Annotated in this window: 55 protein-coding genes and 1 pseudogene (1 of these 56 running past the window's edge); 50 read left to right on the forward strand and 6 right to left on the reverse strand. The window is 41.4% G+C overall.

Going from position 1 to position 57,671, the window contains the following annotated elements; all coding sequences use genetic code 11:
* Window positions 1-216 precede the first annotated feature (216 nt).
* Window positions 217-867: a GntR family transcriptional regulator gene (locus DW152_RS12540; protein WP_118288767.1), complete on the reverse strand. Its 651-nt coding sequence runs from the start codon at window positions 865-867 to the stop codon at window positions 217-219.
* A 397-nt stretch (window positions 868-1,264) separates the two neighbouring features.
* Here DW152_RS12540 and proC point away from each other — a divergent pair, with 397 nt between their 5' ends.
* The 12 genes from proC to feoB all read left to right on the forward strand — a co-directional run bounded on the left by proC (window position 1,265) and on the right by feoB (window position 13,600).
* Entirely contained in the window at window positions 1,265-2,059 is a 795-nt protein-coding gene (gene proC / locus DW152_RS12545) for a pyrroline-5-carboxylate reductase (RefSeq protein WP_021861295.1), read from the forward strand.
* A gap of 414 nt (window positions 2,060-2,473) precedes the next feature.
* Window positions 2,474-2,692 carry a cation transporter gene (locus DW152_RS12550; RefSeq protein ID WP_021861296.1) on the forward strand — a complete coding sequence of 73 codons (219 nt, stop codon included), beginning with the start codon at window positions 2,474-2,476 and terminating at the stop codon, window positions 2,690-2,692.
* A gap of 57 nt (window positions 2,693-2,749) precedes the next feature.
* Window positions 2,750-4,618: a heavy metal translocating P-type ATPase gene (locus DW152_RS12555; protein ID WP_118288768.1), complete on the forward strand. Its 1,869-nt coding sequence runs from the start codon at window positions 2,750-2,752 to the stop codon at window positions 4,616-4,618.
* A 493-nt stretch (window positions 4,619-5,111) separates the two neighbouring features.
* A complete protein-coding gene (locus DW152_RS12560; protein WP_040015611.1) occupies window positions 5,112-5,867 on the forward strand; it encodes a hypothetical protein in 756 nt (251 codons plus the stop codon).
* Window positions 5,868-6,184: 317 nt separating this feature from the next.
* Window positions 6,185-6,382 carry a hypothetical protein gene (locus DW152_RS12565; protein ID WP_117792577.1) on the forward strand — a complete coding sequence of 66 codons (198 nt, stop codon included), beginning with the start codon at window positions 6,185-6,187 and terminating at the stop codon, window positions 6,380-6,382.
* A 73-nt stretch (window positions 6,383-6,455) separates the two neighbouring features.
* Window positions 6,456-6,830: a hypothetical protein gene (locus DW152_RS12570; RefSeq protein ID WP_117792575.1), complete on the forward strand. Its 375-nt coding sequence runs from the start codon at window positions 6,456-6,458 to the stop codon at window positions 6,828-6,830.
* A 131-nt stretch (window positions 6,831-6,961) separates the two neighbouring features.
* Window positions 6,962-8,176, forward strand: coding sequence for an XRE family transcriptional regulator (locus tag DW152_RS12575; RefSeq protein ID WP_117792573.1), 1,215 nt, complete (start codon window positions 6,962-6,964; stop codon window positions 8,174-8,176).
* A gap of 783 nt (window positions 8,177-8,959) precedes the next feature.
* On the forward strand, window positions 8,960-9,160 hold the full coding sequence (locus tag DW152_RS12585) for an excisionase (protein ID WP_117792571.1): 201 nt from the start codon (window positions 8,960-8,962) through the stop codon (window positions 9,158-9,160).
* Between the two features lie 78 nt (window positions 9,161-9,238).
* Window positions 9,239-10,423: a site-specific integrase gene (locus tag DW152_RS12590; protein ID WP_117792569.1), complete on the forward strand. Its 1,185-nt coding sequence runs from the start codon at window positions 9,239-9,241 to the stop codon at window positions 10,421-10,423.
* A gap of 411 nt (window positions 10,424-10,834) precedes the next feature.
* Window positions 10,835-11,047, forward strand: coding sequence for a FeoA family protein (locus DW152_RS12595; RefSeq protein ID WP_021861298.1), 213 nt, complete (start codon window positions 10,835-10,837; stop codon window positions 11,045-11,047).
* 68 nt (window positions 11,048-11,115) lie between these two features.
* On the forward strand, window positions 11,116-11,337 hold the full coding sequence (locus DW152_RS12600; RefSeq protein ID WP_021861299.1) for a FeoA family protein: 222 nt from the start codon (window positions 11,116-11,118) through the stop codon (window positions 11,335-11,337).
* 79 nt (window positions 11,338-11,416) lie between these two features.
* A complete protein-coding gene (feoB, locus tag DW152_RS12605) occupies window positions 11,417-13,600 on the forward strand; it encodes a ferrous iron transport protein B (protein WP_118288769.1) in 2,184 nt (727 codons plus the stop codon).
* 167 nt (window positions 13,601-13,767) lie between these two features.
* On the opposite strand, the gene DW152_RS12610 is transcribed toward feoB, so the two are convergent.
* The gene (locus DW152_RS12610) at window positions 13,768-14,133 is read right to left on the reverse strand and encodes a metal-dependent transcriptional regulator (RefSeq protein ID WP_118288770.1); all 366 of its coding nucleotides are present in this window, start codon (window positions 14,131-14,133) and stop codon (window positions 13,768-13,770) included.
* 201 nt (window positions 14,134-14,334) lie between these two features.
* On the opposite strand from DW152_RS12610, the gene DW152_RS12615 reads away from it, so the two are divergent.
* From DW152_RS12615 to DW152_RS12630, 4 genes are all read left to right on the forward strand, one after another.
* Window positions 14,335-14,472, forward strand: coding sequence for a FeoB-associated Cys-rich membrane protein (locus tag DW152_RS12615; RefSeq protein WP_021861302.1), 138 nt, complete (start codon window positions 14,335-14,337; stop codon window positions 14,470-14,472).
* A gap of 18 nt (window positions 14,473-14,490) precedes the next feature.
* Window positions 14,491-14,934 (forward strand): transcriptional repressor, encoded by a 444-nt coding sequence (locus tag DW152_RS12620; protein WP_243059950.1) that lies wholly within the window; start codon window positions 14,491-14,493, stop codon window positions 14,932-14,934.
* Window positions 14,935-14,994: 60 nt separating this feature from the next.
* Complete coding sequence (locus DW152_RS12625; RefSeq protein WP_118288771.1) at window positions 14,995-15,360, forward strand: heavy-metal-associated domain-containing protein; 366 nt, start codon at window positions 14,995-14,997, stop codon at window positions 15,358-15,360.
* Between the two features lie 91 nt (window positions 15,361-15,451).
* Complete coding sequence (locus DW152_RS12630; RefSeq protein ID WP_118288772.1) at window positions 15,452-16,063, forward strand: DUF3841 domain-containing protein; 612 nt, start codon at window positions 15,452-15,454, stop codon at window positions 16,061-16,063.
* A gap of 112 nt (window positions 16,064-16,175) precedes the next feature.
* On the opposite strand, the gene DW152_RS12635 is transcribed toward DW152_RS12630, so the two are convergent.
* The gene (locus DW152_RS12635) at window positions 16,176-17,291 is read right to left on the reverse strand and encodes an acyltransferase family protein (protein WP_118288773.1); all 1,116 of its coding nucleotides are present in this window, start codon (window positions 17,289-17,291) and stop codon (window positions 16,176-16,178) included.
* A 244-nt stretch (window positions 17,292-17,535) separates the two neighbouring features.
* Here DW152_RS12635 and DW152_RS12640 point away from each other — a divergent pair, with 244 nt between their 5' ends.
* The 3 genes from DW152_RS12640 to DW152_RS12650 all read left to right on the forward strand — a co-directional run bounded on the left by DW152_RS12640 (window position 17,536) and on the right by DW152_RS12650 (window position 20,967).
* Entirely contained in the window at window positions 17,536-18,249 is a 714-nt protein-coding gene (locus DW152_RS12640; protein ID WP_021861307.1) for an IMP cyclohydrolase, read from the forward strand.
* Window positions 18,250-18,302: 53 nt separating this feature from the next.
* A complete protein-coding gene (locus DW152_RS12645; protein WP_021861308.1) occupies window positions 18,303-19,481 on the forward strand; it encodes a phosphoribosylaminoimidazolecarboxamide formyltransferase in 1,179 nt (392 codons plus the stop codon).
* Window positions 19,482-19,572: 91 nt separating this feature from the next.
* On the forward strand, window positions 19,573-20,967 hold the full coding sequence (locus DW152_RS12650) for an NAD(P)/FAD-dependent oxidoreductase (RefSeq protein ID WP_118288774.1): 1,395 nt from the start codon (window positions 19,573-19,575) through the stop codon (window positions 20,965-20,967).
* Here the strand turns inward: DW152_RS12650 and DW152_RS12655 are convergent.
* Window positions 20,957-21,496: a TetR/AcrR family transcriptional regulator gene (locus DW152_RS12655; RefSeq protein WP_021861310.1), complete on the reverse strand. Its 540-nt coding sequence runs from the start codon at window positions 21,494-21,496 to the stop codon at window positions 20,957-20,959. The genes DW152_RS12650 and DW152_RS12655 overlap by 11 nt on opposite strands.
* 119 nt (window positions 21,497-21,615) lie before the next feature.
* Here DW152_RS12655 and DW152_RS12660 point away from each other — a divergent pair, with 119 nt between their 5' ends.
* The 17 genes and pseudogenes from DW152_RS12660 (at window position 21,616) to hflX (ending at window position 37,732) form a co-directional block, all read left to right on the forward strand.
* A complete protein-coding gene (locus DW152_RS12660) occupies window positions 21,616-22,479 on the forward strand; it encodes a DegV family protein (RefSeq protein WP_118288775.1) in 864 nt (287 codons plus the stop codon).
* A 1-nt stretch (window position 22,480) separates the two neighbouring features.
* Window positions 22,481-22,606, forward strand: a pseudogene (locus tag DW152_RS12665) (LysR family transcriptional regulator); the annotation flags it as partial.
* Between the two features lie 267 nt (window positions 22,607-22,873).
* Window positions 22,874-24,211: an MATE family efflux transporter gene (locus DW152_RS12670; RefSeq protein ID WP_118288799.1), complete on the forward strand. Its 1,338-nt coding sequence runs from the start codon at window positions 22,874-22,876 to the stop codon at window positions 24,209-24,211.
* 37 nt (window positions 24,212-24,248) lie between these two features.
* Window positions 24,249-25,598: a phosphopyruvate hydratase gene (gene eno, locus DW152_RS12675; protein ID WP_118288777.1), complete on the forward strand. Its 1,350-nt coding sequence runs from the start codon at window positions 24,249-24,251 to the stop codon at window positions 25,596-25,598.
* An 86-nt stretch (window positions 25,599-25,684) separates the two neighbouring features.
* Entirely contained in the window at window positions 25,685-25,930 is a 246-nt protein-coding gene (gene secG / locus DW152_RS12680) for a preprotein translocase subunit SecG (RefSeq protein WP_117538392.1), read from the forward strand.
* A 92-nt stretch (window positions 25,931-26,022) separates the two neighbouring features.
* The gene (gene rnr, locus DW152_RS12685) at window positions 26,023-28,170 is read left to right on the forward strand and encodes a ribonuclease R (protein ID WP_118288778.1); all 2,148 of its coding nucleotides are present in this window, start codon (window positions 26,023-26,025) and stop codon (window positions 28,168-28,170) included.
* On the forward strand, window positions 28,163-28,633 hold the full coding sequence (gene smpB / locus DW152_RS12690) for an SsrA-binding protein SmpB (RefSeq protein WP_021861316.1): 471 nt from the start codon (window positions 28,163-28,165) through the stop codon (window positions 28,631-28,633). Before rnr ends, smpB begins: the two co-directional genes overlap by 8 nt.
* A gap of 22 nt (window positions 28,634-28,655) precedes the next feature.
* The gene (locus DW152_RS12695) at window positions 28,656-28,895 is read left to right on the forward strand and encodes a hypothetical protein (RefSeq protein ID WP_117538395.1); all 240 of its coding nucleotides are present in this window, start codon (window positions 28,656-28,658) and stop codon (window positions 28,893-28,895) included.
* Window positions 28,896-28,952: 57 nt separating this feature from the next.
* Entirely contained in the window at window positions 28,953-29,630 is a 678-nt protein-coding gene (locus DW152_RS12700) for a response regulator transcription factor (RefSeq protein WP_117538396.1), read from the forward strand.
* Window positions 29,631-31,115 carry a sensor histidine kinase gene (locus DW152_RS12705; protein ID WP_021861319.1) on the forward strand — a complete coding sequence of 495 codons (1,485 nt, stop codon included), beginning with the start codon at window positions 29,631-29,633 and terminating at the stop codon, window positions 31,113-31,115.
* Between the two features lie 96 nt (window positions 31,116-31,211).
* Complete coding sequence (gene hisH / locus DW152_RS12710; protein ID WP_118288779.1) at window positions 31,212-31,817, forward strand: imidazole glycerol phosphate synthase subunit HisH; 606 nt, start codon at window positions 31,212-31,214, stop codon at window positions 31,815-31,817.
* A gap of 15 nt (window positions 31,818-31,832) precedes the next feature.
* Window positions 31,833-32,594 (forward strand): imidazole glycerol phosphate synthase subunit HisF, encoded by a 762-nt coding sequence (hisF, locus tag DW152_RS12715; protein ID WP_118288780.1) that lies wholly within the window; start codon window positions 31,833-31,835, stop codon window positions 32,592-32,594.
* Window positions 32,595-32,690: 96 nt separating this feature from the next.
* Window positions 32,691-33,359: a uracil-DNA glycosylase gene (locus DW152_RS12720; RefSeq protein ID WP_118288781.1), complete on the forward strand. Its 669-nt coding sequence runs from the start codon at window positions 32,691-32,693 to the stop codon at window positions 33,357-33,359.
* 232 nt (window positions 33,360-33,591) lie between these two features.
* Window positions 33,592-33,951, forward strand: coding sequence for an ArsR/SmtB family transcription factor (locus DW152_RS12725; protein WP_021861323.1), 360 nt, complete (start codon window positions 33,592-33,594; stop codon window positions 33,949-33,951).
* Between the two features lie 42 nt (window positions 33,952-33,993).
* Window positions 33,994-35,856, forward strand: a complete 1,863-nt coding sequence (locus DW152_RS12730; protein ID WP_118288782.1) for a heavy metal translocating P-type ATPase — start codon at window positions 33,994-33,996, stop codon at window positions 35,854-35,856.
* 75 nt (window positions 35,857-35,931) lie between these two features.
* Complete coding sequence (locus DW152_RS12735; RefSeq protein ID WP_118288783.1) at window positions 35,932-36,456, forward strand: tetratricopeptide repeat protein; 525 nt, start codon at window positions 35,932-35,934, stop codon at window positions 36,454-36,456.
* 34 nt (window positions 36,457-36,490) lie between these two features.
* Window positions 36,491-37,732, forward strand: a complete 1,242-nt coding sequence (gene hflX / locus DW152_RS12740) for a GTPase HflX (RefSeq protein ID WP_118288784.1) — start codon at window positions 36,491-36,493, stop codon at window positions 37,730-37,732.
* Here the strand turns inward: hflX and DW152_RS12745 are convergent.
* Window positions 37,711-38,553, reverse strand: a complete 843-nt coding sequence (locus DW152_RS12745; protein WP_021861327.1) for an AraC family transcriptional regulator — start codon at window positions 38,551-38,553, stop codon at window positions 37,711-37,713. The genes hflX and DW152_RS12745 overlap by 22 nt on opposite strands.
* Before the next feature lie 168 nt (window positions 38,554-38,721).
* Between DW152_RS12745 and dapF the strand changes: the two genes are divergently transcribed.
* The 3 genes from dapF (at window position 38,722) to addA (ending at window position 46,722) form a co-directional block, all read left to right on the forward strand.
* Window positions 38,722-39,579: a diaminopimelate epimerase gene (dapF, locus tag DW152_RS12750; protein ID WP_021861328.1), complete on the forward strand. Its 858-nt coding sequence runs from the start codon at window positions 38,722-38,724 to the stop codon at window positions 39,577-39,579.
* Window positions 39,580-39,640: 61 nt separating this feature from the next.
* Window positions 39,641-43,105 (forward strand): PD-(D/E)XK nuclease family protein, encoded by a 3,465-nt coding sequence (locus tag DW152_RS12755; protein WP_118288785.1) that lies wholly within the window; start codon window positions 39,641-39,643, stop codon window positions 43,103-43,105.
* Window positions 43,105-46,722 carry a helicase-exonuclease AddAB subunit AddA gene (gene addA / locus DW152_RS12760; protein WP_118288786.1) on the forward strand — a complete coding sequence of 1,206 codons (3,618 nt, stop codon included), beginning with the start codon at window positions 43,105-43,107 and terminating at the stop codon, window positions 46,720-46,722. Before DW152_RS12755 ends, addA begins: the two co-directional genes overlap by 1 nt.
* A 21-nt stretch (window positions 46,723-46,743) precedes the next feature.
* Here the strand turns inward: addA and DW152_RS12765 are convergent, their stop codons facing one another.
* Window positions 46,744-47,289: a hydrolase gene (locus DW152_RS12765; protein WP_118288787.1), complete on the reverse strand. Its 546-nt coding sequence runs from the start codon at window positions 47,287-47,289 to the stop codon at window positions 46,744-46,746.
* A 227-nt stretch (window positions 47,290-47,516) separates the two neighbouring features.
* On the opposite strand from DW152_RS12765, the gene DW152_RS12770 reads away from it, so the two are divergent.
* The 11 genes from DW152_RS12770 to DW152_RS12820 form a co-directional block, all read left to right on the forward strand.
* On the forward strand, window positions 47,517-47,726 hold the full coding sequence (locus DW152_RS12770) for a small, acid-soluble spore protein, alpha/beta type (protein ID WP_118288788.1): 210 nt from the start codon (window positions 47,517-47,519) through the stop codon (window positions 47,724-47,726).
* A 136-nt stretch (window positions 47,727-47,862) separates the two neighbouring features.
* Entirely contained in the window at window positions 47,863-48,561 is a 699-nt protein-coding gene (locus tag DW152_RS12775; protein ID WP_117538405.1) for a WecB/TagA/CpsF family glycosyltransferase, read from the forward strand.
* A 172-nt stretch (window positions 48,562-48,733) separates the two neighbouring features.
* Window positions 48,734-49,822, forward strand: coding sequence for a PucR family transcriptional regulator (locus tag DW152_RS12780; protein WP_117538406.1), 1,089 nt, complete (start codon window positions 48,734-48,736; stop codon window positions 49,820-49,822).
* A 31-nt stretch (window positions 49,823-49,853) separates the two neighbouring features.
* The gene (ftsE, locus tag DW152_RS12785; RefSeq protein ID WP_021861335.1) at window positions 49,854-50,540 is read left to right on the forward strand and encodes a cell division ATP-binding protein FtsE; all 687 of its coding nucleotides are present in this window, start codon (window positions 49,854-49,856) and stop codon (window positions 50,538-50,540) included.
* Entirely contained in the window at window positions 50,530-51,438 is a 909-nt protein-coding gene (ftsX, locus tag DW152_RS12790; protein WP_021861336.1) for a permease-like cell division protein FtsX, read from the forward strand. Before ftsE ends, ftsX begins: the two co-directional genes overlap by 11 nt.
* 79 nt (window positions 51,439-51,517) lie before the next feature.
* Window positions 51,518-52,627: a murein hydrolase activator EnvC family protein gene (locus DW152_RS12795; protein WP_118288789.1), complete on the forward strand. Its 1,110-nt coding sequence runs from the start codon at window positions 51,518-51,520 to the stop codon at window positions 52,625-52,627.
* Between the two features lie 16 nt (window positions 52,628-52,643).
* Window positions 52,644-53,816 carry a S41 family peptidase gene (locus DW152_RS12800; protein ID WP_118288790.1) on the forward strand — a complete coding sequence of 391 codons (1,173 nt, stop codon included), beginning with the start codon at window positions 52,644-52,646 and terminating at the stop codon, window positions 53,814-53,816.
* A 124-nt stretch (window positions 53,817-53,940) separates the two neighbouring features.
* Entirely contained in the window at window positions 53,941-55,236 is a 1,296-nt protein-coding gene (locus tag DW152_RS12805; protein WP_118288791.1) for a dihydroorotase, read from the forward strand.
* Window positions 55,237-55,314: 78 nt separating this feature from the next.
* A complete protein-coding gene (gene pyrF, locus DW152_RS12810) occupies window positions 55,315-56,235 on the forward strand; it encodes an orotidine-5'-phosphate decarboxylase (RefSeq protein WP_021861340.1) in 921 nt (306 codons plus the stop codon).
* 11 nt (window positions 56,236-56,246) lie between these two features.
* Window positions 56,247-57,032 carry a dihydroorotate dehydrogenase electron transfer subunit gene (locus DW152_RS12815; protein WP_117538411.1) on the forward strand — a complete coding sequence of 262 codons (786 nt, stop codon included), beginning with the start codon at window positions 56,247-56,249 and terminating at the stop codon, window positions 57,030-57,032.
* Window positions 57,032-57,671 carry the 5' portion of a dihydroorotate dehydrogenase gene (locus DW152_RS12820; protein ID WP_021861342.1) on the forward strand. 263 nt of this gene lie beyond the right edge of the window, so the window shows 640 of its 903 coding nt (coding positions 1-640); its start codon is at window positions 57,032-57,034; the stop codon falls past the right edge of the window. Before DW152_RS12815 ends, DW152_RS12820 begins: the two co-directional genes overlap by 1 nt.

Raw genomic sequence — 57,671 nt, forward strand, 5'->3', positions numbered from 1 at the left:
CATTCGGCTGTTAACCGAAGGGTCGTTGGTTCGAGCCCAACTCGGGGAGTTTGAAAACCTGTAAGACTATGACTTACAGGTTTTTCTGTTTCTTCCACAACAGCCAGAGGAAACTGTCTGTGCCGGGTTTTGTAATATTATATAAATAAAAAAGATATCTGATAAAATAATGAGTAATTACAAATCGGATATCTTTTTTGTGCTGTAATATAGTAGCTAAATATTGCGCGGACCATTTAAAGCAGTGGATTTTCCTGTGCCGAAATGGTCTGCTTTTAATATTGCAAAAGCTTTTTCGTAATTGCCTTTGCGCATGTACTGGATCATCTTCTTGAGGTTATCATTTGTCTTCGGGATTGCCATACCATTTTTAATAGAATACTGTCCGATCCGTACAAGTTCTGTCAGATTATTTTCATAGATGCGGTTGATTCGTTCATTTTCAAAAATACTGATGATCTCCCTGTGCATGGCTGCGTCTGCCAGTTCCCAGTTGTAGAGATCTCCGGCAGTCGCACACATACGCACGACTTTTTCCTCAATACGATAGGAATATTCCTCGTATCTGCCGGATGTGAAGATGAGCTCGAAAGCCGCACCTTCAAATAATTCACGGATTTGATAAATTTCCGTGATATCCTCATCTGTAATTTCTTTTACCATCATAGATTTGTAATAGTCGGAAACAATCAGACCTTCATTCTGTATCATCTGGATAGCGGATCGCACAGGACTGCGGCTCATACCAAGTTCTTTTGTAAGTTTTGCTTCCGTCAGAGTCATTCCCGGCGGATAAGTCAGATTCATAATATTTTCTTTAATAATTGTATAGGCACGATTTGCCAGTGATATATTTTTCTCAGCCATTATACACCTCTTCGTTGTTGTAAGAGTCGTTAATAAAGTATATATAATTATAATTGTATACAAATTATAACGATTTTTAGCGCAAAATTCAATATTAAAATTAAAAAATAGTGTTGACTTTTATAGAAAGTAGTGTTATAGTCACCATAGAAACAAGTTGTATACAAATTTGCGAAATGTATACCATTTTTTCTTTGAAACCATTTCACATTTAAGGAAAGCAGACAGCGATAGCTTCTGCAAGTACAGGATTATATTGTGGATCATAGAGAAGATATGAGGAATTATATCATTTGAAAAAGTGAAGGATACGAGGAAGCATATAATTTAAGAAGAGAAGTGAGAGATATAAGAAGGGAAATGGAATATAACCGCAGGAAAAAGGAAGGTATTTATAATGAAATTAGGATTTATCGGAACAGGCAATATGGCTTCAGCAATCATGGGTGGAGTAATTAAAAAAAATATTTTCCCGGCAGAGGAGATTATCGGAGCAGATTTATTTGCACCGGGACGAGAGAGAGTAAAAGAGCAGTTTGGAATTAACGTTACAGATAGTAATAAAGAAGTTATTGAAAAAGCAGAAGTTGTAATCTTATCTGTAAAACCACAGTTTTATGCAGATGTAATCGCTGAGATCAAAGATATTGTAAAACCGGAGCAGTTAATCATTACAATCGCACCAGGTAAGACATTAACATGGCTTGCTGATCAGTTTGGAAAAGCTGTGAAGATCACACGTACAATGCCGAATACACCGGCTATGGTTGGAGAAGGTATGACAGCAGCATGCCCGAACGAGCATATGACGGAAGAAGAGATTGCATATGTGAAGACAATTCTGGAAAGCTTCAGCAGAGTAGAAGTTGTACCGGAGAAATTGATGGATGCAGTAACAGCAGTCAGCGGAAGCTCACCGGCATATGTATATATGATGATTGAAGCTATGGCAGATGCAGCAGTTTCTGGTGGAATGCCAAGACCGCAGGCATACAAATTTGCAGCACAGGCTGTTCTCGGAAGTGCGAAGATGGTACTTGAGACAGGTAAACATCCAGGAGAATTAAAAGATATGGTATGCTCACCGGCAGGAACAACAATTGAGGCCGTACGTACTCTGGAAGAACTTGGTTTCAGAAGCTCTATTATCGAAGCAATGAAAGTTTGCGAAGAAGTATCTAAGAGCATGTAATGATGCCAGGGGCAATAAACTAAAAACATGATGCACTTGCAGATGAGTGGCTTAGGGCAACTTTTGAATCTAACATCATGTAATATAGAACCTTCTTAAGTTGAGGATTAAAAAGAATATCGGGGAAAAAGCAACTGTTTTGCGAAGTATAATCGTGAGGCAGTTGCTTTTTGTGTACGAAGTATACTAATCGAGTAGGGAATGCCTGCTCGATTTAAGGCTACGAGGAAAATGCATGAACTTGTGCGGATGAATTTATGTAAGCGAGTTGTATATAATGATTGGAAATTTTCATAATAATTTCCGCAAAATATATTGACAGAACTGTAAGCAGGAGTATAATAAAAACAAACGTATGAATAACTGTTCATATGATAAAACGAAAATAAGGGATATTTAAAGGAGAACAAAATTATGAAAAAAACTTACAAAATCGATGTTGACTGTGCAAACTGTGCAAACAAAATGGAAGATGCAGCAAAGAAGACAGCAGGAGTGAAAGATGCAACTGTAAACTTTATGGCATTAAAGATGATCGTTGAATTTGAAGAAGGTCAGGATCCGAAAGCTGTTATGCCAGAAGTTCTGAAAAACTGTAAGAAAGTAGAAGATGATTGCGAGATATTTTTATAAGATTTCGGTGGGAAGATTATAAAATAAGATTTGCAAGTATTATTGGGAGGTCCGGTAATGAATAAGAAGCAGAAAAAAGTATTTATCAGAATTATTATTGCATTTGCATTAATCATTATACTGAAATGGATTCCGGTAGAAGGATATGTAAGATTTGCACTGTATATGGTTCCGTATCTTGTCATTGGCTATGATATTTTGAGAAAAGCCGGGAAGGGAATCTTGAACAGACAGGTCTTTGATGAAAATTTCCTGATGGCAGTAGCGACAGTTGGTGCCATTGCACTGGGAGATTATACTGAAGGTGTATCCGTTATGCTTTTCTATCAGATCGGTGAGTTGTTCCAGAGCTATGCAGTTGGTAAGAGCCGCCGTAATATCAGTGAACTGATGGATATTCGCCCGGACTATGCAAATATCGAAAAAGATGGACAGTTAGAACAGGTAGATCCGGATGAAGTTGAAGTAGGAACGACAATCGTGGTACAGTCCGGAGAAAAGGTACCAATCGATGGTGTGATCCTGGAAGGAAGTTCCACTCTTAATACAAGTGCACTGACAGGAGAAAGCCTTCCGCGCGAAGTGAAGGCGGGAGATGAGATCATCAGCGGATGTATTAACATGACAGGTGTACTTAAAATATGTACAACGAAAGAATTTGGAGAATCTACAGTATCAAAGATCCTGGAACTGGTGGAAAATTCAAGCTCCAGAAAATCAAGATCCGAGAACTTTATTTCAAAATTTGCTAAATATTATACACCTGCAGTCTGCTACGGCGCGCTGGCACTTGCTGTTCTGCCACCGCTGGTAAGAATGACTGCTCTGGGACTTGCACCAGAATGGGGAGACTGGATTTACCGTGCACTTACATTCCTTGTAATCAGTTGTCCGTGCGCATTGGTAATCAGTATTCCGCTTAGTTTCTTTGCCGGTATTGGCGGAGCAAGTAATCAGGGGATTCTGGTAAAGGGTTCTAACTATCTGGAGACACTCGCCTCTACAAAATATGTAGTATTTGATAAAACAGGTACAATGACGCAGGGAGTGTTTGAAGTCAGTGGTGTACATCATAATGAGATGGATGCAGAGAAGCTCCTGGAATATGCAGCGCTGGCAGAGTGCTCATCCTCACATCCGATCAGTAAGAGCTTACAGAAGGCTTATGGAAAGTCGATTGACCGTAACCGTGTGACAGATATTGAAGAGATTGGTGGAAATGGAGTAACTGCCAAAGTAGATGGAATCTTGGTTGCAGCAGGAAATGTGAAACTTATGAAGAAACTTGGAATCTCCTATATGGATTGCCACAGTGTGGGAACGATTGTCCATATGGCAGTTGACGGTAAATATGCAGGTCATATTCTTATTTCTGATTTGATCAAACCACATGCAGCACAGGCAATAGCAGAGTTAAAGCGTGCAGGTGTTAAGAAAACGGTTATGCTGACCGGAGATGCTAAAAACGTAGCAGAGCAGGTGGCAGAAGAACTTGGGATCCAGGAAGTACACAGCGAATTACTGCCAGCCGACAAAGTAGCAAAAGTTGAAGAACTGTTGAAACAGAAGACAGAAAAAGAAAAGCTTGCATTTGTCGGCGACGGAATCAATGATGCACCGGTACTTTCCAGAGCAGATATCGGTATTGCAATGGGTGCGCTTGGTTCAGATGCAGCAATTGAAGCGGCAGATATTGTGCTGATGGATGATGATCCGCTGAAAATTTCAAAGGCGATCAAAATTGCAAGAAAATGTATTCGAATTGTTTATCAGAATATTTATTTCGCACTTGGAATCAAGGGAATTTGTCTGCTTCTCGGAGCAATCGGTGTTGCAAATATGTGGATGGCTATTTTCGCAGACGTAGGAGTTATGGTGATTGCCGTATTAAATGCGATCCGCGCATTGTTTGTGAAAAATATATAATACTCGCTTTAAATATAAGTATAAAATCGTATAATAAAAAAGAAGTGATAACACAAATGTTCTTGTGTTATCGCTTTTTTTATATTAAAAAAAGAGTAAAAATCGAATTATCCGCATAAACACAGGGATTTTAAGCAATATGAAACAAAAAATAAAAGAATTTTACCACTAATTTACTACGAATGAAAGAACCTTGATACGACAGAGAAAACAGCATAAATAAAGGCAAAATTGGCATTTCATACAGAATATGAGATGTCTTTTTTGTTGCTGTAATACAGTATAACTATTCTTTTTCTGCTTGATTATTAATCATTTTTTAGGACATGAATTGTCAAGAGCTTGTTGCGTAGCAATGTTTACACTCTTGATAATTTATGGAATAAAAAATATTCTGACAGATACTAGAAAAGTGATGACTACTCAATTTTCTAATGATATAATATGATAAATAATAATAGATAAACTTGAAGTGATTAAGGAAGTGTATGCCATGAAAAAATTTTTGAAAATAATGTTAATCATAATTGGAGCGATTTCTTTGATTTTTGTAGCTCTGATAGGGATTGGGTTATTTGTTGATGTTGAATATGATGACCATATTGAAAATGGTCGTTATACTTATGTTCCGGAAGAAGAAAATAAAGATAATGAATACGTGGAATTTACGATAAATGATTATGATAAAAATAATGCCAAGCTTGTATATTATGACACGATTGAAGAAGCTATTCAACTTTCCACTTTGAATGCTGAAAATGAGGAACTTTCGGTTCCTGCTGATTTTCTTAATCATGTTGATGAAACCTTGCATATATGGCAAGGCAAAAAATATGATACGATTTTCTATCGGGCTGGAAATGATAACGATGATATTCAAGGCTTAGTAATGGCTCGTTGTAAAAAGCAGATACAGAATGGGCATACACAATACGCATTTATAAATGCTACACCGGTTACAACGAAACGAGATAGAATTTTGTTAGATGATATTACAGAGCTTATTCACTCTTCTTTGAAATTAAGTGATTTCCAACAAGACTTAAACCCCGATTATCCAAGCAAGCGTTTTGTTTACGGCTATGCACATGATAAAGAAATCTATTCATTGGAAGTAGAAGGACAAAAACCGGACGGTGTAATTGAAATCAATGTATATGACAGAGTCATGTATCTATGGTATTACAATGACTTACAAAGTAACAAAAGAGGTGACTGTTTAAGCTATTCGGTAGATGTACCTAAATAAAATGACATTTTTACATAATACTATATTATTAGTTAGGCAGACGGAGTGATCCAGACACGGTGGCAGGAAAATCTTTCAGATTTTTCTGCCATGTCTTGCAAGTGGCTGGTTTACTTCGTCTGTGAGCGAGCCTGTGGCGAGCGAAGATTAAGCCCCCGTTATCTAACAAGGGGGGCAGAAAAAACAAAAGACAATAGACATTTACAAACGGAAAACGTTGTATTTACAAGGTAAAACTGCATTTTGTAACGTGTGATATAAAAAGTGTCTATTTCACATGGCAAATATATATGAACTTATTAAGGAGGATTATATAGATGAATATTGCAATGATTTTAATAGGTGGTCTTATTTTTCTTTCTTTTCCATTTATTGTTTTGCAAAAAATCAAAAAAACGAAACAAGAAAATACAGACGAAGCAAAGAAAAAATTAAATTTATTTCTTATTTGCACAATTCCCGTTCCAGTAGTTGCTATTATACTTTTCTTAATGGGACTGAAAACATTATTGTAATTAAAAATCACTGACTTAAATATTGTTGTGCTGATATGAAAAAATATAGAGATTGCATGAAAGGACAATTTGAATGTTAATTTTAGGAATTATTGTTGTTATTGTCAGCTTATACCTGCTGTATCTAAAATATAGGGTTGTTTTTACTGGCGAAAAATGCAAAGGAAAAATAATAGGTATTGTAGACCAAAACGCTGGGTATGTTGTTGGTGGAGCTTTTGTAAAAAAACACGCCTACATCATAAAGATTAAGAATAAAAAATATTATACGGCACACGGTTGTATCCTGTTATCACTGGGAAAAAGAAAAATTGGGAAAGAAATATTTGTATTTAAGAATGAAAAGTATGGAAAAGAGGTTTTCAAGTGTTTTGATTTTCGTATAGAAATTGTAACTCTTTTGACGTGTTTATTTGGGGTATTTCTGATTTATGAGAGCTTGCAATAAAGGTAAATAATTTCATATTCATACGCATAAGCAGTTGGTCTTAGGATTAACTGCTTTTTCTATACAGATTTTTATTAACAGGCAATTATCAAGATACGGTAGTTGCCTTTTTTGATTGGAGGAATTTTAGAATGAATGATAAAAACTTTATTGAAGAATTAAGGCAAAAACGTGAAAAATACGGTGTAACACAAACTAGGCTTGCGGTTGCCTGTGGTATCAGCCGTGAGTATTACAACCGCATTGAAAAAGGCAAACAGCCATTGAATAACGAATTAAAGGAAATCATAGAAAAACAGATTGAGCGTTTCAATCCACGAGAGCCGTTATTCCTGCTGATTGATTACTTTCGTGTCCGCTTTCCTACTACGGACGCATTAAAGATTATCCGTGATGTACTGCAACTGAAAGCCGATTATATGCTGTATGAAGATTATGGAAAATACGGGTATGAAAGCAAATATGTGCTTGGCGACATCAATGTCATGTGTTCCATGCAGGAACATTTAGGGGTTCTATTGGAACTGAAAGGGAAAGGCTGTCGGCAACTGGAAAGTTATCTGCTGGCACAGGAACGCTCATGGTATGAGTTTATGCTTGATTGCATGACGGCTGACGGTGTGATGAAACGGCTTGACTTGGCTATCAATGACCGAGCAGGAATATTAGATATTCCAAAGTTAAAGGAAAAATATATGGCTGGAGAATGTGTTTCCTATTTCCGTAAACAGAAAAATTATGGCAGTACAGAAAAATGCGGTGATGATATACCAAAGAATACAGGCGAAACTTTATATCTTGGTTCAACAAGTAGCGAACTGTATATGTGTGCTTATCAAAAAAACTATGAGCAGTATGTCAAGAATGGCACAGAAGTTGAAGATACTGAGATTAAGAACCGCTTTGAAATACGCATGAAGAATGAGCGAGCCTATTATGCCGTTGTAGATTTGCTGACTTATCGGGACGCTGAACGTACTGCTTTTTCTATCATCAATCATTATGTCCGCTTTGTAGATAGAGAGGACGATAAACCGAAAAGTCAATGGAAAATAAACGAGGATTGGGCTTGGTTTGTAGGGGATAACAGAGAACCGATACGCTTAACTACAAAGCCAGAGCCTTATACGTTGCAAAAAGCATTACATTGGTTACAAAGACAGGTTGCACCGACCATAAAAATGGTACAGGCATTAGACAGAGAAAATCATACAACGATACTGAAAGATATGATTGAGCAGGCAGAACTCAAAGACAAGCATAAACACTTATTACAGTTAGAAAAATCAACCATAGAAGAACGTATAGATACCGCTGTTCCACAAGAGAATGACGGTATTTTTTAATTTCTTCAAAAAATCTGCAACAAAACATCAACTAGCGTACAGATATGGTGCGAGAAAAGGAAATCTAACTTTTTTTAAATAAGGTCATAAAATTTTCCTTTGGTGTACAGATATGGAGTGTAAGAAGAAATTGAAATTTTTTTGAAAAATCTGCAACAAAATAAGACTTCTGTTCCTTATATGGTGTGGGAAAAGAAAACCGAAACTTTTTTGAAAACAGGTCATTAAATCTGTGGTTACTGTCCTTATATGGTGTAAAAGAAGAAATTATTTTCAATTTCAACTTAACATTTGAGAGTTTCCATTCCCTATATGGTGCAGGAAAAGAGAGTTTAACTATTTTCATTTCAACTTAGCAACTGGACGTTTATTGTACAGATATGAAGTGAAAAGAGAAAAAGTTTTGAATATTGGTTACACTTCTGCTCTTTTCCAACGCGTTATATAGGAAAGACGATTTTCTTCTTTCATCTGTTCTTTGACAAGTGAATAAAGCAGTCTGATACGTTAGGCAGACAGCGAGCCGTTGGAGCTGATACGCCATGACCTTTTCCCTGTGAAGCGAGCGGAAACTGTCAGCGTCCATGTAAAAGAGTTATCCCCTTTTATTGCCATGACCTGTCCTGTCTGATAATGATACTCCCGTACAGCCACAGCTTGAGCGTTCAGAGCGTCGCACGCAATGGGTACGGCTACATAAGGACTATGCAGAGGTGGAACTCCTGTGGGCTATGATAAAGCCGTCAGACTGCGTAAAAATCAAAAAAAAGGAGGTGCAGTCTTATGTATGATTTCAATATGCCATTATGGGGACGCTACCTTATGACCATTGAGGAAGCGTCCAGCTATTTCCGTATCGGAGAAAACAAGCTCCGCCGTATTGCAAATGAATACAAAGAGGAATGTGTTGTGATGAACGGAAACCGTATGCTGATTAAGAAAAAGAAACTGGAACATCTGATTGATAAATTGGAAGAAATCTAATGCAAAAGAGCTTTGTGCGTGATATGATAAGCATATGTCGTAACAAGGCTCTTTCAGCTTTGAAAGGAGTTTTGAAAGATGTCAGAAAAAAGACGGGATAACAAAGGTCGCATTTTAAGGACTGGAGAGAGCCAGAGAACAGACGGCAGATATATGTATAAATATGTTAATCGTGCAGGCGAAACAAAGGTTGTATATTCATGGAAACTTGTACCTACGGACAGAGTTCCAAAAGGAAAGCGTGATGATATATCTCTTAGAGAAAAAGAACGGGAGATACAGCGTGATTTAGAGGACGGAATAGATACCAAAGGCAAGAAAATGACCTTATGCGAGCTGTATGCCAAAAAGACAGCACAAAGAAGCAATGTCAAGAAAAACACACAGACAGGGCGAAAGTACCTCATGGACGCATTGGAACAGGACAGGCTGGGCTCTCGGAGCATAGACAGCATTAAACCGTCTGACGCTAAAGAGTGGGCAGTCCGAATGAAAGAGAAAGGATATAGCTTTAAAACTATCCATAACTATAAGCGTTCCTTAAAGGCTTCTTTCTACATGGCAATCGAGGACGATTATGTTAGGAAGAACCCTTTTGATTTTCAGTTAAGCGAAGTGATTGAGGACGACAGCGAAAGCAGACAGGCATTGAGCGAAGAACAGGAAGAATATTTACTGACCTTCCTTCAACAGGATACGGTTTATCAGAAGTATTATGATGATATATTGATACTGCTGAAAACAGGCTTGCGAATATCGGAATTATGTGGACTGACAGCACAGGATTTAGACTTTGAAAACCACACAATCAATATCGACCACCAGCTCTTACGCAATCAAGAGGGATATTACATAGAAACACCGAAAACAAAGTGCGGAATAAGGAAAGTTCCTATGAGTGAAGAAGCCGGAAAAGCGTTGCAAAGAGTGTTGAAAAGAAAAACCGGAAAAAGCATTCAGATTGACGGTTACCGTAATTTCCTGTTTCTCAATCAGAAAGGTATGCCTATGGTGGCTTGCAATTACACTTCTGCATTGAAGAATATCGTAAAGAAATACAACAAGTACCATGAAGAACCTTTGCCAAAGATAACACCGCATATATTAAGACATACCTTTTGTACACGATTAGCACAGAAGAATATGAACCCAAAGAACCTGCAATACATTATGGGGCATTCCAGCATAATGATAACGCTGAACCTGTACGCCCACGCTTCACAGACAGGGGCAAACATGGAAATGCGAAGCCTGATAGCGTAGTGATTTACAACGAAATTTACTACGATAAAAGGACAAAAGGTGCGGAGTTATGAGGGGTTATAAGAAGTATCTGCCAAAAGGAAAACACCGACAAAGCCAGTAAAACAGGGATATATCGGTGTTGTAAGAACTTATGAAAAGATAATCAGAAATTTAGTTTATGTTTTATGATAAAAATGCCATAGTACCAAGAAAAAACTGCGGCGGCAGATTTCTAATTTTGATGTAACATCCGGAAAATGTTGAAAATTCTTTGGCTTTTGCATGATTAAGTTATAATGACATTGATAGATGACACGACTATTGAGAAAATATAATCAATAAAAATATTGACAGAAAAGATAAATTAGCATAAACTAACTAACGTAAAATGAAAACGTTTATCATTAATATGTAGAAGGAAGAGGTAAGATGATGCCGTTAGCAATGGTAAAACCAGGTGAAGAATGTACAATTAAAAAAATTGGTGGAAAAGAAGAGACACGCCGGTTTTTGGAAAACCTTGGATTTGTAGTCGGAGGTATTGTAACGGTCGTGTCGGAAGTCGGAGGTAATCTGATCATTAATGTGAAAGATTCCAGAGTTGCCCTCGGTAAAGATATGGCAAATAAAATCATGGTATAATCCATGAAGCTCGTTCCGAAGGAACATAAAAAGATAACAATAAAGGTATGAAAGAAGGGATTAAGGGAATGAAAACTCTGAAAGATGTAGCCGTTGGGAAGACTGTCAAAGTTGCAAAGCTTACTGGTACTGGTCCGGTAAAAAGAAGAATCATGGACATGGGTATTACAAAAGGTGTTGAGATCTTTGTAAGAAAAGTAGCACCGCTTGGTGATCCGGTCGAGGTAACTGTAAGAGGATATGAACTGTCCTTAAGGAAAGTAGATGCCGAAATGATTGAGGTAGAATAAATTTTTAACCAGTAGTTAGCAGATGCTAACAAGACAGGCGAAACAAGCAGAAAGCAATAATTAATGAAGGAGAAAAAATATGTCAGTAAAAATTGCGCTTGCAGGTAATCCGAATAGCGGTAAGACAACATTATTTAACGCACTGACTGGTTCCAATCAGTTTGTTGGTAACTGGCCGGGAGTTACAGTAGAGAAAAAGGAAGGTAAGTTAAAAGGACATAAAGATGTTGTAATCATGGACTTACCGGGTATTTATTCATTATCTCCATATACACTGGAGGAAGTCGTAGCAAGGAACTATCTGATCGGTGAGAGACCGGATGCGATCATCAATATTGTAGATGGTACAAATATTGAGAGAAACTTATATCTGTCTACACAGATCATGGAACTGGGAATCCCGGTTGTTATGGCAATCAACATGATGGACATTCTTGCTAAGACAGGAGATAAAATTCATCTTGACAAATTAAAAGAAAAACTTGGATGCGATGTAGTTGAGATTTCTGCATTAAAGGGAACAGGAATCAAAGCAGCAGCAGAGCAAGCTGTTAAACTTGCTAACCAGAAGAGTGCAGGGGCACCGGTTCACGAATTTTCAACAAAAGCTGAGAGTGTGATCGAGCAGGTTGAAGGAAAGCTTTCAGGAATCGTATCTGATGATCAGAAGAGATTCTTTGCAATCAAACTTCTGGAGAAGGATGACAAGATTCAGACACAGATGAAACAGACAGTTGATGTTTCTTCTGAAATTAAAGAACTGGAAGATACATTTGATGACGATACAGAAAGTATCATCACAAATGAGAGATATGTATACATTTCTTCTATTATCGGAGAGTGTGTTACAAAAGCGAAAAAAGGTGAGAAGCTTACAACATCTGATAAAATTGACCGTATCGTTACAAACAGATGGCTTGCGCTTCCAATCTTCGCAGTCATCATGTATGCAGTATATTATGTATCTATTTCAACACTTGGTGGAATTTTAACAGACTGGACAAATGATAAACTGTTTGGTGAGTGGATCATTCCGGCAGCACAGAGTTTCTTTGAAGGAATTGGCTGCGCAGACTGGTTAACGGGTCTTATCGTTGACGGTATCATTTCCGGTGTCGGTGCCGTACTTGGTTTCGTACCGCAGATGTTAGTTCTGTTTTTCTTCCTTGCAATCTTAGAGTCTTGTGGATACATGGCACGTGTTGCATTTATCATGGACAGAATCTTCCGTAAATTCGGTCTTTCCGGTAAATCTTTCATCCCGATGCTGATCGGTACAGGATGTGGAGTCCCTGGAGTAATGGCTTCTCGTACAATTGAGAACGACAGAGACCGTAAGATGACAATTATGACAACAACATTTATCCCATGTGGAGCTAAACTTCCGATCATTGCCCTGATCGCAGGTGCGCTGTTCAGAAATGCTTTATGGGTTGCACCAAGTGCATATTTTGTAGGAATCGCAGCAATTATCTGTTCAGGTATCATGCTGAAGAAGACAAAAATGTTTGCCGGTGAGCCGGCACCGTTCGTAATGGAGCTGCCTGCTTATCATATGCCTACAGCAGGAAATGTATTAAGAAGTATGTGGGAGCGTGGATGGTCTTTCATCAAAAAAGCTGGTACGATCATCACACTTTCAACTATCGTTGTTTGGTTCTTATTAAACTTCGGCTGGACAAACGGACATTTTGGAATGTTGAACTTTGACGGACTTGAGGGAGCAGCACTGGAAGCAGCTCAGGCTCAGTGTGTTCTTGCTAAGATCGGAAACCTGATCGCATGGATCTTCGCACCACTTGGATGGGGTAACTGGAAAATGGCGGTTGCAGCTATCACAGGTCTTGTAGCAAAAGAGAACGTAGTAGGTACATTCGGACAGTTATTCGGATTTGCAGAAGTTGCAGAAGACGGAAAAGAAATCTGGGGAACACTTGCAAGCAGCATGACTCAGATTGCAGCTTATTCCTTCCTCGTATTCAACCTTCTGTGTGCACCTTGCTTCGCAGCAATGGGAGCTATTAAGAGAGAGATGAACAACATTAAATGGTTCTGGTTTGCAATCGGATACCAGTGTATCCTTGCTTATCTTGTATCTCTGTGTATTTATCAGTTCGGTACCCTGGCAACAGGCGGTGGATTCGGAATCGGTGTAGTAGTAGCAATCCTGATTGTGATCGGATTCTTATACATGCTCTTCCGTCCATACAAAGAGAGCCAGACTTTAAATGTTAATATCAAGACTACAGCAAAAGCAAAATAAGCCATAGGTATACATACGTCTAAAAAAGCAGTTGATTCTAAGTGAGTCAACTGCTTTTTATTAGTGCGACGGAGAAATGCGTCATGCTTGCATGGCAACATTTGACGAACGCTAATTTAATGAAAAAACTCGTAAAGCGTATTTTGTTCACTGTGGTGTGCATTATTTTAACGCTCTGCAATGTATTTTTTAATCGCTTCAAAACTCTGTCCGCTTATTACATGTTCAATACGGCAGGCATCTTCAGCAGCAATGTCGGCATCGACACCGATGGATGTTAGCCAGCCGGTAAGGAAAGTATGACGTTCATAAATCTTGTTTGCAATCTCCAGACCACTTCCTGTCAGATGGATATGTCCGTTCTCGTCTACTTTAATGTAATTGTCAGCACGCAGATTCTTCATAGCGACGCTGACGCTTGGCTTTGAGTAGGATAACTCCTGGGCAATGTCGATCGAGCGTACATTACCAAGACGGTTTTGAAGAACGAGGATCGTTTCCAGATAGTCTTCGGCAGATTCCCTTATAACCAATACAGATCACCTCTTTTCATATGAAATCTTTTGTTTCCAACATTTAAATTCATTATAGCACAGAAATAAAGTGTCAGCAACGAAACAATAATTATCAGAAAATGATAAAAAATATTTAATAATGGTATTGACAGACAATGATGGTTAGCATATACTAACTATTATAAAAATGAAAATACTTATCATTTAGGAGGCGATCATATGGCAACTTTTATTGTCGGAGCAGTAGTACTTGCAGTTGTTGGACTGATTATCAGAAGTATGGTTAAAGATAAAAAGAACGGAAAATCATTACAGTGTGGATGTGATTGTAAACATTGTAATGGACATTGTCACTAATCGGGGAGGAAGGTACCTATGGCATACGAAAATTCCAATCAGAATTATCAGAGAACGAAGATGCAGAAAGATATGATCATCAAGCGGCTGAGAGAGGAAGGGTGCAGAATCACCAAACAGAGACGGATGCTTCTGGATGTGATTCTGGAAGAAGAGTGTTCCTGCTGCAAAGAGATTTATTATCGGGCATCCAAGGTAGACCCGGGTATTGGAACGGCTACGGTTTATCGTATGGTAAATAAGCTGGAAGAGATTGGAGCTATCAGCAGGAAGAACATGTATAAGATCTCATGCGGTGCAGAGTGTGACCGTGAAGATACATGTACGGTGGAATTTGATGATAATACAGTAAAGCATTTTTCAGCAAAGACATGGAATCGCGTGATTCTGGCAGGCTTGAAAGCATATGGCTATGTGAATGATCAGAAGATCCGCAGTGTAGAGATGCAGTCTTGCATGTAAGAGTCATAGCAGATTCAGAAGAGACAGTAATATAGAAAAAAACAATGGGAAGGAATAGCAATGGCAACAATCGTAATTTGTCTGATTCTGGTTGTAATTTGTATAGTCGGAATCAGAAGTATGATAAATCGAACAGCACACGGCTGTTGCGGCGGTGGCGGAGATAATGTGAAGAAGGTTAAGGTTGAAGATAAGAATGTGTCACATTATCCGTACACATGCACAGTTGGAGTCAGCGGAATGACCTGTTCCAATTGCAAAAAGAGAGTTGAGAATGCATTTAACGAAAAAGAAGGTGTTTATGCAGTCGTAGATCTTGCGAAAGCGCAGGCAGTTATACATATGAAGGAAAAAATGCCGGAAGATGAGATTATGAGCATGATCTGGCAGAGCGGTTATGAACCGGACGGATTAAAATTTTCCTAAAAGAAAATGACATTTCTATCTTGACGCTTTATAATAAAACCAGAGGAAAGAGCGGATAAAGTGATCTGCAGACGGATAAGGAGGAAATGTCATGGGGAAGATGATAAGACTGTATACCAGACAGAACGATAAGACACTCAGGCAGCTTGAGCGGGATGGAAGAATTATCAACCACCGCGCATATGTAGAGATGCATTTTGGAGATATTGCTCCACTCTTTATGGAAAGTTATGACTGGTTTACAAAAGAAGCAGCGAAGATGCTTCCAAAGCCGGAAGATGTGCATGCACCGATCTGGTGTTCCATCAGCAAAGATAACTGTTTAAAACCGATTCCGGGAACTGTCGTGTATGTACTGGAAGTACCGGAAGATAAGGTTATTTATTTTGACGATGTGAAATGGGATTATGTACTGAACCGGATATACCTGCCGGATAATGATGAAGATGCGGCGGCCTATAAGAAGCATCTGAAAGAGATCGGAGTAAGCAACAGTTTTGAATTCTTTGAAGGACGTTATAAAGGAATGTATCCGGAAGAAGTTGCAAAGATTCGGGAGAGCTGGAAGAGAGCATTCCGGATTGATAAATGGACGATCTTCAATGTCTGTGGCAATATCTGGGAAATCAGAAAAGAGTGGGTGCGTAAGATTGTTCATCCGGGAGAGGAGATTCCGGCTGATACGGATCTGATTGAAGGATAGAGGCATAAAGACAATATACGTCATCACCATAAAAAGAAGACTTCTGAAGTACAGAGGTCTTCTTTTTATATGAGTGGGGCAGGCAGCGTACGTCGTTAATGAAGGAAAGCCTTTAATCTGTTCTGTTAGTGGAAAGGGTACAGCTAAACAACTGCAGCGTTCCAGGTTCCAGTGCCGGATTGGAAACTTCCAGATAATGCACAGGAAGAAAACGGAACGGGAAAGCTAACTGTTGTATGGAAAGTTTAAGTACTGTAGGAAGATTGGAAACCAGGCCGGTCAGTCTGCTGAATGGCAATGCAGAAAACAGCAGTGCCAGAGCCGTACAGAAGAAGAGCAGAATGAGAGATTTTGTCAGAGTATCCACATGATCCAGCAGTGTTGTACATTCTTTCAGATAAGAATAGGTCAGTCCGTGAAACAGATAAATTGCCATTGTCCGGCTTCCAATATAGGAAAGCAGATTCTGGCGGTCTGTGATAAGACTAAAAATAGCAAATGTAAGAATGAAGCTTACTGCATAACAGAATAACCGGCAGAAGATTCCTTCGGCGTTTGTCTGTCCTAAGAAATCATAATTGTATCTGCCATAAAAAATTTTCGGCGAATATTCTGTGTGTGTTTCATCTAAAATCAAATAAAGAATAAATGTTGCAATAACACATGCGGAAAAGAGCTGGCATTTTCTTGTGCGGAGAGTATTCAGAGTATCTCTGGAAAATATAGTTCCGGCGAGGAAAAATGGATAAAATACAAGAATCCTCGGCAGGCTTAAAAAATTGTCAGCCATATCACTGCATCCGATCAAGAGCCCAAGTCCGACAGAAAGCAACATATAGTATGGAAGCTTTTTGAAATACGGTGTGACAGCTCTCCATGCAAATAAAGCCAAAATATACCAAAGGGAGAACTTCGGATATAACAGATATAAGCTGGTTTCTTTATGAAGTACATAAATATAGAAGAAATAATATATAAATTCATAAATCAAATACGGAATAACCAGTTTTTGAAATAATTTTGCAAAAGTCAGTTCACGTTTGGAAAAATAGCCGGATATGAAAATGAATGCCGGCATATGAAAGGACACAATCAGCCATTTTAAAGTATATAAAAAATCATTATTTCGATAGGATGGCTCGGTAAAATGTCCGATGATGACCAGAATGATCAATAATACTTTGTAGTTATCGAATAAATAATCTCTTTGTCTGTTCTTTGATTCCATAATATCTGCTCCTGGATTAGCGAATAGATTTCAAAACCGCATTTATTTTACTCTTTTTTATTTCTGCGTACAAGATAAAAATTGCATAAAAATGTAATAAAATTGTAATATAATCTTAACAAAATTAATGCTTTTCAGAGCAAACAAAAGAAAGAGTTCGGTTGTTGACACTTGTATCAATTCCAGATTTCTTATATAATGAATGCACAGCTTAAAACCAATCAGAAGAAGGAGACGTATTCTTATGGAAATGTTAGCAATTGAAAAAGAACTGAAAGAAAATTCCTATCCAGGAAGAGGTATCGTTATAGGCAGAAGTGCAGACGGAAGTAAAGCTGTAACTGCCTATTTTATTATGGGAAGAAGTGAGAACAGCCGGAACCGTGTGTTTGTAGAAGACGGACAGGGAATCCGTACACAGGCATTTGATCCGGCGAAACTGACAGATCCGAGCCTGATCATCTATGCACCGGTTCGTGTACTGGGGAATAAGACGATCGTTACAAACGGAGATCAGACCGATACGATCTATGAAGGTATGGATAAGCAGATGACATTCGAACAGTCATTGAGAAGCCGTGAATTTGAACCGGACGGACCGAACTATACACCACGTATTTCCGGTATTATGCATATTGAGAATGGAAAATACAACTATGCCATGTCTATTCTTAAGAGTAATAATGGTGATCCTTCCGGATGTAACCGCTATACATTTGCATATGAGAATCCGGCAGCAGGAGAAGGACATTTCATTCATACATACCAGCATGATGCCAATCCACTGCCAAGCTTTGAGGGAGAGCCGAAGCTTGTTCAGATCCCGGATGGAATCGATGCATTTACAGAGCTTCTGTGGAGCAGCCTGAATGAAGACAATAAAGTATCTTTATTTGTACGTTATATTGATATCGAAACAGGAGAGTATGAGACAAGAATTGTCAACAAGAACCAGTAAGAACAGAATATAGAGAATATAGAAATCACATATGAAAAGTCAGGAGTGTAAACATGAAAGAATTAGAATTAAAGTATGGTTGTAACCCGAATCAGAAACCATCTAAGATCTATATGAAGAATGGAAAAGATCTGCCGATCCAAGTGTTAAACGGACGTCCGGGATATATTAATTTCTTGGATGCGTTTAATGGATGGCAGCTTGTAAGTGAGCTTAAGAAAGCAACCGGACTTCCGGCAGCAACTTCTTTTAAACATGTATCACCGGCAGGCGCTGCCGTAGGTCTTCCGCTGAGCGATACACTGGCTAAGATTTACTGGGTAGATGATCTTGGAGAGTTGTCTCCGCTAGCAAGTGCTTATGCAAGAGCAAGAGGAGCAGACCGTATGTCTTCCTTCGGTGATTTTATTTCGCTGTCTGATGTGTGCGATGTAGATACTGCAAAGCTGATCAAGAGAGAAGTGTCAGACGGTGTGATCGCACCGGGCTATGAGCCGGAAGCACTGGAGATTTTAAAAGCAAAGAAAAAAGGCAATTACAATGTTATCCAGATTGATCCGGATTATGTACCGGATCCGATGGAACACAAAGAAGTATTTGGAATTACTTTTGAGCAGGGACGAAATGAATTAAAGATTGATGATGATTTCTTTGCTAAGATTGTGACTGAGAATAAAGAACTGACAGAGCAGGCAAAGATTGATCTTGCGATCTCTATGATCACTCTGAAATATACACAGTCAAATTCTGTATGCTTTGTCAAAGACGGACAGGCAATTGGTATCGGAGCAGGACAGCAGTCACGTATCCACTGTACACGTCTGGCAGGTCAGAAAGCAGATAACTGGTGGTTAAGACAGTCTCCGCAGGTAATGAATCTTCCGTTTGTAGATGGAATCCGCCGTGCAGACAGAGATAATGCGATCGATCTTTACATTGGTGAAGATTATATGGATGTACTTGCTGACGGGGCATGGGAGAATATTTTCAAAGAAAAACCGGAAGTATTTACAAGAGAAGCGAAGAGAGAATGGCTGGATAAGCTGACAGATGTATCACTTGGTTCGGATGCATTCTTCCCATTTGGGGATAATATTGAACGTGCCCACAAGAGTGGTGTAAAATACATTGCACAGCCGGGTGGTTCTGTACGTGACGACAATGTGATCGATACATGCAACAAGTATGATATGGTAATGTCGTTTACAGGTATTCGTCTGTTCCATCACTAGATCCATTACCAGAACAGCCGGGGAGCTCTCACCGGTTTGTTCTGTGCCACAGGAGTGTTGCACGAATATAAAACCAGGAAGGTGAAAATGATTGAATAATCAATATGATGTAATTATTATAGGAGCAGGTCCGTCAGGAATTTTCTGCGCCTATGAACTGACGCGGCAGAAACCGGATCTGAAAGTCCTTATGCTGGAAAAAGGAAGATCTATAGAAAAGCGACAGTGTCCGAAGCGTAAGACGAAAGTCTGCGTGGGATGTCAGCCGTGTTCCATCACAACCGGATTTGCAGGAGCAGGAGCATTTTCCGATGGAAAATTATCGCTGTCACCGGATGTCGGCGGTACACTGCCGGAGATTTTAGGATATGAGAAAGCAGAAGAACTGATTCATGAGGCAGATGATATTTATCTGAAATTCGGAGCAGATAAGAAGGTATACGGCATTGAAGACTATGAGGCAATCGAAGCAATTCGTACTAAAGCAATCCGTGCGAATCTGAAGCTGATCGAATGTCCGATCCGTCATCTGGGAACGGAAGAAGGTTATAAGATTTATACAAGACTGCAGGAACATCTGATAAAGAGCGGTGTTGAGATAAAATTTATGACAATGGTGAAGAACATTCTGGTAGAAGATGGCGTTGCAAAAGGTGTGCTCACGGAGCAGGGCGAGGCGTTCTATGCACCGGAAATTGTAGCCGGAATCGGTCGTGAAGGTTCTGAGTGGTTTTCGCATATCTGTAAGGAACATGGCATCGATACCAAGAATGGTACAGTAGATGTCGGTGTTCGTGTGGAAGTGCGTGATGAGATCATGAAGGAACTTAATGAGAAACTGTATGAAGCAAAGCTTGTATACTATACACCAACCTTTGATGATAAAGTACGTGTATTCTGTACGAATCCGTCAGGAGAAGTTGCGACAGAATATTATGATGACGGGCTTGCCGTTGTAAACGGACATGCTTATAAATCAAAAGATATGAAGACAAAGAATACGAACTTTGCACTTCTTGTATCCAAGAATTTTACAGAGCCGTTTAAATCACCAATCGAATATGGTAAACATATCGCACAGCTTGGCAATATGTTAAGTGACGGTAAGATCCTGCTACAGAGATACGGAGATTTCCGCAGGGGAAGAAGAACAACAGAAGAGCGTCTTCACCGTAACAATATTACGCCGACACTGAAAGATGCAGTGCCGGGAGACCTGTCACTGGTATTTCCACACAGAATCATGGTTGCGATTGACGAGATGATCCAGGCACTTGATAAAGTAACACCGGGTATTGCGTCGGATGAGACATTGCTGTATGGCGTGGAAGTGAAGTTCTATTCCAATAAAGTTGTAGTTGGACAGGATTTTGAGACCAGCATCAAAGGATTACGTGCGATGGGAGACGGTGCTTCCATTACAAGAGGACTGCAGCAGGCATCTGCGAATGGTCTGTGGGTAGCGCGCTGTATCCTTAATCAGTAGTCAGAGAAAGAAGAATCTGTACGATTTCATCGACAGGTTCTTTCTTTTTTCCTTTTTCCCATTCGATGAATGTATTTAAAAGTGCACCTGCGTAAAAATACAATTCATAGATAGAACCGGAGTAATAAGGAGCGACATAAATACGCATATAGTCATTGATGGCATTAATCATAAGGGAGTACAAACCGGCTTTTTCTAATGTCAGAAACAGAGAAGTGTACTGATCAAAATAATGCAGTGCCTGACGGATCGATGTCTCACGGCGAAGCATGACAAGGGTAATGTCTTTCGGGCAGACTTCCTGATAACCGTCAATGACTTCCTGCAGATAGTTGCCGAGAGCTTCGGTTTTATCTTTGAAATAGTGGTAAAAAGTCATGCGGGATACGCCGGCAGTTTTTACAATGTCGGAGATGGTAATGGAATCAAAGTCTTTTTTGTAAACAAGAGCAATAATCGCTTCTCCGATACACTGTCGGGTAAAACGTGTCCGCTTTGTGTATTTTCTGGAAAATAATTTTCGTGTCATGAGAAGGCTCCTTTCTTACACTTTCACGTCTTTTGTAAATTGTATCACAGATATGTATGAGATACAATTAAATGTAGTAATAAAAACTACGTGATAAAGATGAAGGGAAATTATTTAGAATGAGCAAGATTGTGATTTTAGCCGAGACGGGTTCGGATATAACAGAAGAAGTGGCGAAAGAATATGGGATAAAATTAGTGCCGATGCACGTCTCCTTTGGAAAAGATACGAAGGATGACGGAACATTTCCGGCAGAAGAAATCTATGCGTATTACGAGAAGACCGGTGAGTTGCCGCGGACAAGTGGAAGCGTACCGGAAGATTTCCGGCGTGTAATCGCAGAAATCAGAGAGGAAGATCCGGAGTGTGAGCTTTTATATCTGGCATATTCAGCAGTGACAACCTGTTCTTACCAGAGCGCCCAGATTGCAATTGATACAGATGATATTGAAAGAATTGCCTGTGTGGATACAAAACATGTGGCAGCAGGTCAGTATATGGTGGTGGTTGAAACCGCAAAAGCAATTAAGGCGCATCCGGAGTGGACACTTTCTGAGGCGAAAGAAGCGGCGGAGAAGATTTCAGCAAGTGTACATATGTGTTTTATACCTGATACATTGAAATTCTTAAGAGCAGGCGGAAGAGTCAGCAATGGTGCGGCAATTGCAGGAGAGCTGTTAAAACTGCATCCACAGATTGAGATTCTGGATGGATATTTGCAGGCCACGAAGAAGCATCGTGGCAAAATGAAGAAGATTGCAGTAAAAGTAATCCAGGAATATATCAAAGAACAGAAACTGGATCTTAGTGAACTGTATCTGATCTGGTCTCCGGGAATGGATGAACATACAAAAGAAATTGCAGAAAATGCCGCAAAAGAGTGTGGCGTGAAGAAAATCACATGGGTGCGTACCGGGGGTGTGATCACCTGTCACGGAGGTCCGGGAGCATTTGGCGTGGTAGGAATCTGCAGGGAAGGATAATATGACATTACAGCATTTAAAATATATTCTTACAGTGGCAAAGAAAGGCTCGATCAGTGAAGCCGCGCGGGAATTGCATATTTCACAACCCAGCCTTTCCAATGCGATCAAAGAAGTGGAGAAGGAACTCTGCTTTCCGGTAATTTCCGTATCATCAATGTTATGCTGTCTCTGACTCTGCTGGAATGTGTTGCCGGAATGTTACGTGTTTAAAAAAAGATGATTTTCACCTCGGGAAGATACACCGCTGGATCATGTGCTGACCGGTTAAAGTGTGAACAAGTGCTGCTGGTTTACAGAAGTAAAACAGAAGTGTTATACTTATTGCGGTATGAGTAATTGAAAATCTAAAGGAGAGGTGAATCAATTGAAAAAGAATAAATATGAGATTGATATGTGCAATGGAACCATTATGGACAAATTGATTTCTTTTTCTGTGCCGTTAATTTTGTCCGGAATCTTACAGCTTTTGTTTAATGCGGTAGATATTATTGTGGTTGGAAGATTCAGCGGAAGTCAGGCACTGGCAGCTGTCGGTTCAACAACAGCACTTATTAATATTTTTACGAATTTATTTATCGGAATATCACTTGGGGCAAATGTGCTCGCAGCAAGATTCTATGCAGCACAAAAAGATAAAGAAATGTCGGAAACGGTACATACAGCGATTATGCTGGCGCTTATAAGCGGTGTAGTAATGCTGTTTGTCGGTATCTTTTTTGCCAGAGGTGCGTTGGAACTTATGGGAACACCGGATGATGTTATCGGTCAGTCCACTTTATATATGCGGATTTATTTTGCCGGGATGCCATTTTTTATGCTGTATAACTATGGTGCGGCGATCCTTCGTGCAGTCGGAGATACAAAGCGGCCATTGTTGTTCCTGATCGTATCAGGTGTTGTCAATGCGTGTCTGAATCTTTTTCTCGTTATTGCTTTTCATCTGGGCGTTGCCGGAGTGGCAATCGCAACTGTTACTGCGCAGGGAATTTCCTGTGCGCTTGTGCTTCGCTGTCTGCAACGGTCACAGGCAAGTTATCAGTTACGTTTCAGAGATCTTAAGATCCGTGGCTGCTATGTGCAGCAGATTTTCCAGGTAGGACTGCCGGCGGGAATCCAGAGCACAGTTATTAATTTTTCCAACGCATTATTACAATCTTCGGTAAACTCTTTTGGTTCAATTGCAATGGCAGGGTATACAGCAGCCAACAATTTGTTTGGATTTTTGTATGTGTCAACGAACTCGATCACACAGGCATGCATGAGTTTTACAAGCCAGAATTACGGAGTCGGTAAATGGAAGAGAATGGATCGGGTACTGTTTGACTGTATAATCTTATCGGTTGCAGTTATGCTGATTCTTGGCGGTGGAATGTATTTCTTCGGACCGGAGGTACTGAAAATATATACAACGAATCCGCGGGTTATTAGTTGTGGAATGGAAGTTCTGACTTATACGACACTTACTTATTTTCTGTGTGGTATCATGGATCTCCTTCCGGGAGCTCTTCGTGGTATGGGATATTCATCTGTGCCGATGATCCTGTCAATCATAGGAACAGTAGGTACGAGAATTGTATGGATCTTTGGAATCTTCCCGAACCACCGTTCACTGGATATTTTATTTATTTCTTATCCGGTATCATGGATGATAACGATTGTGCTTCAGGTCATCTGTTTTTATTTTGTGCGACGGAAAGTTCATGCACGTCCGGGTGTATCAGAAACGTAAAACCGGTGCATAATATCCTCTGTAAGGAGGAAAAAACATGTACAAATATTTACCGATCACGGATTTGTACGCAAGAGAAATCCTGGACTCCAGAGGTAATCCGACTGTAGAAGTAGAAGTGCTTGCGGCGGATGAATTTTGTGGCAGGGCGTCTGTGCCGTCCGGTGCATCGACCGGGCGTTATGAGGTCGTGGAACTAAGGGATGGCAGGCAAAGGGAGAAGAACCTGGAAAAGAAACCGGGAATAAAACATACAAAAGAACGATACGGCGGTATGGGAGTGGAGCTGGCAGTAGACCATGTAAATTCCAGAATTGCACCGGCGGTGATTGGGATGAATGTTTTTGATCAGGCAGCAGTCGATGAGATGCTGAAAAAACTGGACGGAACGAAAGATAAATCCAATCTGGGAGCCAATGCAATGCTTGGAGTATCCATGGCAGTTGCAAGAGCGGCTGCAAATTCACTTGGCATACCGCTGTATTCATATCTGGGCGGTGTAAATGTGAAGATGCTTCCGGTTCCGATGATGAATATTATGAATGGGGGAAAACATGCCGACAATACGATCGATATCCAGGAATTTATGATCGTACCATCTGGAGCAGAGACATATAAGGAAGGATTAAGGATGTGTGCGGAAGTGTATCAGATGCTGAAAAAGATCCTGAAAGAAGAAGGATTAAGCACTGCGGTCGGTGACGAAGGCGGGTTTGCACCGAATCTTCCGGATGCCGGGACCGTGTTGGAATGGATGGAAAAAGCAGTGCGGCGTGCCGGATATGAACCGGGACAGCATATTACGTTTGCACTGGATGTGGCAGCGAGCGAACTGTATGATTCTACTTTTCAGAAGTATGTATTTGAAGGAGAAGGAAAGATGCAGGGGAAACCTTGCGTCCGGTCATCTGAGGAACTCATTGATTATTACGAAGAGCTTCTGGAACGTTTTCCGATTGTATCGCTGGAAGATCCACTGGACGAAGAAGATTGGGATGGCTGGGAACTGATTACGACAAGGCTTGGGCTTCATACACAGCTTGTGGGGGACGACTTGTTTGTGACAAATACGAAGAGGCTGAAAAAAGGAATCAGGAAAAAAGTTGCAAATGCGATTCTGATCAAAGTAAATCAAATCGGGACGCTAACAGAAGCGTTTGATGCGATTGAACTGGCAAAGCGCGCCGGATATCAGACAATCATATCACACCGATCAGGAGAAACTGCGGATACGATGATCGCAGATATTGCGGTTGCATTTCAGGCAGGACAGATTAAAACCGGAGCACCGTGCAGAATGGAGCGGGTAGAAAAATATAACCAGTTACTGCGGATTGAGGAACGGCTGGGAGAGATTGCACAGTATCCTACAAAAACGCGGAATTAATCACAGGAAAACCAGAAAATAAAGCTTGCGAATCTACCGCCTCTATGATAAAATATACATGGTTTATCCGCAGGAGGTGTAAAGGGATGGATATTTTAAAAACGATTTTAATGATTATATTTGCAATAGATTGTATCGCATTATCAGCTATCGTGTTGATGCAGGAAGGTAAGACACAGGGACTTGGCTCCATCGGAGGTATGTCAACAGACACATACTGGGGACAGAACAAGGGACGTTCTATGGAAGGAGCACTTGTAAGAGGTACGAAGATGCTTGCGATTCTTTTTATTGTGCTGGCAGCAGTGTTGAATTTAAAAGTATTTGCGTAGATTGCAGATGATGAGAATGAATGGGTAGGGCACTCCTGTATGGGGGTGCCTTTTTTCTAATATTAAATGGATTTATGGAGGATTTGTAAGACGTGGATAAAACATTTGAAAAAAGAAAAAAGGTTGTGCACGATCTGATCTGTGACGATTTGTATACACCTATGAAATTTAAAGAACTTGCAGTCCTTCTGCAAGTTGCAAAAGAGGACAGAGATGCTCTTCGTATGATTCTGGAAGAGCTGGAAGAAGAAGGAAAAATATATCTTTCCAAGCGTGGGAAATACTGCAAAGGAGAGGCGAAGAAACTGACAGGAAGATACCGTGCTAATCAGCGTGGCTTCGGCTTTGTTGTAGTAGAAGACGATCCGGACGATACGTTTATCGCTGAGGAGAATGCAGGTGGTGCGCTGGACGGCGATGTGGTTGAGTTTACGATTATCCGTTCTCCACAGGGGCGAAGTAAGGAAGGCAAGATCACAAAAGTTCTGGAGCATGAGCTTAAGACAGTCGTAGGGCTTTATCATAAGCGTAAAGGAAAAAGCTATGGATTTGTGCTTCCGGATAATTTGAAGATATTAAAGGATATATTTGTACCGGCGGAAAAGGATAAAAGTGCATTGGATGGACAGAAGGTTGTCGTGAAGCTTACTTCCTACGGGGATGACAGACATAAACCGGAAGGAGAGATTACAGAAGTTCTTGGCTATGCAAATGAGCCGGGAACAGATATTTTGTCGATCGCCAAAGGTTACAATCTGCCGACAGAATTTCCGGAGAAAGTGCTGAACCAGGCAGAGCGCGTGGCTAAGCCGGTCAGTGAGGCAGACCGCGTGGGGCGCAAGGACTTAAGAAACTGGCAGATGGTTACCATTGACGGAGAAGATGCGAAAGATTTGGATGATGCAGTTTCGCTTGTAAAAGAAGGAGAGAATTATATTCTCGGCGTTCACATTGCAGATGTGACAAATTATGTGCAGGAGAACAGTGCACTGGATCGAGAAGCCTTGAAGCGTGGAACGAGTGTATATCTGGCAGACCGCGTGATACCGATGCTTCCACAGACATTGTCCAATGGGATCTGTTCGCTGAATGCAGGAGAAGACAGACTGGCACTGAGCTGTATTATGACAGTCAGCCCGAAGGGTGTTGTGATTGATCACGAAATCACTGAGACGGTGATCCATGTAGACCGGAGAATGAGTTATACCAGTGTAAATAAGATCCTGACAGAAGAGGACGAGGAAGAGTGCAGGAAATACGAAGAACTGGTCCCGATGTTCAGACAGATGGAAACGTTATCGGGAATCTTAAGAGCACACAGAAAACAGCGTGGAGCGATTGATTTTGATTTTCCGGAAGCAAAAGTAATTCTGGATGAAAAAGGCAGACCGGTTGAGATTCGTGCATATGAGAGAAATGTGGCTACGAAGCTGATTGAGGATTTTATGCTGCTGGCAAATGAAACAGTGGCAGAAGACTATTACTGGCAGGAGCTGCCATTTGTATACCGTGTGCACGAAGCGCCGGATGAGGAAAAGATGCAGGCACTTGCGCTGTTTATCAATAATTTTGGATATTCCATGCATCTTGGCGTAAATGAAATTCGACCAAAAGAAATACAAAAGTTGCTTGGCAAAGTTGAAGGCACACCGGAAGAGCCACTGATCAGCCGTCTGGCATTAAGGTCTATGAAACAGGCAAAATATACACCGGAAAATGCTGGACATTTCGGGCTGGCAGCTTCCTATTATACCCATTTCACGTCACCGATAAGGAGATATCCGGATCTTCAGATCCATAGGATCATCAAGGATAATTTAAGAGGCAGGATGACACCGGAAAAACGTGCGCATTATGAAGCAATCCTTGAAGAAGTGACAAAACAGTCCAGTGAGATGGAGAGAAGAGCAGAAGAGGCAGAACGCGAGACAGTCAAGTTGAAAAAGACGGAATACATGGAAAAACATATCGGAGAATATTTTGAAGGTGTGATTTCCGGTATTACGAAATGGGGCGTGTATGTAGAACTGGAGAATACAATAGAGGGATTGGTACATGTCGTAAACATGACAGACGATCATTATGAGTATTATGAAGAACGGCATGAGATGGTCGGCATGCATACAGGAAAGACTTATAAGCTGGGACAGCGTGTGAGAATCTGTGTACTGGATACAGACAGATTCTTACGGACAATAGATTTCAAATTTGCAAGGGAAAGGGAAAAACAGGATGGCTAAGGCAAATGGCAAGATGATTGCTAATAATAAAAAAGCATACCATGATTATTTTATATTAGAGAATTTTGAAACAGGAATTGCGCTTCATGGAACAGAAGTAAAGTCCCTGCGTATGGGGAAATGCAGTATCAAAGAATCCTTTATCCGTATTGAAAACGGAGAAGTGTTCATTTACGGCATGCATATCAGTCCATATGAGAAGGGAAATATTTTTAATAAAGATCCGCTTCGTGTACGGAAACTTCTGATGCACAAATCAGAGATCAATAAACTGATCGGTAAGACAAAAGAAAAAGGAATGGCGATCGTGCCGCTCAAAGTTTATTTCAAAGGCAGTCTTGTAAAAGTAGAAATCGGTCTTGCCAAAGGTAAGAAACTGTACGACAAACGACAGGATATTGCGAAGAAAGACCAGAAGAGAGAAGCGCAGAGAGATTTCAAAGTGCGGAATCTTCGCGTATAGTGCACGAAAGGGAGGAACACGAATGGTACCGGTAAAAAAAGAAGATTTACGGAAAATGGTAACGCAGAAGACGCTGGATATTTACGAAGATCTGACACCGCAGCTCATCCAGCTCATCGATCAGACGAAGCATGATGATTCTCTTTCAGAGGCACAGAAACAGGATGAGATTTCTCTTCATATGATGGGATATATCAAGTCCTGCACGAATGAGATCATTATTGAAGTACTTGCGGAGATCCTTGGAATACAGGAAGATTAATTCACAGAACAGACAAACTTTTTTGGTAGTATAAGATACAAAGAAGGAGGGTTTTTGATGGATAAGATCAAAATACTGGTAGTAGATGATGAGAGCAGGATGAGGAAGCTTGTAAAAGACTTTCTTGAAAGAGAAGGATTTGAAGTACTCGAAGCCGGAGACGGAATGGAAGCGATGGAGATTTTCTATGAAGAGAAAGAGATTGCTCTGATTATTCTGGATGTGATGATGCCGAAGATGGATGGATGGCAGGTATGCCGGGAAGTAAGACAGAGTTCCAAAGTGCCGATTATTATGCTGACAGCGAGATCGGAAGAGCGGGATGAACTGCAGGGATTTGATCTCGGGATTGATGAATATATTTCCAAACCGTTCAGCCCGAAGATCCTCGTTGCCCGTGTAGAAGCGGTACTTCGCAGAACACATGGCATAGATGCTTCTTCTGTAATGGATGCAGGCGGAATTGAGATTGACAAATCGGCACATATGGTCAAGATCGATGGCAAAGAGATCGACCTGAGTTTCAAAGAATTTGAATTACTTACTTATTTTGTAGAAAATCAGGGAATTGCGTTGTCCAGAGAGAAAATCCTGAACAATGTGTGGAATTATGATTATTTCGGAGATGCAAGAACGATTGATACGCATGTAAAGAAACTTCGGAATAAATTAGGCGACAAAGGCAATTATATCAAAACCATCTGGGGTATGGGCTACAAATTCGAGGTGGAATAGATGAAAAAACAGTCGATTAAAAGGCAGATGATTGCTGTATTTATATGCATGATCGTTTGTATGATTGGCGCAATGTGGATCACAAATGTACGTTTCCTGGAACCTTATTATGTAAGAAATAAGCAGACTGAATTTATCAAAATGTACAAGGAACTTCGTACGGCGATAAAAAAAGACAACATTACAGACAATACGGTATCTAACCGTATTCAGAAAATGGCAGAAAAGAATAATATATCATTTCTGGTGTTGGATAACAGGAATTCCGATTCGGATGATGTGAGTATTATAACGAATGTACATGATAAAGATCTGCTCCGGAAGCAGCTGATGGGATACCTTCTTAATCAGGCACAGAAAAATGGCAAGGTTCTTTTAAAGAAAAAGAATTATCAGATCCGGCAGACAAAAGAGCCGTGGACGCAGACCGAGTATATTGAAATGTGGGGAACATTCTCAGACGGTGAGACTTTCCTGATCCGGAGTCCATTGGAGAGTATCAAAGAAAGCGTACAGCTATCGAATCGGTTTCTCCTTTACATCGGAGCTGCTGCGCTTATTATCTGTGCAATTCTTGTATGGTTTTTCTCAAAGCGTCTGACGGCGCCCGTAAGAGAACTGGCTACATTATCAGAGAAGATGGCAAATCAGGATTTTGAAGCGAAGTATACCGGAGGAGGACCGAGTGAGATCGCGGAACTGGGCGAGAATTTCAACCAGATGTCGTGGAAACTGGAACGCTCGATTTCGGACTTAAAGAGTGCTAATAATAATTTGCAGAAAGACATTGAACAGAAAGAAAAACTGGAACAGATGCGTAATGATTTTCTGGGAAATGTATCCCATGAATTAAAGACGCCGCTGGCGTTGATACAGGGATATGCCGAAGGATTGAAGGACGGCGTGACCAGCGATCCGGAAAGCATGGATTTTTACTGTGATGTGATTATTGACGAAGCTAGCAAGATGAATAATATGGTTCGTAATCTGCTGACGCTTAACCAGCTGGAATTTGGCGATGAGGATATTACTTTTGAACGTTTTGATTTGACAGCAGTAATCAGAGGCGTTATCCAGAGTATGGATATCATGGCACAGCAGGGTAATGCTACGGTGAACTTCCGGCGAGATGAACCGGTCTATGTATGGGCAGATGAATTCAAAGTAGAACAGGTAATTCGTAATTATATGAGCAATGCTTTCCACCATCTGAACGGAGAGAAGATTGTGGAAGTAAAGATTTATATGGAGGAAAGCAGAGCGAAAGTAACAGTGTTTAACACAGGATCGCCGATCCCGGAAGAAGATCTTAACCATATCTGGGATAAATTTTATAAAGTGGATAAGGCGCATACAAGAGAGTATGGTGGTAATGGAATCGGTCTTTCTATTGTAAAAGCGATTATGGAATCCTTCCATCAGGAGTATGGTGTGAAGAATTATGAAAATGGCGTGGAATTCTGGTTTACACTAGATCGGAAGTAGGAAAGTTTCATATCGACAAGCTATAAGGGATGTGCTATTATTTTAACGTGGCAAAGTGATAAAATGGTAAAACATACTGATTAGGAGCAAAAACATATGATAGCAATTATTGATTATGATGCCGGTAATATTAAAAGTGTAGAGAAGGCAATGATCCATCTGGGACAGGACGTCTGCATTACAAGAGATAAAGAACGGATTCTTACAGCAGACAAAGTTATTCTTCCGGGTGTGGGAGCCTTTGGTGATGCAATGGGAAAGATTCATCAGTACGGACTGGAGCCGGTGATCCATGAAGTAGTGGAGAGAGGAACGCCGTTTCTCGGAATCTGTCTTGGCTTACAGCTCTTGTTTGAACGAAGTGATGAGACACCTGGAGTGGAAGGACTTGGCATTTTAAAAGGTGAGATTTTAAGAATTCCGGATTACCCGGGACTTAAGATACCGCATATGGGTTGGAATTCCCTGGATTTTCAGAATGATGGAAGACTGTTCAAGAATCTTCCGGAACATCCATATGTATATTTTGTACATTCTTATTACCTGAAGGCGGCTGAGGAAGATATTGTAACTGCGACAACCGAATACAGCACACATATTCATGCATCGGTGGAGAAAGGCAATGTATTTGCATGTCAGTTCCATCCGGAGAAGAGCAGTGATATCGGACTTCAGATTCTGAAAAATTTTGTGGAATTATAAGCGGAGGTAGTTTAGATGCATACAAAGAGAATTATTCCATGCCTGGATGTAAATAACGGTCGGGTAGTAAAAGGTGTGAATTTTGTAGATTTGAAAGATGCCGGAGATCCGGTTGAGATTGCGAAAGCGTATGATCAGGCTGGAGCAGATGAACTGGTATTTCTGGATATTACGGCATCTTCCGATAATCGTGGGACGGTCGTAGATATGGTGCGAAAAGTCGCTGAGAATGTATTTATTCCATTTACAGTTGGCGGTGGAATCCGTACCGTGGACGATTTTAAGGCACTTCTGCGCGAGGGAGCAGACAAGATTTCCATCAATTCTTCGGCAATCAATACACCGAATCTCATTTCTGAAGCGGCAGACAAGTTTGGAAGTCAGTGTGTAGTTGTTGCAATTGATGCAAAGAAGCGGGCAGATGGAAGTGGCTGGAATATTTATAAAAACGGTGGCCGTGTAGACGTTGGAATTGATGCGTTGGAATGGGCGCACAAAGTAGAGAGTCTTGGAGCCGGAGAGATTCTTTTGACGAGCATGGACTGCGACGGAACAAAAGCAGGATATGATCTGGAGCTTACAAGAGCCATTGCGGAAGCGGTAAATATTCCGGTAATCGCATCCGGTGGAGCCGGAACGCTGGAACATTTCTATGAAGCACTGACGGATGGAAAGGCAGATGCAGCACTGGCGGCTTCATTGTTCCATTATAAAGAACTGGAGATCAAAGAAGTAAAACAGTATCTGCGAGAGAAAGGCGTATCCGTGCGTTTGTAGGCACAGGAGCCGGACAGATGATATTGAATAATATATAGGAAAATACATAAGAAATGAAACTGCCATATAGCAGTAAGAGAAAAGAAGGAAAAGAGTATGTCTGCGATTAACAATGACTGGTTAGATGCGTTAAAAGGGGAATTTAAGAAACCTTATTATAAAGAATTATTTAATAAAGTGAATGAAGAATACCGGACGAGGCTTATCTTTCCGCCGGCAGATGATATTTTCAATGCATTTCATCTGACACCGCTCAGTAAGGTAAAGGTTGTAATTCTTGGGCAGGATCCGTATCATAACAACGGACAGGCACATGGACTTTGCTTTTCGGTGAAAAAAGGTGTGGAAGTACCACCGTCACTGGTGAATATTTATAAAGAACTGCACGATGATCTTGGATGCAAAATTCCAAATCACGGATGCCTTACGAAGTGGGCAGAGCAAGGCGTACTTATGCTGAATACAGTACTGACTGTGCGCGCACATCAGGCAAATTCCCATCGCGGGATCGGCTGGGAAGAATTTACCGATGCGGCGATCATGGCGCTTAACAGTCAGGATCGTCCGATTGTATTTATTTTATGGGGCGCTCCGGCACAGCGGAAAGCCAGAATGCTTGATAATCCGAAGCACCTGATCTTAAAGGCACCGCATCCGAGTCCGCTGTCGGCATATCGTGGATTCTTCGGGAGCAAGCCGTTCAGCCAGACGAATGATTTCCTGAAGGAACATGGGATCGAGCCAATTGACTGGCAGATTGAGTAGGCGGAAGAAGTGATAGGAGAATGTTGATGCTAGAAGAGAAGAAGGCTCTCACTGCTGTTAGCGGCAGTGAGAGCCTTCTTACGAATATAAATCGTTACAATTTTCTTAATTTTCCTTGTATTTTGTTGCAAACAGTTGAAATGCCGGTTTTGTTTTGGCATAATATATCAGATGAGAGATGGTTCATATTTTCATAGGTTATGGATCTCTTGAATCGATGGGAGGACAGACCATGAAGAAGACAGAAGTAGAATGCTGTGACGTTACATGCGTGCACAACCAGATTATAGAGGCAGTAAAAGAGAAGATGCCGGCGGAAGAATTGCTGAATGAACTGGCGGATTTTTATAAAGTATTCGGAGATGCAACAAGAATCAAGATCTTATGCGTGCTGCTCCGATCAGAGATGTGTGTGTGTGACCTGGCAGAGATGCTGGGGATGACGCAGTCGGCGATTTCACATCAGCTTCGTGTATTAAAGCAGATGAAGCTGGTGAAAAACAGAAGAGAAGGAAAAACAGTTTATTATTCACTTGCGGATGGACATATTCAGAATATTATCAGCCAAGGAATGGAACATATTATGGAGTAGTTTTTACAGGCTTTTTAGTGAAAAAAGAAAAGGGAAAATGATATGACAGAGCAATTAAAAAAACAAAGTATGATATATGGAGTCGGTGTTGTTATTTATCTGGCGGCTGTTATTGTGACATCGAATTTTACGATAGAAGATGAGATTAAATTCGTCTGGTTTCTGATCGCATATCTGATCGTCGGTTTTGATGTATTTAAAAAACTTCGAGACAGGATTCTGGAACTGAAATTTTTAACAGAATATACGCTGACGACGGTTGCGACGATCGGAGCTTTCGGTATTGGAAGATATACAGAAGGTGTACTTGTCATGATCCTTTTTGAGCTGGGAGTTATTTTTGAAGCATATTCCACAGACAATGCCAAACGATCTATTGAAGAGATGATTGATATTCGTCCGGCATTTGCGATTCGTAAGACAGATGGCGGAGAAGAACAGATCGATCCGATCGATCTTCAGGTTGGAGATATCATTGTGATCAAGCCGGGAGAACGTGTGCCGGTTGATGGAATAGTAGAAGCTGGATCTACGCTTCTTGACATGAAAGCGGTTACCGGTGAGTCTATGCCAAGAAGAGTTTCTGAAGGAAATAAGATCTACAGTGGATGTATTAACTTAAGCGGTGCAGTAGAGGCAAAGGTTCTGAAAGTCTATCGTGATTCGACAGTCGCACAGATCATGGAACTGGTAGAGGAAGCACAGAATAAGGAATCCGAGAGCGAAAGTTTTGTTTCCAGATTTTCAAGAATATATACACCGGCAATGGTGCTGTTAGCACTCTTTGTTATGATCTATCCGCCGCTTACATTTTCTTATCATAACTGGAATATATGGATTTACAGAGGACTTATTTTCCTGATCGTGGCATGCCCGACAGCACTTGTAATGTCGATTCCAATCGCGTTCTTAGGAGGAATTGCATCGGCGGCAAGACAGGGAATCGTAATCAAAGGAGCCAACTATCTGGAAGACCTTTCCAAGGCAGATACATTTGTATTTGATAAGACAGGAACACTGACAGAAGGAGAATTTTCGGTTCAGGAGATTTACGCAGAGCAGGGAACAGAAGAGGAACTTTTAAAGATTGCGGCGCATGTGGAAAGCTATTCCAATCATCCGATCGCACAGTCACTCCTGAATGCCTATGATGGCGAGATTGACAAAGATCTCGTATCCAATATTAAGCAGATTCCGGGATATGGTCTTTCCGGAGATTATGATGGAAAGCGAATCCATGTCGGAAACTTCCGGCTGATGGAAAAATATGATATTGAAGTAGATGAATTTGATAGTACAGGAACGGTTGTCTATGTCAGCGTGGGAACAGAATATAGGGGTGCGATCATCATTGAAGATGCGATTAAATATCGTGCGAAGTGGACGATGAAATATCTGAAAGATAAGTGTAAAGCTGTGCTTGTTATGCTGACTGGTGATACAAGAAGCGCAGGATATGCGGTGGCAAAAGAACTGAAGATGGATTATGCATATACAGATCTGATGCCTTCAGACAAATTAGAGCAGTTGGAAGATTTCCTGACGATCCAGGATGATATGGAGAAATTGGTCTGCGTCGGAGACGGTGTAAATGATGCCCCGGTACTGGCACGTGCAGATATCGGAATCGCGATGGGAGCATTAGGTTCTGCGCTGGCAATTGAGGCGGCAGATATTATTTTACTGGAAGATGAATTGCCGAAAATCGTAGATGCGATCAAAATTTCCAAAGAAACACTCCGGGTAGTAAACCAGAATATTGCTTTTGCGATTGCAGTGAAAGTGATCATTGTACTGCTTGCGCTGGTTGGATACTTTGGAATGTGGGAAGCGATCGTTGCAGAAGTCGGCGTTGTGTTTGCAGCGATTATGAACGCAGTCTATGTCGTGAAATATTATGCATAGACTGTGGAATATATTTTGAGAGAGAATCACTATTTGCATATAAACATGTAGGAAAGCAAAAGGAGACAGATCATAATGAAGAGATTGGCAGCAGTGATATTGACAGCAAGTATGGGACTTGCGCTGGCAGGATGTTCCGGCAATCCCTACAAAGAGGGTGTCAGCCAGTTAGAGTCCAAAGAATATAAACAGGCAGAAGCAAGCTTCAAAGAAGCAGTGAAACAGGACAAGAATACAGCAGATGCATACCGTGGAATCGGAATTGCCTGCTGGGAGCAGAAGGAATATAAGGCTGCATTAAAAGCATTTAAAAATGCAGTTAAAGCAGGAACAAAAGAAAATGCCACACTTTATAATTTGATGGGTGGCTGTGCACTGAAACTTGATGATGGAAAGAGTGCACTTTCCTATTATGAGAAAGGTCTGGCAGCATCCGGAAGTTCAGATGAGTTGAAAAAGGAAATGGAATACAATGTTATTGTTTCCTATGAGGAGATGCAGAACTGGGAAAAAGCAAAGTCAAAACTGAATGAATATCTGGAAAAATATCCGGATGATGAAACAGCAAAAAAAGAAGTGGAATTTCTGGAAACAAGATAATAAGCTATAGAACCAGATAAAATAGAGGTTTCGTATGATAGAATTAAAACAGGATAAAGAGAGAGTGATCCTGGTAGGAGTGGAACTTCCGGGAGAAGAAAGCATGGAAGATTCGCTTTCGGAACTCTCTGAACTGGCAACCACAGCAGGTGCAGAAACGGTTGGTTGTGTGATCCAGAACCGGGAGCAGGTGCATCCGGGAACTTATGTTGGAAAAGGAAAGATAGAAGAAATCAAAGACCTGTTGTGGGAACTGGAAGCAACAGGTATTATTTGTGATGACGAACTTTCACCGGCACAGATGAAGAATCTGCAGGATGAACTGAATGTGAAGGTGATGGATCGTACACTTCTTATATTGGATATATTTGCAGCCAGAGCTTCTACAAGTGAAGGTAAGATTCAGGTAGAACTGGCACAGTTAAAGTACCGACAGACAAGGCTGACCGGATTTGGTACGGCAATGTCAAGACTTGGCGGCGGTATCGGAACGAGAGGACCGGGAGAGAAGAAACTGGAGATGGACAGACGTCTCATTAAAAGCCGGATTGCAGCATTGAACCGGGAATTAAAAGAAGTAAAACGCCACCGTGAAGTGACAAGAGAGCAGAGAAGCAAAAGTTATGTGCCGGTAGTTGCAATCGTTGGATATACGAATGCCGGAAAGTCTACACTTCTTAACCGGCTGACGGGAGCGGATATTCTGGCGGAAGATAAGCTGTTTGCAACATTAGACCCGACAACAAGAGGTTTAAAATTGCCGGGAGGTCAGGAAGTACTTCTGACAGATACAGTCGGATTTATTAAAAAACTTCCACATCATCTGATCGAAGCATTTAAGAGTACACTGGAAGAAGCAAAATATGCGGATGTAATCCTGCATGTAGTAGATACATCCAGTCCACAGATGGACAGTCAGATGTACACCGTGTATGAGACATTATCGAACCTTGGGGTAAAAGACAAAGCGATCATCACGGCGTTCAATAAACAGGACAAGTTAGAAGATGCACCGTTGATCCGGGATTTTAAAGCAGATTATACGGTTAAAATTTCAGCAAAGACAGGAGCCGGACTTACCGACCTGACAGATACGATGGAAGCGGTGTTAAGAGAGCAGAAAGTATTTCTTGAATGCCTGTATGAGTACCGGGATGCGGCAAAGATCCAGCTCATCCGCAAGTACGGAGAGCTGCTGGAAGAGAAGTATCAGGAGGATGGTATCTTTGTAAGAGCCTATGTCCCGGCAGAACTTTACTCGAGAGTCACTGTCTGACTTGGAGATTCAGAAAATAATTTGCGGTATGCACGCTGGAACGTGGAATAGTCGTGATAACCGCAGTCATAACATACCTGTGCGGCAGGAGTGCCGGACAGGAGCATTTCTTTTGCGAGCAGGAGCCGTTTCTGGGCAATGTAATTCCCGATGGTATAACCGGTTTCCTGCTTGAACTGTCTCATCATATAATATTTGCTGATATAAAAATGTTCAGCAAGAATATCAATATTCAAATTTTCACTCAGATGATTATTAATGTAGTCAAGAATATGGATGATCTTTGCATTGCAGTTATCTGTATCAATAAATTCCAGCCTGTTTTTCAGGGCGGCACGGTTTAAATGGATCATAAATTCCAGAAATAATACCTGCCGGTACAGACCAGAAGCATAACTATCATCAGAGAAAGATTTCTCCAGCCGGGTAATGGAGCGGAAAAGAGAGCTTTTTTCGAGTGATGGAATACGAAGCACGTTAGAATGTTCTTTTGCGGCACGCTGAAAACAGAAACTCAGATCATAATCCTTATTTTTATAAGCTTGGATAAATCCCGGTGCAATATAAACAATAATACGTTCATAAAGAACCGAATTATCCACTTCGAGTCTATGAATATCATTATGATTGACTAGAACGATATCATAAGGTTTTAAATCATAGGATTTTCCTTCGATCATATAGTTGACCTTTCCTTTAATAAAAATCGTGATCTTGTTAAAGTCATGATAATGGTATTCGACTTCCTTCGTCTCACGGTCCGTCAGGTGAAAAAGCCGGAATTCACTGTTCAGATAGCCTTTTTTCATATATGTGTCCATGGAGAAATGCTCCTTTTGTCGTTTTTTCTTATATCATAGAATAAAATAGCACGATTTGCAATGCAAATAGCAATATTTGCGTTGAAAAGGAAAATCATGCCTGCTATGATGAGTACAGAAGCTATGAGAAAAAGAAATCACAAGATTTCTGCAAACCGGAGGTATGTTATGAAAGTTGTATTAGAGCGTTATCATGGACTTGGAAATGATTATGTTGTATTTGATCCAAATAAAAATGAGCTGGAATTAAATGAAAGAAATGTCCGGAGGATCTGTGACAGAAATGCGGGACTTGGCTCTGACGGAGTTCTGGAGGGACCGATTTTAAAAGAAGACGGAATGTATGTGAAAGTATGGAATCCAGACGGAAGCGAATCCGAGACGAGTGGAAATGGTGTCCGTATTTTTGCAAAATATCTCAAAGATGCAAGTTATGTACAGAAAAAGAATTTTAAATTATATACAGGAAACGGACCGGTTGAAGTAACATTTTTAAATGAAGATGGTAGCAGACTTCGCGTTTCCATGGGAAAACTTTCATTCTGGAGTGATGATATTCCGGTAACTGGAGAACGAAGAGAAGTCATTAATGAAGATATGGTATTCGGACGTACGTTATATCCGGTTACCTGTGTAAATATCGGTAATCCGCACTGTGTAATTCCGATGCGCGAGATCTCCAAACCACTTGTTACGAAGATTGGTGACTATGCAGAGATCGCAAGATATTTTCCAAATCGTATTAATACACAGATTATGAAAGTGATCGACAAAGAAAATATTGCGATTGAAATCTTTGAGCGAGGCGCAGGTTACACACTTGCATCCGGAACAGGAGCGTGTGCGGCAGCCGGAGTGGCATACAAACTGGGCATGACGAACAGCAAAGTGATCGTGCATATGCCGGGTGGAGAATTACAGGTAGAAGTAGAAGATGATTGGAATGTCTATATGACAGGAGATGTTTTCTATGTTGCGAAGATGACTCTGAGCAATGAATTTGCAGAGAAGTTAAGAGCTTTATAAAAATGTGTGGGGTAGATTTGTACCATCTAATAAGATATACTAAGGCATAGGAGGAAAACCTATGCCTTTAAAATTTGTATTGGGACCATCGGGGTCCGGAAAAACTTATCAATTATATAAGAATGTGATCGCTGAGTCGAAAGCGCATCCGGAGGAGAATTTTATTGTTCTTGTACCGGAGCAGTTTACGATGCAGACGCAAAAAGATCTCGTGACGATGCATGACAGACACGCAATCATGAACATCGATGTATTAAGTTTTGTGCGTCTTGCATACCGTATATTTGAAGAGACAGGAGCCGGTACACTGCCGGTGCTGGATGATGAGGGAAAAAATCTGATCCTGCGTAAGATTGCAGGCAATCATGAAAATGAATTACAGATGCTCCGCGGCAACATTCGCAAGCTTGGATATATCAGTGAAGTCAAATCGGTGCTGTCGGAATTTGCACAGTATGATATCGGGGAAGAAGAGATTGACCGTGTGATGGAAAATGCCGGCAGAGAGTCAAGACTGTATTATAAGCTGGCAGACATGAAAGTTCTATACCGCGGGTTTCAGGACTATCTGAAAGAACGGTATATTTCCAAGGAAGAACTGTTGGACGTATTAAGCCGTGTCGTATGTAAATCGGAAATATTAAAAAACAGTACGATCGTTTTGGATGGATTTACCGGATTTACACCGGTACAGAACCGCTTGCTTGGAGAACTGATGAAGCATTGTCGGAAAGTTATGATCACTGTAACGATCGATCCGGCGGAAGATCCGTACCGCTATGAACATCCATATCAGTTATTTGCGCTTAGTAAACATATGGTTACATCCATGATACAGCTGGCGAAAGAAAATCAGATCAAGATCGAAGAGCCCATGGAGCTGTTTGATAAGATTCCGTATCGTTTCCGTGATAATCCGGCACTTGCATTTCTGGAAAGAAATCTTTTCCGCTATCGGAAAGAAACTTATGAAGGAGAGCAGGATGCGGTTAAGATCCATGTGGCGAGAGAGCCGGGGGAAGAAGCACTTGCGGCGGCGCAGCAGGTGCGCGCTTATATGCGGGAGAATGGATATCGCTGCCGTGAGATTGCTGTGATCGTCAGCGATATGGAGATGTATGCCGAGGCACTGGAACAGGCATTTGCGCTGTATGAGATCCCGGTATTTATGGATCACAAGAGAAGTATCCTGTTAAATTCATTCGTAGAGTATATACGAAGTCTCCTTGGAATGGCAGAACAGAATTTTACATATGAAAGTGTATTTCGTTTTCTGCGTACGAATCTGGCGGGATTTACCCATGATGAAGTGGACGAACTGGAAAATTATATCATCGGTATGGGAATCAAAGGCTATAAACGGTGGCAGGAGAAATGGATCCGCAGATTAAAAGATATGAAAGAAGAGGATCTGGAACGACTGAACCATTACCGCACCAGATTCGTAGAAAAAGTAGATAATTTCGTCTTTGTATTAAAGCAGCGGAGGAAAACTGTCAAAGATATTACAATGGCATTGTATGAATTTATGGTGCAGGAGCAGTTGCAGGAGCGGATCGCAGAGCAGGAGCAGAAATTCCGTGAGAATGGTGAACTGGCACTTGCGAAAGAATATGCACAGGTTTATCGGATTGTTATCGAACTGATTGATAAATTTGTCGAGCTTCTCGGTGATGAACAGGTGAGCCTGAATGAATATTGCAAATTGCTGGATGCAGGGCTGGAAGAGGCACGTGTCGGTGTCATCCCGCCAAGTATTGACCAGGTTGTGATCGGAGATATGGAGCGTACGCGTTTGAAAGACATCCGTGCACTTCTCTTTGTCGGGGCAAATGATCTGCATCTTCCGGGAAATCTTCTGCGTACCGGTCTGTTGTCAGAGCCGGACAGGGAACAGTTCCAGAATCAGAAGCTGGCTCTGGCTCCGGGTGGAAAAGAGCGGGCATATGTACAGAAGTATTATCTCTATATGAATCTTACAAAACCATCGGAAAAGCTGGATATATTCTATAGCAAGGTATCTTCCGATGGTAAAAATATGCGACCGGCGTATCTGATGCAGGATTTAAGAAAAATGTATCCGGACATGAAGATCATAGAGGAAGAAGAAAAAAGCTTCGCAGAGAGGGAATTTACCGAGAAGCTGGGAATCACCTGTCTGATACGGGGGCTGCAGGAAAGTAATGGAGAACTTGATCCACTCTGGTGTGAACTGTACACCTGGTATAAGAAACATCCAGAATGGCAGCAGACAGTAGAAAGCTTACTGGAAGCCGGCTATTACCGTATGCCGATGGATGGACTTACGAGACAGGTGGCAGAGAAGTTATATGGAAAATATTTTACAGATAGTATATCGAGAATGGAGCGGTTCAGTATCTGCGCATTCGCACATTTTCTGACATACGGGCTCCGTCTGAAAGAACGGCCGGAATATGATTTCCAGTCTGTGGATTTTGGAAATGTGTGTCACCGTGCACTGGAACTGTACTCAAGAAAACTGGAGCACACCGGAGAGAGCTGGACAGAAGTCGAAAATAAAATAAGAAAGCAATATATTGATGAGTCGGTGGATGAGGCAATTACAGACTATGGCAATTCGGTTCTCTACAGTTCATCGCGGAACGAATATCTTGTAGAGCGTATGAAGAGAATGCTGGAACGCACGATCTGGGCACTGACAGAACAGCTTGCACAGGGGGATTTTGCGCCTTCTGCATATGAAGTCCGCTTTACAAATGGTAAAATTGACCGTGTCGATACCTGTGAGGATGAGGATAAAGTTTATGTGAAAGTTATGGACTATAAAACCGGCAGCAAAGAATTTGATGTAGTTTCGCTGTATCAGGGATTGCAGCTTCAGCTGATGGTTTATATAAAGGCGGCAGTGGAAAGAGAAGAGAAAAGACATCCGGGTAAAGAGATCGTACCATCAGGCGTATTTTATTATCGCATCCAGGATCCGCTTCTGGATGGAAAAGTCATGGATGAAATTCTGCGTGGAACCGAAGAGGAAAAGAAAGAACAAATGGAAAAGGAGATGTTAAAAGTACTCCGTCCGGATGGTCTGGTCAATCTGTCCGGTGAGAATCTTAAACATTTACAGAAAATACAGTCTGGTGATTCTGTTGCAGTTCCGGTTAAATATACAAAATCGGGATCGCTTTCCAAAACATCCAAAGTGGCTTCAGAGACAGATTTTGATACATTGATGCGATATGCCCAGAAGAAAGTGGAAGAGATCCATCAGAAGATTGCAGATGGTGAAGTTGCTGCTCTGCCGTACCGTCAGGGAACGGAGACAGGATGTGACTATTGTAAATATCGGCACATCTGCGGATTTGACCTGAAAGTTCCGGGTTATCATTATCGGAATCTGGAAAAATTATCAAAAGAAGAAGCAATCCAGAAGATGACAGCAGAAGTCGGGACTGGTTTAAAACAGCCGGAAAAATCTAAAAAAACTGGAATGGCAGAGAAAGAAGAACAGCCAGATAAAGAAAAGAACAGCAAGGAGGAGCAGTAATGGGTGTGACATGGACGCCGGAACAACAGAAAGTAATTGATTTGCGTAACCGGAATATACTTGTGTCGGCGGCAGCAGGCTCCGGGAAAACGGCAGTTCTGGTAGAACGGATCATAACGATGCTGACGAAAGATGAGCCGCCGATCGATGTAGACCAGCTACTTGTTGTGACATTTACAGAGGCGGCGGCAGCGGAGATGAAAGAAAGAATCCGTGTGGCCATAGAGCAGAAATTGGAAGAAGAGCCGGATAATGAACATCTGAAACGGCAGGCAACACTGATTCATAATGCACGTATTACGACAATCCACAGCTTCTGCCTGTCTGTGATCAAGGATCATTTTTATGCAATCCATCTGGATCCGGGATTCCGGATCGGAGAGGAAGGGGAGCTTAAGCTTCTGTGTCATGATGTGCTCGGAGAAGTGCTGGAAGAAGAATACACAGAGGGGAGACAGCGTTTCCTAGATTTTACGACTGCATATGGAGATGGAAAGAATGATAAGAAGATCGAAGAACTGATTCTTAAAATATACGAATATTCCAGAAGTTATCCGGATGCAAAAAAATGGATACATGACTGTGCAGAAAGCTACCGGATTAAAGATTTTGATGCACTGGAAGAGACAGAATTTATCCGTGTCATCAAAGATCAGGTGAGCCGTTATCTTAAGGATGCGGCGAATAAAATCCGGCAGGCAATGAAGATCTGTACCGGAGAAGCTGATGGACCATATATGTATGAGACGGCGCTGGTAAATGATTCGCAGTTGATTCAAAGTTTAAGATCAAAAGATACATTTCTTGAGATGTCAACGGTGCTGGACAAGGATTATAAATGGACAAGGCTTCCGGGCAACAGAGATGAAAACGTATCTGAGAATAAAGCAAACCAGGTAAAATATTTAAGAGATACGGCAAAGAAGATCATAAAAGAAATGAAAGAGCAGTTCTTCTATGCACCGTCTTTTAAATTGCTGGAAGACTTAAATGCCAGTGCGCCGATGATGGAAGAACTGGCAGATCTGGTATGCAAATTTGCAGATCGTTTTGAAGAGAAAAAACGAAGCAAAAATATGATTGATTTTTCCGATATGGAGCAGTATGCCCTGCAGATTCTGACAGAAGAAAAGGATGGCAGACTTGTGCCGTCACCGATCGCAAAAGAGTACCAGAGACAGTTTGTGGAAATCATGATCGATGAATACCAGGACAGCAATCTAATCCAGGAAGCGCTTCTTACAAGTGTTTCTACAATATGGGAAGATAAGTATAATATTTTCATGGTTGGTGATGTAAAGCAGAGTATTTATCGTTTCCGTCTGTCCAGACCGGAGATTTTCATGGATAAATATAATACATACGATAAATCCGAGAGTAAAAAACAGCGGATCGATCTGCATAAGAATTTCCGAAGCCGTAAGGAAGTGTTGGACAGTGTGAATTTTATTTTCCGTCAGATTATGACGGAAGATCTAGGAGGGATCGACTATGACGATGATGCAGCGCTAAATGTAGGAGCTGACTATAAAAAGACCGGAGAAAATGCGACGGAAGTGCTTGTTGTCGATACTGATATTCGCGACAATGATCATAAGAAAGTAAAAGGGATCAATGAAAGGGAGATAGAAGCAAGAGCAATTGCGGGGAAAATCCGTTCCATGATGGAGGATAACTTCCGCGTGACAGATAAAGAGAGTGGAAAACTTCGCCCGCTTCAGTACCGCGATATTGTGATCCTGACAAGAAGTTCGAGAGGATTTTCAGATGTATTTGTGGAAATCCTTGGGCAGGAAGGAATCCCGGCGTTTGCGGGAACAAAAGAAGGATATTTTGCCACACAGGAGATCGGAGTACTGTTGGACTATCTGCGTGTGCTGGATAATGCAAGACAGGATCTGCCGCTGACGGCAGTGTTGACGTCACCAATCGGTGGATGTAGTGCAAAAGAGCTTGCACTGATTCGTAGCTCATGTCCGGAAGAACCATTTTATGAAACAGTGCGCAGATACCGAGCAGAAGGAACGGAAGAAGAGCTTAGAGACAAACTGGAAAACTGCCTTTCGGTGATGGAGAAAATTCGTGAGATCGTGCCGTATACACCGATGCATGAATTATTACAGCGCGTGTTGGATGATACCGGATATGCAATGTATATGTCAGCAATGCCGGGAGGTATCCAGAGAAAAGCCAATATTGATATGCTGATGGAAAGGGCGAAAGCTTTTGAAAGCACCAGTTACAAAGGGTTGTTTCATTTTGTACGCTATATGGAACAGCTGCAGAAATATGAAGTGGATTATGGAGAGGCGAATGTCGAGGAAGAGCAGGCAGATACTGTGCGTCTTATGACAATCCATAAAAGTAAAGGACTGGAATTTCCAGTTGTATTTGTAGCCGGTATGGGGAAACGATTTAACATGCAGGATATTAACAGCCGTGTTGTTTTGAATTCCAAATTCGGTGTGGGTCTGGAAGTTGTAGACCTGAAGCAGCGGACGAAGCGGGCGAGCCTGTTAAAGAAAACGATCCGGCAGGAAGAAAAACTGGATTCGCTTGGAGAAGAACTCCGAGTTCTCTATGTTGCCTATACAAGGGCAAAAGAGAAATTGATCATCACAGGAACGATGTCTAATCTGGAAAAGAAGCAGGCAGAATATGAAAGTGTGCAGGAAGAGTCGGATATGAAATTTGATTTCCTACGTCTGAGCAAAGCGACAACGTACTGGGATTTTGTACTGCCGGCAGTATTACGGGCTCCGCGGTCTGTACCGCTCAGACTGAAAGTGCTGAATATGTATGACATCATTGCGGGACAGGCAGAAACGCAGGTGAAGAGTCAGATAGAAAGAAGTGTACTGGAAGACTGGGATACAGAGCGTGTGTATGATGAAGAGATGCATGAAAATCTTAGGAATCAGTTTGCTTACAGATATCCATATGAAAACAGCCAGACACGAAAGTTGAAATTCTCCGTTTCGGAATTAAAGAAACGGATTTATTTACAGGAATCCGGAGAAATGGAGGACAGCGAGCAGCTTTACGAAGAAACGGAACTGCAGCCGATCCTTCCGAAATTTATGGAGGAAGAGGTGCCGCTTACAGGAGCATCCAGAGGTACCGCCTATCACCGTGCACTGGAGCTTCTGAATTTTGCAGAAGACTATGATACTGAGAAACTGAAAAATTGCCTTAGGAAGTTTACAGAAGATGGGAAGATGACGGACGAGATGCGAAAGGCTGTCTGCATTCGGGATTTCTTGAAATTTTTACAGACAGACAGCGGAAAACGGATGCAGGCATGTGCAAAACAAAACCGCCTCTTTAAAGAGCAGCCATTCGTACTCGGAGTGCCGGCAACGGATCTGTGGAAGGAAGAAGAGGAAGGCGAACTTGTTCTTGTTCAGGGAATCATAGATGTGTATTTTGAAGAAGAGGACGGATTGGTTGTGTTGGATTATAAGACAGACCGTGTCCGTGAAAGCAGAGAACTTGTAGAACGTTATCATGGACAGCTTGATTACTACGCCAGGGCACTGGAACAGGCGACCGGTAAAATCGTAAAAGAAAAGATCATCTATTCCTTTACCCTTGGCGAAGAAATTCATCTGCCATAAAAGAAAATAAAAAGTTTACAATTAAGGACGGAATGTTTTCAGTGCTTCGATGGTCTGGGCAATCAGATCTTCCAGAGTCCAGCCGAGCATATCAGCACCGCGTTCGATTACTTCGCGGGAACATCCGGCTGCAAAATTTTTGGATTTGTATTTTTTCTTAACAGATTTTAAAGTCAGATCCTGAACGCTTTTGGACGGTCGCATAACAACGACTGCACCGATCAATCCGGTCAGCTCGTCAACGGCATAAAGCACCTTTTCCATTTCGTGTTCCGGTTTTATGTTAACAGTAATTGCATAACCGTGACTTGCTGTGGCGTGGATGATTTTTTCATCTGCGCCATTTTCTTTTAAGATTTCTTGCTCTTTGATGCAGTGCTGATCCGGATATTTCTCAAAATCCAGGTCGTGCAGGATCCCTACGACTTCCCAGAAATCTTTCTCATCACCATATCCAAGTTTCTCTGCAAAATAGCGCATTGTTTTTCCGACAATGTCTGCGTGTTCCAGATGAAATTCATCCTGATTATATTCTTTCAATAATGTCCATGCCTGTTCCTGTGTCATATATATACCTCCTGGATGTTATTGCTATAATGATGTCAGGGTCAAAAGATGCCATACGAATTGTTCCGTACTTCGTATTCCACAATTCTATCTGACATTATTATAGCACGGTATATAAGTTCCACACTAATAAGAATCTTTTTTGGCAGACTATAGAAAAAAGTTATTACACGAATATTTTAAAAATGTTATGGAAATACTTTCAAAATAATGAAAGGGGTAATATTATGACTGCAAAAAAGAAAGGTCCGATACGGCTGGATCAGATCACGCCGGAAGAGAAAATGAAATATGAAGTAGCAGAGGAGCTGGGACTGCTTGATAAAGTGCTGGCAGAGGGATGGAAATCTTTATCATCCAAGGAAACCGGACGGATTGGAGGGAAGCTGGCAGGACGCAGGCGTCGGCAGCAGCAAAGCGCTGTGGAAGAGGCGTAAAAGTAACAAAAGTATTACGAATGTTAATTAGTATGAACATTTACAGGGAAAGCTTGAAAACAGAAAGCCCTTTTGCTATAATCGAAAAGCTTGATTAGAAGAGTAAAAGATTCGGGATATAGCGGGTGCAGAGAAGATGGACAGCAAGATTAATGTTTTAGGTATATATATAGACAATTACACAGGCAAAGAAGCTATGAAAGAAGCGGTCGGATACATGGAGTCTGATCCGGTTAATATTGTAGAACTTCTTACAGTAGATGCAGTGATGGATGTAGATCTGCAGCAGGAGACGAAGGAACAGCTTAGAAGTTTCGATCTTGTGCTGGCAGGAGACAAGACAATTCTGGAAGCAGCGGATGTGGAAGAGAAGCGTTGTCTGCAGGAGACAGAGAATCATTTATTTATGAAGATGTTCCTGAGATATTTGCATAAGAACCATAAGCGGGTATATCTTCTTGTTGAGACACAGGAAGAGGGAGAAGCATTTTTTCAATATCTGGAACACTATTATAGAGGAATCCAGATTGTTGGGATGGCGAAAGTCTCTGCAGAAAACAGAGCGGATGATATGCTGGTGAATGCGATCAATGGTGCAGAGACAGACTGTGTACTTTCTATGTTATGTTCGCCGCTTCAGGAAGATTTTGCGGCAAAGAACAGAGCACTTCTCAATACGAGAATTCTTTTCGGTATGGGAAAAGCAGCTCCGCCGTGGAAAGAGACCAGCTTTGGAAAGGAAAAAGTCACCCGATTCTTTACCCGGAGAATTTTCAGAAAAGAGATGGAAAAGCAAAAGGCAGAGAGCGACAGGAATGTCGGGGCAGACATTTAAAAGACATACAGATACAGAAAGAAAAAGTGAGGAAATCAACAAAAAATTGTGATTTCCTCTTTATTTTTTTGTTGATATATATTAATATAGGTCTAGTAATATGCAAATTCACTTAAGATAGAGTAATTTTGTTGTGGAAAATGCATATTGAAATGAGTGGAGGAGATAACCTATGATATCTAATCAAATACTTCAAAACACGATTGAAGGATTGAAAGGGATTACTAGAATTGACTTTTGTATTATGGATACAGATGGTAAGGCCCTTGCAAGTACATTTTCAAAACAGGAGAATTACGAAGACGAGATTCTGTCTTTTGTGGAATCTCCGGCAGACAGTCAGGTAGTACAGGGATATCAGTTCTTTAAGATCTTTGATGAACACCAACTGGAATATATCCTGCTCGCGAATGGCGGCGGAGAAGATGTCTATATGGTGGGCAAGATCGCAGTGTTCCAGATCCAGAATCTTCTGGTAGCATATAAAGAACGGTTTGACAAAGACAATTTCATAAAGAACCTGTTGCTTGATAACCTGTTGTTGGTGGATATTTACAATCGTGCCAAAAAATTACATATTGACACGGAAGTAAGACGTGTTATCTTTATTATTGAGACAAAACACGAGAAGGACAGCAGTGCCCTTGATAATGTGCGCTCACTTCTTGGCGGTAAAGCCAAGGATTTTGTAACAGCGGTAGATGAGAAGAATATTATAGTTGTGAAGGAACTGGAGCCGAATGACGGACATGCAGAATTGGAGAGGATTGCGCAGAATTTCTATAATCTGCTCCGCAATGACGGAGAAGAAGACATTCTGATCGCATATGGTACGGTTGTCAGTGACATCAAAGAAGTATCGAAGTCTTACAAAGAAGCCAAACTGGCGCTTGATGTGGGTAAGATCTTTTTTGGTGAGAAGAATATTATCGCATACAGTGCGCTTGGCATTGGACGACTGATCTATCAGCTTCCGATTCCTCTGTGCAAGATGTTTATCCGTGAGATTTTTGAGGGGAAATCACCGGATGATTTTGATGAGGAAACATTGACTACGATCAATAAGTTCTTTGAGAATAACCTCAATGTGTCAGAGACTTCAAGACAGCTTTATATTCACCGTAATACATTAGTTTACCGTTTGGATAAACTTCAGAAAAGTACGGGACTTGATCTTCGTGTATTCGAGGATGCTATTACATTCAAGATTGCACTGATGGTTGTAAAATACATGAAATATATGGAGTCGCTGGAATATTAAATTGCTGGAGTATAATAATTAGGAGGAACATATGATTGAATTAAGAGAAGTAACGAAAGAGTACTCAAAAGGGGTTGCAGCCCTTAATGGTATCAATCTTAAGATTGAACAGGGCGAATTTGTCTTTATTGTTGGAGACAGTGGTTCCGGTAAGTCTACTCTGATTCGTCTGATCATGAAGGAGTTAGATCCTACTTCAGGCACGATCATTGTAAATGGACATAACCTGAACCGTATGAAACATAAAAAGATTCCGTTGTACCGGAGAAAACTGGGCGTTGTATTTCAGGATTTCCGCCTTTTGAAGGATAGAAATATCTATGAGAATATTGCGTTTGCCCAGAGAGTAACCGAGACATCGACAAGAATTATTAAGAAAAAAGTGCCGGCTGCGCTGTCCCTTGTAGGACTTGCACAGAAGTACAAATCATTCCCGAAGGAATTATCCGGTGGAGAGCAGCAGCGTGTTGCAATCGCGAGAGCAATCGTGAATGAACCGGCAATCCTTCTGGCGGATGAGCCTACCGGTAATCTCGATCCGACGAACTCATGGGAAATCATGAAGCTTCTTGAAGAGGCGAATGACCGTGGAACAACTGTACTTGTTGTTACACATAACCAGGAGATTGTAAACGAGATGAAAAAGCGCGTTGTAACGATGAAGAAGGGTGTTATCGTCAGCGACGAGAAAAAAGGTGGGTATAATAATGAGAATTAGCACATTTGGATATTCGATGAAACAGGGTGTGAAGAACATCGGCAGAAATAAGATGTTCTCCATAGCATCCATTGCAACGATGTCAGCTTGTATTTTCCTTTTTGGATTATTCTATTCGATTGTAATGAACTTTAATTACATTGTAGACAAAGCAGAGCAGGGAGTTGCAATTACAGTATTTTTTAACGAGGATGCAACACAGGAACAGAAAGATAAGATCGGAGAGGATCTTAAGAAGGAAGACGGAGTTCTGGAAGTGAACTATATCAGTGCAGAAGAAGCATGGAATAAGTTCCAGGATGACTACTTCGGAGACTCCAAAGAAGCGGCAGAGGGATTTAAAAATGATAATCCACTGGCAAATTCAGACAACTATGAAGTATACATGTCAGATGTATCCAAGCAGAAACAGGTCGTATCTTATGCAGAGAAACTGGACGGTGTACGGAAAGTCAACAAGTCAGATACGGTAGCCAAGACTCTGACAAGTGTGAACAAACTGGTTGGTATCATTTCGGCAGCGATTATTTTGATCCTGCTGGCTGTATCTATCTTTCTGATCAGTAATACAGTAACAATGGGTATTACAGTAAGACGGGAAGAGATTGCGATCATGAAATATATCGGAGCGAAGGACGGTTTTGTGCGGGCACCGTTCGTATTTGAAGGTCTTCTGATTGGTGTGATCGGTGCGATCATTCCACTGGTAATGTTATATTTTATGTATGATAAAGCAGTAAGCTATGTGATGACAAGATACAGTCTGCTGAATAATATCGTGGACTTCCTCCCGGTAATGAGAGTATACCGTACACTTTTACCGGTCGGTATTGCTCTTGGAGTAGGTATCGGTTTCCTTGGAAGTACATTTACAATCCGCAAACATCTGAAAGTTTAGTTGCTTTAGCGTACGAAAGAAGCTGTCAGTGACAGGTTTTTCAGATAGCACAAGGGTGTAATTAATAAGGGAGACACAGATGAAGAAGAGAAAAAGAATCCTCAGTCTGTTATTGGTATGTGTTCTGTGCTTCAGCATGACAGGGCAGGCACAGGCATCAAAGATCAGTGCCGCTAAGAAAAAAGCGCAGGTGTTACAGTCGAAGAAAAAAGAGGCAGTAGCAGAGAAGAAAAAACTTCTGAAGCAGTTGGAATCTGTATTGGATGAGATGGAAACAACAAAGAAGAAGATCACTGCCAAAGAAGATGAGATCAGTAAAAAAGAAGATGAACTACTGATTGCGCAGGTAGATGAAGACAATCAGTATGAAGACATGAAGAAACGTATCAAATATATGTATGAGAATGGCAATGCTAAATTCATCGAGATTCTTTGCCAGTCGAAGTCGTTGAGTGACTTTCTGAATAATGCAGAGTACATATCGACGATTTCTTCATATGACAGAACTATGTTGAAAAAGTTCCAGAAAGTTGTAAAGAATGTGCAGGCGCAGGAAGAAGTCCTGAAAAAAGAGAATGCCGAACTGGAAAAGATGCAGGATAATCTGATCGCAAAGCAGAGTACTGTAAAACAGATGCTTTCGGATAAGAAGAATGAGATTGCCGGAATCCAAAAGGATATTAAAAAGAATGCAAGCAAGCTGAGTGCGCTTGAACAGGCAGCGGCAGATGCTGCAAGAAAGAAGCAGGAAGCAGCGAGTTCTTATTCATCCGGAGCGGGTGCATCTGTCGTATCCGGTAATGGAACTTTCACACATCCTTGTCCGGGATACAGTCGCATATCCAGTTATTTCGGATATCGTGAACAGCCACTTGCCGGAGCCAGCACAAATCACAAAGGAATGGATTTTGCGGCGCCGACCGGTACGCCGATTTATGCGGCGGCAGGAGGTACTGTAGTATCTGCCGGATACAGTGGCAAAGCCGGTAACCTGATCGTAATCAATCATGGAAACGGATTATCTACTTACTATATGCACTGCCACAAGATTTACGTCCGGGCAGGGCAGAAAGTAAGCAAAGGACAGAATATAGCAATTGTAGGAACAACGGGTAATTCAACAGGACCACACCTGCATTTCCAGGTTATGTCCGGCGGAGTACCGGTGAACCCGTTGAAATATTTATAGAATAGGACTGACGATTGTGGAACATAAAAAAGGATTTATAAAAGGGGCGCTTACGGGCGCCCTTCTGACATTATTAGTTGTGAGCCTTGCAGCCTGTGGACTGCAGCATATCAATGAAGGAATCATATCATCTGATACAGAGACGAAGTTATCTTATTTGAAAAAACTGATTGATGAGACATATCTGCATGACATAAAAGAGAAAGATCTCAATGAAGGCATTTACAAAGGCTATGTAGAAGGACTGGGGGACCAGTATTCTGCTTATTACGACAAAAAGGAAACAAAAGAGTTGTCGGAAAGCCTGGATGGTTCTTTCAGTGGTATCGGTGCTGTTATGACGCAGGATGCCAGCAGCGGAGTGATCACGATCACACAGGTATACGATGATTCGCCGGCAAAGAAAGCAGGAATTAAGGCTGGAGATATCTTGTACCGAGTAGAAGAGAAAACGGTGACAGGAAAAGATCTGGACAAAGTTGTTTCGTGGATCAAAGGTAAAAAAGGAACAAAGGTCAATCTGACACTGCTTCGTGGAACGAACAGTGATAAGATTAAAGTGACAGCTACACGTGACGTGATCAATGTTGAGACAGTGAAATATAAAGTGCTGGAAAATCAGATTGGATATATTTCCATTTCAGAGTTTGATTCTGTGACAGGTGCTCAGTTCGCAAAAGCATTGAAACAGCTGCAAAAGAAGAATATAGAAGGACTGGTCGTAGATTTAAGAAACAATCCGGGAGGAAGTCTCTCTACGGTGTGTGATATTCTTGACAGCATCCTTCCAAAAGGACTGATCGTTTACACGAAGGATAAGAATGGAAAGAAAGAAGAATATACATCGGATGAAAAACACCGGTTAAACCTTCCGATGTCTGTGCTGGTAAATGGTCAGAGCGCAAGCGCATCAGAGATTTTTGCCGGAGCAGTACAGGATTATGGCAAAGCTGAGATTATAGGAACACAAACTTACGGAAAAGGTGTGGTACAGAATCTGTTTGATCTGAAAGATGGCACCTGCGTAAAATTAACGACATCCGAGTATTTTACACCGAAGGGCCGCAACATTGACGGCAAAGGAATCACGCCGGATGTAAAGATCGAATATAAATATAATGCCAAAGATCCAAAGGCAGACAATCAGCTTGATAAAGCGGTGTCTGTTGTAAAAGACAAAATAAAATAATCGATGAAAATAAAGGGAATGCTTTTTTGGCATTCCCTTTTAACATGCCATGTGATAGAATAAAAACGAAAATTTTTCTAAATGAAATCCTGGGAAATCATTTCCGGAAGAAAGGATTATAGATATGACAGTTTTAATTAAAAATGGACATGTTGTAGATCCACTCACAAAAAAAGATGGAGTATACGATGTGTTGGTAGAAGGAAAGAAAATTCAGAAAATTGCAGAGAAGATCGATGAGAAAGCGGACAGAGTGATCGATGCAAGAGGAACTTATGTGTTGCCGGGATTTATTGATCTGCATGTACATCTCAGAGATCCGGGACTGGAATACAAGGAAACACTGGAGACAGGCGGAAGAGCGGCGGTACACGGTGGTGTGACGACAATCTGTGCGATGCCGAATACGAAACCGGTGATCGACAGCCGGGAGAAAGTAGAAGCTGTGCATGAAAGAGCCGTGAAAGAATCACCGGCACATGTTATCCAGCTTGGCGCAGTTACCTGTGGACAGGAAGGAAAAGAACTGGCTGATATTGCAGGAATGGCAGCGGCAGGATGCCATGCGATCAGTGAAGACGGCAAATCTGTAATGAATGCATCTTTATACCGTAAAGGGATGAAAGAAGCGAAGAAGGCAGGAATCAGTGTATTTGCACACTGCGAGGACATTACCATGGTCGAAGGAGGCGTGATGAATGCAGATGAGAATGCGAAGCGTCTCGGACTTAAGGGAATCACAAACTCTGTAGAAGATGTGATCGTTGCAAGAGATATCCTGCTGGCGAAAGAGACAGGCGTACGTCTGCATCTGTGCCACTGCTCTACAAAGGACAGTGTGACGATGGTAGAGATGGCGAAAAAAGAAGGACTTCCGGTAACGGCAGAAGTATGTCCGCATCATTTTATACTGACTTCAGATGATATCAAAGAAGATGATGGAAACTTCAAGATGAATCCGCCGCTGCGCAGCAGAGAAGATGTTGAAGCGCTCCGCATGGGACTTAAGAATGGAATTATGGATGTGATTTCTACAGACCACGCACCACATTCTGAAGAAGAGAAGAACCGTTCCATTGAGAAAGCATCTTTTGGTATCGTAGGTCTGGAGACTTTGGCAGCGCTTACTTATACAGAACTGGTGAAGACAGGCGTGCTCAGTATTATGGACATGGCAGAGAAGATGAGTTATAATCCGGCGCAGATATTGGGGCTTACTGAAAAAGGAGCAGTGGCAGAAGGAAAGATTGCGGATCTTGTAATCTTTGATCCGGATGCTAACTATAAGATTGATAAGAATACATTCTTTTCCAAAGGGAAGAACACACCGTTTGACGGAAGAGAAGTATACGGCCGGGTAGAATATACACTGGCGGATGGTGAAATCGTATATGAGTATCAGGATACCAGAAAGGTGTAGTATGCAACGGCATGCAAGTGTTAGGGCAGAGTATCTTACGATGTGTAACAGTACAGAGAATATAGGAGGAATAAGAGGATGATCAACAAATTAGTAGCAAACATTAAGAAGACAGGGGCACCGATTGTAGTAGGGCTTGATCCGATGTTAAATTATATTCCGGAGCAGGTACAGAAAAAAGCATTTGCTGAATACGGAGAGACGCTGGAAGGTGCAGCAGAAGCAATCTGGCAGTTTAACAAAGCAATCGTAGATAATACTTATGATCTGATCCCGGCTGTAAAACCGCAGATTGCCATGTATGAGCAGTTTGGCATTCCGGGAATGCAGGCATTCAAGAAAACTGTAGATTACTGCAAAGAGAAAGGACTTGTAGTGATCGGAGATATCAAACGTGGCGATATCGGATCAACATCCGCAGCCTATGCAGTCGGACATCTTGGAAAAGTTGCAGTTGGAAGCAAGAGCTATGCAGCATTTGATGAAGATTTTGCAACAGTGAATCCATATCTTGGATCTGATGGTGTGAATCCATTTCTGGATGTATGTAAAGAAGAGAAGAAAGGAATCTTCGTGCTGGTTAAAACATCCAATCCATCCAGTGGCGAATTCCAGGATCAGAAGATCGACGGACGTCCGCTCTATGAACTGGTTGGAGAGAAAGTGGCCGCATGGGGCACAGAAGCAATGGGAGACGAATACAGCTATGTAGGAGCCGTTGTTGGAGCAACTTATCCGGAGATGGGTAAAGTACTGCGTAAGATCATGCCGAAAGCATACATTCTTGTTCCGGGATATGGTGCACAGGGTGGAAAAGGAAAAGATCTTGTACACTTCTTTAACGAAGACGGACTCGGTGCGATCGTGAACTCATCCAGAGGAATCATCGCTGCATACAAGCAGGAGAAATATGCAAAATTCGGAGCAGAGAATTTTGCAGATGCATCCAGAGCGGCAGTAGAAGACATGGTTGCAGATATCAAAGGAGCACTTGGTTAAGGAGAAAATAAATGGCTAAAATGGAAAAAGAACAGGCACGTGTCATCTCTCAGGAGATGCTGGCTGCCGGTATATACAGTATGTGGATTCAGACAAAGGCTGCAAAAAATGCAAAACCGGGACAGTTTATATCCATGTATACAAATGACGCAGGTAAATTATTGCCGCGTCCGATCAGTATTTGTGAGATAGACCGTGAGAGTGAGAAACTTCGTGTAGTATACCGGGTAACCGGAGAAAACACAGGTACAGAGCAGTTTTCAAAACTGCAGGCGGGAGATACAATTGATATTGTTGGATCTCTTGGCAATGGATTTCCGCTTGAGAAAGCAAAAGGGAAAAAAGTATTTCTGATGGGTGGAGGAATCGGAGTGCCGCCGATCTTACAGCTTGCTAAGGAAATGGAATGTGAAAAGAAGCGGATCATTGTCGGTTACCGGGATGCGCAGACATTTCTGAGAGAAGAGTTTGAAGCAAACGGAGAAGTTTATATTGCAACAGAAGACGGAAGTGTAGGAACAAAGGGCAATGTTATGGATGCAATCCGGGAAGCAGCTCTGGAAGCAGAGATTATTTACGCTTGTGGACCGGCTCCGATGCTTCGTGCGATCAAAGCATATGCAGCAGAAAATCAGATTGAATGTTATATATCTTTAGAAGAACGGATGGCATGCGGAATCGGTGCCTGTCTGGCGTGCGTCTGCAAATCAAAAGAAAAAGATGCACACAGCAATGTACATAACAAACGGATCTGTAAAGACGGACCGGTATTTCTTGCTACGGAGGTGGAAATCTAATGGACATGAGAGTGAATATTGCCGGAGTAGAATGGAAGAATCCGGTTACTGTAGCATCCGGAACGTTTGGATCAGGAGAAGAGTTTTCCGATTTTGTAGATTTGAATAAGTTAGGTGCAGTAACAACAAAAGGTGTGGCAAATGTACCGTGGTCCGGTAATCCGACTCCGCGTGTAGCAGAAGTATACGGCGGTATGATGAATGCAATCGGATTACAGAATCCGGGAATTGAGCTGTTCTGCGAGAGAGATATCCCGTTTCTTAAAAAATACGATACAAAGATTATTGTCAATGTCTGCGGACATGCACCGGAAGAGTATCTTGCAGTTGTAGAAAGACTTGCAGATGAACCGATCGACATGATGGAGATCAATATTTCCTGCCCGAATGTAAATGCAGGCTTTCTCGCTTTTGGACAGGATGCCGGTCATGTAGAAAAACTGACTGCCCAGATCAAGAAGATTGCAAAACAGCCGGTTATCATGAAACTGACACCGAACGTAACGGATATTACAGAGATTGCAAAAGCGGCAGAAGCAGGCGGTGCGGATGCAATTTCTCTGATCAATACATTAACAGGAATGAAGATTGATATTAACCGAAAAACATTTGCACTTGCAAATAAGACCGGTGGCGTGT

The organism is Dorea sp. AM13-35, assembly GCF_003473885.1.
Classification (GTDB): domain Bacteria; phylum Bacillota; class Clostridia; order Lachnospirales; family Lachnospiraceae; genus Dorea_D; species Dorea_D hominis.

Excerpts from the sequence above, each read along its gene's own strand:
- DW152_RS12540 (WP_118288767.1), bottom strand. The coding sequence starts at position 867 with ATGGCTGAGAAAAATATATCACTGGCAAATCGTGCCTATACAATTATT.
- proC (WP_021861295.1), top strand. The coding sequence starts at position 1,265 with ATGAAATTAGGATTTATCGGAACAGGCAATATGGCTTCAGCAATCATG.
- DW152_RS12550 (WP_021861296.1), top strand. The coding sequence starts at position 2,474 with ATGAAAAAAACTTACAAAATCGATGTTGACTGTGCAAACTGTGCAAAC.
- DW152_RS12555 (WP_118288768.1), top strand. The coding sequence starts at position 2,750 with ATGAATAAGAAGCAGAAAAAAGTATTTATCAGAATTATTATTGCATTT.
- DW152_RS12560 (WP_040015611.1), top strand. The coding sequence starts at position 5,112 with ATGAAAAAATTTTTGAAAATAATGTTAATCATAATTGGAGCGATTTCT.
- DW152_RS12565 (WP_117792577.1), top strand. The coding sequence starts at position 6,185 with ATGAATATTGCAATGATTTTAATAGGTGGTCTTATTTTTCTTTCTTTT.
- DW152_RS12570 (WP_117792575.1), top strand. The coding sequence starts at position 6,456 with ATGTTAATTTTAGGAATTATTGTTGTTATTGTCAGCTTATACCTGCTG.
- DW152_RS12575 (WP_117792573.1), top strand. The coding sequence starts at position 6,962 with ATGAATGATAAAAACTTTATTGAAGAATTAAGGCAAAAACGTGAAAAA.
- DW152_RS12585 (WP_117792571.1), top strand. The coding sequence starts at position 8,960 with ATGTATGATTTCAATATGCCATTATGGGGACGCTACCTTATGACCATT.
- DW152_RS12590 (WP_117792569.1), top strand. The coding sequence starts at position 9,239 with ATGTCAGAAAAAAGACGGGATAACAAAGGTCGCATTTTAAGGACTGGA.
- DW152_RS12595 (WP_021861298.1), top strand. The coding sequence starts at position 10,835 with ATGATGCCGTTAGCAATGGTAAAACCAGGTGAAGAATGTACAATTAAA.
- DW152_RS12600 (WP_021861299.1), top strand. The coding sequence starts at position 11,116 with ATGAAAACTCTGAAAGATGTAGCCGTTGGGAAGACTGTCAAAGTTGCA.
- feoB (WP_118288769.1), top strand. The coding sequence starts at position 11,417 with ATGTCAGTAAAAATTGCGCTTGCAGGTAATCCGAATAGCGGTAAGACA.
- DW152_RS12615 (WP_021861302.1), top strand. The coding sequence starts at position 14,335 with ATGGCAACTTTTATTGTCGGAGCAGTAGTACTTGCAGTTGTTGGACTG.
- DW152_RS12620 (WP_243059950.1), top strand. The coding sequence starts at position 14,491 with ATGGCATACGAAAATTCCAATCAGAATTATCAGAGAACGAAGATGCAG.
- DW152_RS12625 (WP_118288771.1), top strand. The coding sequence starts at position 14,995 with ATGGCAACAATCGTAATTTGTCTGATTCTGGTTGTAATTTGTATAGTC.
- DW152_RS12630 (WP_118288772.1), top strand. The coding sequence starts at position 15,452 with ATGGGGAAGATGATAAGACTGTATACCAGACAGAACGATAAGACACTC.
- DW152_RS12635 (WP_118288773.1), bottom strand. The coding sequence starts at position 17,291 with ATGGAATCAAAGAACAGACAAAGAGATTATTTATTCGATAACTACAAA.
- DW152_RS12640 (WP_021861307.1), top strand. The coding sequence starts at position 17,536 with ATGGAAATGTTAGCAATTGAAAAAGAACTGAAAGAAAATTCCTATCCA.
- DW152_RS12645 (WP_021861308.1), top strand. The coding sequence starts at position 18,303 with ATGAAAGAATTAGAATTAAAGTATGGTTGTAACCCGAATCAGAAACCA.
- DW152_RS12655 (WP_021861310.1), bottom strand. The coding sequence starts at position 21,496 with ATGACACGAAAATTATTTTCCAGAAAATACACAAAGCGGACACGTTTT.
- DW152_RS12660 (WP_118288775.1), top strand. The coding sequence starts at position 21,616 with ATGAGCAAGATTGTGATTTTAGCCGAGACGGGTTCGGATATAACAGAA.
- DW152_RS12670 (WP_118288799.1), top strand. The coding sequence starts at position 22,874 with ATGTGCAATGGAACCATTATGGACAAATTGATTTCTTTTTCTGTGCCG.
- eno (WP_118288777.1), top strand. The coding sequence starts at position 24,249 with ATGTACAAATATTTACCGATCACGGATTTGTACGCAAGAGAAATCCTG.
- secG (WP_117538392.1), top strand. The coding sequence starts at position 25,685 with ATGGATATTTTAAAAACGATTTTAATGATTATATTTGCAATAGATTGT.
- smpB (WP_021861316.1), top strand. The coding sequence starts at position 28,163 with ATGGCTAAGGCAAATGGCAAGATGATTGCTAATAATAAAAAAGCATAC.
- DW152_RS12695 (WP_117538395.1), top strand. The coding sequence starts at position 28,656 with ATGGTACCGGTAAAAAAAGAAGATTTACGGAAAATGGTAACGCAGAAG.
- DW152_RS12700 (WP_117538396.1), top strand. The coding sequence starts at position 28,953 with ATGGATAAGATCAAAATACTGGTAGTAGATGATGAGAGCAGGATGAGG.
- DW152_RS12705 (WP_021861319.1), top strand. The coding sequence starts at position 29,631 with ATGAAAAAACAGTCGATTAAAAGGCAGATGATTGCTGTATTTATATGC.
- hisH (WP_118288779.1), top strand. The coding sequence starts at position 31,212 with ATGATAGCAATTATTGATTATGATGCCGGTAATATTAAAAGTGTAGAG.
- hisF (WP_118288780.1), top strand. The coding sequence starts at position 31,833 with ATGCATACAAAGAGAATTATTCCATGCCTGGATGTAAATAACGGTCGG.
- DW152_RS12720 (WP_118288781.1), top strand. The coding sequence starts at position 32,691 with ATGTCTGCGATTAACAATGACTGGTTAGATGCGTTAAAAGGGGAATTT.
- DW152_RS12725 (WP_021861323.1), top strand. The coding sequence starts at position 33,592 with ATGAAGAAGACAGAAGTAGAATGCTGTGACGTTACATGCGTGCACAAC.
- DW152_RS12730 (WP_118288782.1), top strand. The coding sequence starts at position 33,994 with ATGACAGAGCAATTAAAAAAACAAAGTATGATATATGGAGTCGGTGTT.
- DW152_RS12735 (WP_118288783.1), top strand. The coding sequence starts at position 35,932 with ATGAAGAGATTGGCAGCAGTGATATTGACAGCAAGTATGGGACTTGCG.
- hflX (WP_118288784.1), top strand. The coding sequence starts at position 36,491 with ATGATAGAATTAAAACAGGATAAAGAGAGAGTGATCCTGGTAGGAGTG.
- DW152_RS12745 (WP_021861327.1), bottom strand. The coding sequence starts at position 38,553 with ATGGACACATATATGAAAAAAGGCTATCTGAACAGTGAATTCCGGCTT.
- dapF (WP_021861328.1), top strand. The coding sequence starts at position 38,722 with ATGAAAGTTGTATTAGAGCGTTATCATGGACTTGGAAATGATTATGTT.
- DW152_RS12755 (WP_118288785.1), top strand. The coding sequence starts at position 39,641 with ATGCCTTTAAAATTTGTATTGGGACCATCGGGGTCCGGAAAAACTTAT.
- addA (WP_118288786.1), top strand. The coding sequence starts at position 43,105 with ATGGGTGTGACATGGACGCCGGAACAACAGAAAGTAATTGATTTGCGT.
- DW152_RS12765 (WP_118288787.1), bottom strand. The coding sequence starts at position 47,289 with ATGACACAGGAACAGGCATGGACATTATTGAAAGAATATAATCAGGAT.
- DW152_RS12770 (WP_118288788.1), top strand. The coding sequence starts at position 47,517 with ATGACTGCAAAAAAGAAAGGTCCGATACGGCTGGATCAGATCACGCCG.
- DW152_RS12775 (WP_117538405.1), top strand. The coding sequence starts at position 47,863 with ATGGACAGCAAGATTAATGTTTTAGGTATATATATAGACAATTACACA.
- DW152_RS12780 (WP_117538406.1), top strand. The coding sequence starts at position 48,734 with ATGATATCTAATCAAATACTTCAAAACACGATTGAAGGATTGAAAGGG.
- ftsE (WP_021861335.1), top strand. The coding sequence starts at position 49,854 with ATGATTGAATTAAGAGAAGTAACGAAAGAGTACTCAAAAGGGGTTGCA.
- ftsX (WP_021861336.1), top strand. The coding sequence starts at position 50,530 with ATGAGAATTAGCACATTTGGATATTCGATGAAACAGGGTGTGAAGAAC.
- DW152_RS12795 (WP_118288789.1), top strand. The coding sequence starts at position 51,518 with ATGAAGAAGAGAAAAAGAATCCTCAGTCTGTTATTGGTATGTGTTCTG.
- DW152_RS12805 (WP_118288791.1), top strand. The coding sequence starts at position 53,941 with ATGACAGTTTTAATTAAAAATGGACATGTTGTAGATCCACTCACAAAA.
- pyrF (WP_021861340.1), top strand. The coding sequence starts at position 55,315 with ATGATCAACAAATTAGTAGCAAACATTAAGAAGACAGGGGCACCGATT.
- DW152_RS12815 (WP_117538411.1), top strand. The coding sequence starts at position 56,247 with ATGGCTAAAATGGAAAAAGAACAGGCACGTGTCATCTCTCAGGAGATG.